The 57,671-nt window shown below is 71.5% G+C and carries 39 protein-coding genes, 1 tRNA gene and 1 pseudogene (2 of these 41 running past the window's edge); 11 read left to right on the forward strand and 30 right to left on the reverse strand.

What is annotated here, in order from left to right; all coding sequences use genetic code 11:
- The 5 genes in view from ABT340_RS22070 to ABT340_RS22090 are tightly spaced (each overlapping or abutting the next) and all read right to left on the reverse strand, a layout consistent with a single transcriptional unit that may run on beyond the window.
- Positions 1-1,230 carry the 5' portion of a lyase family protein gene (locus ABT340_RS22070; protein WP_352012670.1) on the reverse strand. 93 nt of this gene lie to the left of the window's left edge, so 1,230 of the gene's 1,323 nt are visible here — the first part of the coding sequence; the start codon lies at positions 1,228-1,230; its stop codon lies off the left edge, out of view.
- Positions 1,220-1,723, reverse strand: a complete 504-nt coding sequence (pcaG, locus tag ABT340_RS22075) for a protocatechuate 3,4-dioxygenase subunit alpha (RefSeq protein WP_352012671.1) — start codon at positions 1,721-1,723, stop codon at positions 1,220-1,222. Before pcaG ends, ABT340_RS22070 begins: the two co-directional genes overlap by 11 nt.
- Entirely contained in the window at positions 1,720-2,391 is a 672-nt protein-coding gene (pcaH, locus tag ABT340_RS22080) for a protocatechuate 3,4-dioxygenase subunit beta (RefSeq protein WP_352012672.1), read from the reverse strand. Before pcaH ends, pcaG begins: the two co-directional genes overlap by 4 nt.
- The gene (locus tag ABT340_RS22085) at positions 2,388-3,575 is read right to left on the reverse strand and encodes a thiolase family protein (RefSeq protein ID WP_352012673.1); all 1,188 of its coding nucleotides are present in this window, start codon (positions 3,573-3,575) and stop codon (positions 2,388-2,390) included. Before ABT340_RS22085 ends, pcaH begins: the two co-directional genes overlap by 4 nt.
- The gene (locus ABT340_RS22090; protein ID WP_352012674.1) at positions 3,572-4,783 is read right to left on the reverse strand and encodes a 4-hydroxybenzoate 3-monooxygenase; all 1,212 of its coding nucleotides are present in this window, start codon (positions 4,781-4,783) and stop codon (positions 3,572-3,574) included. The genes ABT340_RS22085 and ABT340_RS22090 overlap by 4 nt, the downstream gene beginning before the upstream one ends.
- Before the next feature lie 155 nt (positions 4,784-4,938).
- On the opposite strand from ABT340_RS22090, the gene ABT340_RS22095 reads away from it, so the two are divergent.
- Complete coding sequence (locus ABT340_RS22095; protein WP_352012675.1) at positions 4,939-5,670, forward strand: IclR family transcriptional regulator; 732 nt, start codon at positions 4,939-4,941, stop codon at positions 5,668-5,670.
- 26 nt (positions 5,671-5,696) lie between these two features.
- On the opposite strand, the gene ABT340_RS22100 is transcribed toward ABT340_RS22095, so the two are convergent.
- A complete protein-coding gene (locus tag ABT340_RS22100) occupies positions 5,697-7,922 on the reverse strand; it encodes a SpoIIE family protein phosphatase (protein ID WP_352012676.1) in 2,226 nt (741 codons plus the stop codon).
- A gap of 367 nt (positions 7,923-8,289) precedes the next feature.
- Here ABT340_RS22100 and ABT340_RS22105 point away from each other — a divergent pair, with 367 nt between their 5' ends.
- Positions 8,290-9,582 carry a cytochrome P450 gene (locus ABT340_RS22105; RefSeq protein WP_352012677.1) on the forward strand — a complete coding sequence of 431 codons (1,293 nt, stop codon included), beginning with the start codon at positions 8,290-8,292 and terminating at the stop codon, positions 9,580-9,582.
- Here ABT340_RS22105 and ABT340_RS22110 read toward each other — a convergent pair.
- From ABT340_RS22110 to ABT340_RS22120, 3 genes are all read right to left on the reverse strand, one after another.
- Complete coding sequence (locus tag ABT340_RS22110; protein WP_352012678.1) at positions 9,572-11,395, reverse strand: SelB domain-containing protein; 1,824 nt, start codon at positions 11,393-11,395, stop codon at positions 9,572-9,574. The genes ABT340_RS22105 and ABT340_RS22110 overlap by 11 nt on opposite strands.
- Positions 11,395-12,684, reverse strand: a complete 1,290-nt coding sequence (gene selA, locus ABT340_RS22115) for an L-seryl-tRNA(Sec) selenium transferase (protein WP_352012679.1) — start codon at positions 12,682-12,684, stop codon at positions 11,395-11,397. The genes ABT340_RS22110 and selA overlap by 1 nt, the downstream gene beginning before the upstream one ends.
- 255 nt (positions 12,685-12,939) lie before the next feature.
- Complete coding sequence (locus tag ABT340_RS22120; protein ID WP_352012680.1) at positions 12,940-13,452, reverse strand: hypothetical protein; 513 nt, start codon at positions 13,450-13,452, stop codon at positions 12,940-12,942.
- 409 nt (positions 13,453-13,861) lie between these two features.
- On the opposite strand from ABT340_RS22120, the gene ABT340_RS22125 reads away from it, so the two are divergent.
- Entirely contained in the window at positions 13,862-14,245 is a 384-nt protein-coding gene (locus tag ABT340_RS22125; protein ID WP_352012681.1) for a hypothetical protein, read from the forward strand.
- Positions 14,246-14,298: 53 nt separating this feature from the next.
- On the opposite strand, the gene ABT340_RS22130 is transcribed toward ABT340_RS22125, so the two are convergent.
- The 3 genes from ABT340_RS22130 to ABT340_RS22140 all read right to left on the reverse strand — a co-directional run bounded on the left by ABT340_RS22130 (position 14,299) and on the right by ABT340_RS22140 (position 16,987).
- Positions 14,299-14,964, reverse strand: a complete 666-nt coding sequence (locus tag ABT340_RS22130; RefSeq protein ID WP_352012682.1) for a MarC family protein — start codon at positions 14,962-14,964, stop codon at positions 14,299-14,301.
- A 28-nt stretch (positions 14,965-14,992) separates the two neighbouring features.
- On the reverse strand, positions 14,993-16,270 hold the full coding sequence (locus ABT340_RS22135; protein ID WP_352012683.1) for an arginine deiminase: 1,278 nt from the start codon (positions 16,268-16,270) through the stop codon (positions 14,993-14,995).
- Between the two features lie 147 nt (positions 16,271-16,417).
- Complete coding sequence (locus ABT340_RS22140) at positions 16,418-16,987, reverse strand: TetR/AcrR family transcriptional regulator (RefSeq protein ID WP_352012684.1); 570 nt, start codon at positions 16,985-16,987, stop codon at positions 16,418-16,420.
- Positions 16,988-17,071: 84 nt separating this feature from the next.
- Here ABT340_RS22140 and ABT340_RS22145 point away from each other — a divergent pair, with 84 nt between their 5' ends.
- The 6 genes from ABT340_RS22145 to ABT340_RS22170 all read left to right on the forward strand — a co-directional run bounded on the left by ABT340_RS22145 (position 17,072) and on the right by ABT340_RS22170 (position 30,998).
- Entirely contained in the window at positions 17,072-17,470 is a 399-nt protein-coding gene (locus tag ABT340_RS22145; RefSeq protein ID WP_352012685.1) for a nuclear transport factor 2 family protein, read from the forward strand.
- Positions 17,467-18,474, forward strand: a complete 1,008-nt coding sequence (locus ABT340_RS22150) for a zinc-dependent alcohol dehydrogenase family protein (RefSeq protein ID WP_352012686.1) — start codon at positions 17,467-17,469, stop codon at positions 18,472-18,474. Before ABT340_RS22145 ends, ABT340_RS22150 begins: the two co-directional genes overlap by 4 nt.
- 738 nt (positions 18,475-19,212) lie before the next feature.
- The gene (locus ABT340_RS22155) at positions 19,213-22,674 is read left to right on the forward strand and encodes a LamG-like jellyroll fold domain-containing protein (RefSeq protein WP_352012687.1); all 3,462 of its coding nucleotides are present in this window, start codon (positions 19,213-19,215) and stop codon (positions 22,672-22,674) included.
- Between the two features lie 22 nt (positions 22,675-22,696).
- On the forward strand, positions 22,697-29,584 hold the full coding sequence (locus ABT340_RS22160; protein ID WP_352012688.1) for a polymorphic toxin-type HINT domain-containing protein: 6,888 nt from the start codon (positions 22,697-22,699) through the stop codon (positions 29,582-29,584).
- 5 nt (positions 29,585-29,589) lie between these two features.
- Positions 29,590-29,976 (forward strand): hypothetical protein, encoded by a 387-nt coding sequence (locus ABT340_RS22165; RefSeq protein WP_352012689.1) that lies wholly within the window; start codon positions 29,590-29,592, stop codon positions 29,974-29,976.
- Positions 29,977-30,413: 437 nt separating this feature from the next.
- Positions 30,414-30,998, forward strand: coding sequence for a hypothetical protein (locus tag ABT340_RS22170; protein ID WP_352012690.1), 585 nt, complete (start codon positions 30,414-30,416; stop codon positions 30,996-30,998).
- A 157-nt stretch (positions 30,999-31,155) separates the two neighbouring features.
- On the opposite strand, the gene ABT340_RS22175 is transcribed toward ABT340_RS22170, so the two are convergent.
- The 3 genes from ABT340_RS22175 to ABT340_RS22185 all read right to left on the reverse strand — a co-directional run bounded on the left by ABT340_RS22175 (position 31,156) and on the right by ABT340_RS22185 (position 32,424).
- Positions 31,156-31,659 (reverse strand): DUF6653 family protein, encoded by a 504-nt coding sequence (locus ABT340_RS22175; protein WP_352012691.1) that lies wholly within the window; start codon positions 31,657-31,659, stop codon positions 31,156-31,158.
- The gene (locus tag ABT340_RS22180; RefSeq protein WP_352012692.1) at positions 31,656-32,252 is read right to left on the reverse strand and encodes a TetR/AcrR family transcriptional regulator; all 597 of its coding nucleotides are present in this window, start codon (positions 32,250-32,252) and stop codon (positions 31,656-31,658) included. The genes ABT340_RS22175 and ABT340_RS22180 overlap by 4 nt, the downstream gene beginning before the upstream one ends.
- Before the next feature lie 79 nt (positions 32,253-32,331).
- A tRNA-Sec gene (locus ABT340_RS22185) sits at positions 32,332-32,424 on the reverse strand.
- 116 nt (positions 32,425-32,540) lie between these two features.
- On the opposite strand from ABT340_RS22185, the gene selD reads away from it, so the two are divergent.
- Entirely contained in the window at positions 32,541-33,578 is a 1,038-nt protein-coding gene (gene selD, locus ABT340_RS22190; protein WP_352012693.1) for a selenide, water dikinase SelD, read from the forward strand.
- Positions 33,579-33,676: 98 nt separating this feature from the next.
- Here selD and nrfD read toward each other — a convergent pair whose 3' ends face one another.
- The 7 genes and pseudogenes from nrfD to ABT340_RS22225 form a co-directional block, all read right to left on the reverse strand.
- Positions 33,677-34,669: an NrfD/PsrC family molybdoenzyme membrane anchor subunit gene (gene nrfD, locus ABT340_RS22195; RefSeq protein WP_352012694.1), complete on the reverse strand. Its 993-nt coding sequence runs from the start codon at positions 34,667-34,669 to the stop codon at positions 33,677-33,679.
- Positions 34,666-35,613, reverse strand: a complete 948-nt coding sequence (locus ABT340_RS22200) for a 4Fe-4S dicluster domain-containing protein (protein ID WP_502992523.1) — start codon at positions 35,611-35,613, stop codon at positions 34,666-34,668. Before ABT340_RS22200 ends, nrfD begins: the two co-directional genes overlap by 4 nt.
- Before the next feature lie 179 nt (positions 35,614-35,792).
- Positions 35,793-37,922, reverse strand: a complete 2,130-nt coding sequence (locus ABT340_RS22205; RefSeq protein WP_352012696.1) for an MMPL family transporter — start codon at positions 37,920-37,922, stop codon at positions 35,793-35,795.
- A 63-nt stretch (positions 37,923-37,985) separates the two neighbouring features.
- Positions 37,986-39,629, reverse strand: coding sequence for a BTAD domain-containing putative transcriptional regulator (locus ABT340_RS22210; protein ID WP_352012715.1), 1,644 nt, complete (start codon positions 39,627-39,629; stop codon positions 37,986-37,988).
- Between the two features lie 18 nt (positions 39,630-39,647).
- Positions 39,648-39,887 (reverse strand): annotated as a pseudogene (locus ABT340_RS22215) (AfsR/SARP family transcriptional regulator); the annotation flags it as partial.
- 123 nt (positions 39,888-40,010) lie between these two features.
- Positions 40,011-41,306, reverse strand: coding sequence for a sensor histidine kinase (locus tag ABT340_RS22220; RefSeq protein ID WP_352012697.1), 1,296 nt, complete (start codon positions 41,304-41,306; stop codon positions 40,011-40,013).
- Positions 41,296-42,027 carry a DUF4097 family beta strand repeat-containing protein gene (locus tag ABT340_RS22225; RefSeq protein WP_352012698.1) on the reverse strand — a complete coding sequence of 244 codons (732 nt, stop codon included), beginning with the start codon at positions 42,025-42,027 and terminating at the stop codon, positions 41,296-41,298. Before ABT340_RS22225 ends, ABT340_RS22220 begins: the two co-directional genes overlap by 11 nt.
- A 242-nt stretch (positions 42,028-42,269) precedes the next feature.
- On the opposite strand from ABT340_RS22225, the gene ABT340_RS22230 reads away from it, so the two are divergent.
- Entirely contained in the window at positions 42,270-42,938 is a 669-nt protein-coding gene (locus tag ABT340_RS22230; RefSeq protein WP_352012699.1) for a response regulator transcription factor, read from the forward strand.
- 326 nt (positions 42,939-43,264) lie between these two features.
- Here ABT340_RS22230 and ABT340_RS22235 read toward each other — a convergent pair whose 3' ends face one another.
- The 8 genes from ABT340_RS22235 to ABT340_RS22270 form a co-directional block, all read right to left on the reverse strand.
- Positions 43,265-44,926, reverse strand: coding sequence for an acyl-CoA dehydrogenase family protein (locus ABT340_RS22235; protein ID WP_352012700.1), 1,662 nt, complete (start codon positions 44,924-44,926; stop codon positions 43,265-43,267).
- Positions 44,923-45,840: an ornithine carbamoyltransferase gene (locus tag ABT340_RS22240; protein WP_352012701.1), complete on the reverse strand. Its 918-nt coding sequence runs from the start codon at positions 45,838-45,840 to the stop codon at positions 44,923-44,925. The genes ABT340_RS22235 and ABT340_RS22240 overlap by 4 nt, the downstream gene beginning before the upstream one ends.
- Positions 45,837-50,666, reverse strand: a complete 4,830-nt coding sequence (locus ABT340_RS22245) for a non-ribosomal peptide synthetase (protein ID WP_352012702.1) — start codon at positions 50,664-50,666, stop codon at positions 45,837-45,839. The genes ABT340_RS22240 and ABT340_RS22245 overlap by 4 nt, the downstream gene beginning before the upstream one ends.
- A complete protein-coding gene (locus tag ABT340_RS22250; RefSeq protein WP_352012703.1) occupies positions 50,663-50,836 on the reverse strand; it encodes an MbtH family protein in 174 nt (57 codons plus the stop codon). The genes ABT340_RS22245 and ABT340_RS22250 overlap by 4 nt, the downstream gene beginning before the upstream one ends.
- A 44-nt stretch (positions 50,837-50,880) precedes the next feature.
- Positions 50,881-51,897 (reverse strand): 2,3-diaminopropionate biosynthesis protein SbnB, encoded by a 1,017-nt coding sequence (sbnB, locus tag ABT340_RS22255; protein ID WP_352012704.1) that lies wholly within the window; start codon positions 51,895-51,897, stop codon positions 50,881-50,883.
- Between the two features lie 2 nt (positions 51,898-51,899).
- On the reverse strand, positions 51,900-52,892 hold the full coding sequence (gene sbnA, locus ABT340_RS22260; RefSeq protein ID WP_352012705.1) for a 2,3-diaminopropionate biosynthesis protein SbnA: 993 nt from the start codon (positions 52,890-52,892) through the stop codon (positions 51,900-51,902).
- Positions 52,893-53,026: 134 nt separating this feature from the next.
- On the reverse strand, positions 53,027-54,319 hold the full coding sequence (locus tag ABT340_RS22265) for an MFS transporter (RefSeq protein WP_352012706.1): 1,293 nt from the start codon (positions 54,317-54,319) through the stop codon (positions 53,027-53,029).
- Positions 54,320-54,336: 17 nt separating this feature from the next.
- Positions 54,337-57,671, reverse strand: partial view of a non-ribosomal peptide synthetase gene (locus ABT340_RS22270; protein ID WP_352012707.1) — the 3' portion only. Its footprint extends 2,386 nt past the window's final position; only the last 3,335 of its 5,721 coding nucleotides appear in the window; its start codon lies off the right edge, out of view — the gene reads right to left on this strand; its stop codon occupies positions 54,337-54,339.

Below are 57,671 nucleotides of genomic sequence, written 5' to 3' on the forward strand. Positions count from 1 at the left end.
CTCCCCCGCGAGCGTCCGCCGGAGTGGGCCCTCCTGCGCCGCCGCCCGGTCGAGCCGGTCCCTGCCGAGCAGAGTGGCCAGGCGTTCGGAGACGACGCGGTCGCCGGTGAGGTCCAGGTTGGCCCGCATCCGCTCAGGGAAGACCCGCAGCCCGGCGAGCAGCTCCGCGGTGGTCGCGGCGGCGCCGCCGGTCAGCCGCAGGCACTCGCGCGTCGCGTGCCACTCGGCCTGCCAGGCGCCCGCGGCCCGCTCGTGCTCGGCCAGCTGCGCCGAGGCCAGGAGCTGGCCGTACACCGGGATCTGCAGGGCCGCGGAGCGCACGAGCACCGCCAGCGCGGGGTTGCGTTTGTGCGGCATCGCCGAGGAGCCCCCCGTGGAGGACTCGGCGACCTCGCCGACCTCCGTCTGGGCGAGCATGATCACGTCGAGGGCCGTCTTGCCGAGGGCGCCGGAGGTCTGGGTGAGGGCCGCGCCCAGTTCCGCGACCGGTGACCGTTCCGCGTGCCAGGGCACCGGCGGCGCGGCCAGCCCGAGTTCCTCGGCGAACAGCGCGGGCAGCGCCGGGTCGCCGCCGAGCGCGGCCAGGGTGCCCGCGGCCCCGCCGAGCTGGGCGGGCGTGCGCAGGTCCCGCAGCCGTGCCCGTGCGGCGAGCAGGCCGGACAGCCATCCCGCCGCCTTCAGGCCGAAGGTCGTCGGCACGGCGTGCTGGCCGAGTGTCCTGGCCGCCGTCAGCGTGTGGCGGTGGGTCTCGGCGAGCCCGGCGAGGGTGGCCATGGCCCGGTCGAGGTCGGCGCCGATGATCCCGATCGTGTCCCGGCAGACGAGCATGGCGGCGCTGTCGAGGATGTCCTGGCTGGTGGCGCCGTGGTGGACGTACCGCGCAGCCCCGGTGGCTGCCCCGGTGGCCGTCTCCGCGACGGCCCGCCGCAGGTCGGCGACCAGCGGCACGACGGGGTTGGCCGACTGTCTGCCCCGCAGGGCGAGGTCCGCGGGGTCCGGGGTGAGCGCGCCCGCGACCCGGCCGATCACCGTCGCCGCCTCCGGCGGCACCGTGCCCGCGCGGGCCTGGGCGCGGGCCAGCGCCGCCTCCGCCGTCAGCATGGCGCGCAGCCACGCGCGGTCCGAGGTGGCCGCCTCGGCCGCCGTGCCCGCCCTGACCGGGCTCAGCAGGCCGGTGTCCTGCTCGGAGCCCGAAGCGGGGCCGGAACTCAAGGAAGGGTCAGAACTCAAGGAAGACCGTCTCCCCTTCCCCTTGGAGCCTCACGTCGAAACGGTAGCCCCCCTCCCCGTCGGGCTCGGCGATCAGGGTGGCCCTGCGCGCGGGGTCGAGCGCGTCGAGCAGCGGGTCGGGGCCGTCCTGGAGGTAGACGCGGGTGGCGACGGAGCGCAGCAGCCCCCTGGCGAAGACCAGCATCGCCAGGTACGGCCCGGCGGGCCTGGCGGTGCGGAACCGGTAGGACCCGTCGGCGTCCGTCGGGCAGCGCCCGAAGCCGGAGACGCCCTCACCCGCGCGGTCCAGCGCCCTTCTGGTGCCCGTCTCGCCGAGCCACAGTTCGAGCATGGCGTCGGGCACGGGCTCGCCCGCCCCGTCGAGCACCCGCCCGGTGACGGTGATCGCCCCGGGGTGCCCCTCCGCGACCAGGTCGGGCCCCTGGGGGTAGGGCAGCGCGTAGCCGAAGAACGGCCCCACGGTCTGCGACGGGGTCGGTGGCACGGCGCTCACTGCTCCTCCGTCGGGGTGCGGCCCAGGACGATGTCGAACCGGTAGCCGAGCGCCCACTCGGGTTCGGTGACGTCCAGGTCGAAGTGGGCGACGAGCCGCTCGCGGGCGGCCGGGTCGGGGATGGACCGCATGATCGGGTCGTAGGGGAACAGCGGGTCGCCGGGGAAGTACATCTGGGTGACCAGGCGCTGGGTGAACGCGGTGCCGAAGACGGAGAAGTGGATGTGCGCGGGCCGCCAGGCGTTGTGGTGGTTGCGCCACGGGTAGGCGCCCGGCTTGATCGAGACGAACCGGTAGCGGCCCTGCTCGTCGGTCATGCACCGCCCCGCGCCGGTGAAGTTGGGGTCGAGCGGCGCGGGGTGCTGGTCGCGCCGGTGCGCGTAGCGCCCGGCGGCGTTGGCCTGCCAGACCTCCAGCAGGGTGCCGGGGACGGGCCTGCCGGCCGAGTCGAGGATCCGGCCGGTGACGATGATCCGCTCACCGATCGGCTCGCCCGCGTGGTGGCGGGTCAGGTCGGCGTCCAGTTCTCCGATCTCGTCGTGCCCGAAGACCGGGCCGGTCAGCTCGACGGCGTCCGGGTCGGCGCGGAAGGCGACCGGTGGCCTGGACGGCGCCCGCAGCACGCTGCTGCGGTAGTCCGGGCTCAGATAGGGAGGGTGGTGGGTCATGACCCTTCTGTTCCTTCCAGGACGAGCGCGAGTCCCTGTCCGACGCCGATGCAGAGCGTGGCCACGCCGTACCCGCCGGTCCTGGAGAGACGGTGGGCCAGGGTGCCCGCGAGCCTGGCTCCCGAGCAGCCGAGCGGGTGGCCGATCGCGATGGCGCCGCCCGCGGGGTTGACGAGTTCCGGGTCGAGGCCGGGCCATTCGGCCATGCAGGCCAGGACCTGGGCGGCGAAGGCCTCGTTGAGCTCCACAGTCGCCAGGTCGCCCAGGGAGAGTTTCGCCCTGTCCAGCGCCTTGGCGACCGCGTGCACCGGGCCGATGCCGAAGCTGACCGGGTCGACGCCCGCCGCGCCGGTCGAGACCACCCTGGCCAGGGGGCGCAGGCCGTGCTCGGCCAGCCCCTCGGCGTCGGTGACCAGCAGGGCCGCCGCCCCGTCGTTGAGCGGGGAGGAGTTGCCCGCGGTGATGGTGCCCTCCGCGGCGAAGGCGGGCCTGAGCCTGGCCAGCCCCTGCGGGGAGGTGTCGGGACGGATGGACTCGTCGGCGGTCAGGTCGCTGCCCTCGACGAGCGCGGTCTCCGCCTCCAGCGCCCCCGTCCGCCACGCCCGGTCCGCCAGCCGGTGGCTGCGCGCGGCGTACTCGTCCTGGGCCTCACGGGTGACGCCGTAGCGGGCGGCGAGCGTCTCGGTGGCCTCGCCGAGGGAGACCGTCCAGCGGTCCGGCATCCTGGGGTTGACCAGCCGCCAGCCGAGCGTGGTCGAGTGGAGCTGTTCGTGGCCGCGCGGGTAGGCCCGTTCCGGTTTGGGCAGCACCCAGGGGGCGCGGCTCATGGACTCGACGCCGCCCGCCACGACGAGGGAGGCGTCGCCGACGGCGACCGCCCTGGCGGCCTGGATCACCGCCTCCAGGCCCGAGGCGCACAGCCGGTTGACCGTGGCGCCGGGCACCGTGACGGGCAGCCCGGCCAGCAGCGCCGCCATCCGGCCCACGTTGCGGTTGTCCTCGCCCGCCCCGTTGGCCGCACCGAGGACGACGTCGTCGATCCTGGCGGGGTCAAGGCCCGGGGAACGGTCGAGCAGCGCCCTGACGACCCCGGCGGCCAGGTCGTCGGGACGGACCGAGGCGAGGGCCCCGCCGTACCGGCCGATCGGGGTGCGGACGGCGTCCGCGATGTAGACGTCCTTCACAGTGTTCGTGCTCCTGTCGTTTCCGGGAGGTCACGCTCGTACGGCAGGCCGACGTAGTTCTCCGCCAGCGTGGTCGCCGCGGCCTCGGAGGAGGTCACGTAGTCCAGGTGGGAGATCTGCAGCCGCCGCCCGTAGGCGTCGTCGGTGTCGAAGGTGTGCAGCAGCGTCGTCATCCACCAGGAGAAGTGCTGCGCCCGCCAGACCCGCCTCAGGCAGGTCTCCGAGTAGGCGTCGAGCAGGTCGTCCGAGCCGGTGGCGTACCGGTGCGCCAGCGCCTCGGTCAGCACCCGCACGTCGGCGACCGCGAGGTTGAGGCCCTTGGCGCCGGTCGGGGGGACGATGTGCGCGGCGTCGCCCGCCAGGAACAGGTTGCCGTGGCGCATGGGCTCGGCCACGAAGCTCCGCATGGGCGTCACGCCCTTCTCCAGGATCTCCCCGGTGGTCAGGGTGAAGCCGGGCACCGTCTCAAGACGGGCGCGCAGTTCGGCCCAGATCCGCTCGTCCGGCCAGTCCGCGATGTCCTCCCCCGCGGGGACCTGCAGGTAGAAGCGGCTGACCTCGGGGGTTCGCATGCTGTGCAGGGCGAAGCCGCGCTCGTTCCAGGCGTAGATCAGCTCCTCGGCGGACGGCACGGCCCTGGCCAGGACGCCGAGCCAGGCGAAGGGGTAGTCCCGTTCGTGGACGGTGAGCTCCCCTTCGGGGACACTCGCCCGGGACACGCCGTGGAAGCCGTCACAGCCCGCGATCACCTCGCAGTCGAGCCGCCCCCCGTCGAAGGTCAGGTAGGGGGCGTCGGTCCCGGCGTCGTGCACGGCCACGTCGCCGACCTCGAAGCGGATGTCGCCGCCCGCGGCGAGACGGGCGGCGATGAGGTCCTTGACGACCTCCTGCTGGCCGTACACGGTGATGGCGCGGCCGGGGACCAGCCGTTCGAAGGCCACCCGGTGGCCCGCGCCGCCGTAGCGCAGCTCGATGCCGTGGTGGACGAGGCCCTCCCTGACGAGGCGGTCACCGACCCCGGCGGCGACGAGGGTGTCGACCGTCCCCTGTTCGAGCACCCCGGCCCTGACCCGCCGTTCGACGTGGTCGCGGCTGCGGCGTTCCAGCACCACCGAGTCGATGCCGCGCAGGTGCAGCAGGTGGGACAGGAGCAGCCCGGCGGGCCCCGCTCCGATGATCCCGACCTGTGTCCGCTGGGGATGGGTCATGGGGAGAGCATCGTGGACCCGGCGCGGAAAACCGAGCCCCGCCTTCCACTGGACGGAAGACAGGGGGGAGGATTGTCCTTGGGGGCGCCTTCCGTCCGGGCGCCCCGGGACAGGGGGACGTGATGGCCGGGGGGTCGCGGGAGCCGGGACGTTCGGTGACGTCGAAGGTCCTGGCGATCCTGGGCGCCTTCGACACCGGCCATCCCCATCTCAGCCTCTCGGAGGTCTCCCGGCGCAGCGGGGTACCGCTGGCGACCGCGCACCGCCTCGTGGGCGAGCTGGTCGCCTGGCAGGCGCTGAGCCGTACGGCAGACGGCCGCCTGCGGATCGGGCTGCGGCTGTGGGAGCTCGGCCAGCTCGCGCCGGGCAGGCTGCAGGAGGTCGCCCATCCGTGGCTGCAGGAGCTCTACGCCGACACCGGTGAGAACGTGCACCTGGCCGTGCGGGACGGCCTTGAGGTGCTCTACGTCGACAAACTGCACGGCAGGCGGGCCGTGCGGCTGGTCTCCAGGACGGGAGGCCGGCTGCCGATGCATCCGACGGGGGTCGGCAAGGCCCTGCTGGCCCACGAGCCCGAGTGGTTCCAGGCCGCCTATCTGGGGCGTGAGCTCGAACGGCCGACTCCGCGCACGATCGTCGAGCCGGGGCGGCTGGCCCGGGAACTGGCCACGGTGCGCGCCCAGGGGTACGCGCTGACGTTCGAGGAGATGAGCCTGGGCTCCTGCTCCGCGGCGGCGCCGGTGCTCGTCGACGGCCACGCGGTCGCCGCCGTCGGGATCGTCCTGTCCTCCCGGCGGGCCAGAGGACTGCAACGCCTGGTCGAGCCGCTGCTCAGGGTGACCGCGGGGATCGCCCGCTCCTACTCCGGGATCCCCCCGCAGGACTGAACCCCGCGCGCGCCACGGCGAGACGGTCACCCCAGGACCACCCTGGTCCCGCCGGGGGTCCCGCCCGGGTACGGCCCGGCGGCCAGGCGCAGCAGCAGGAGCGCGATGTCGTCGCTGCGGTGGCTGGTCTGCTGGGCGTGCCTGATCAGGGTGCTCGCCACCTCCTCCAGGGGGCGTTCCCCGACGCGTTCGAGTTCGACGGCCAGGTCGGCGAGCGCCTCGTCGATGTCGACGCCGGGGGTCTCGACCAGGCCGTCGGTGTAGAGGGCCAGCGTCGAGCCCGGCTCCAGCGGGATCTCGGTGTGCGGGTAGTCAACGGAGTGGTCGATGCCCAGCAGCAGCCCGCCGGGGACCTCGACCACCTGTACCCGGCCGTCCGGCAGGCGCATCAGCGGCTGGGGGTGCCCGGCGCGGGCCAGGCAGGCCAGGTTCCGGCGCAGGTCGAGCCGCAGGTAGACGCAGCTGGCGAACAGGCCTGGGTCCAGGTCGACCAGGAGGTGGTTGGTGCGGGCCAGGACCTCGCCGGGGTCGGCGCCCGCGGTGGCGTAGGCGCGAACCGCCGTGCGCACCTGCCCCATGAGGGCCGCCGCGGTGACGTTGTGCCCCTGGACGTCGCCGACGACGGCGGCGACGGTGTCGTCGGCGAGGCCGATGACGTCGTAGAAGTCGCCTCCGATGTCCATGTCCTCGGTGCCGGGCAGGTAGCGGGCCGCGGCGCTCAGCCGGGGCAGCCGGGGAAGGGCGTGCGGGAGCAGGCTCTGCTGCAGGGCGTGGGCGAGTTCCAGCTTGGCGTCGTAGAGGCGGGCCCGTTCGAGCGCCTGGGCGATCAGGCCGCCGAGCGCGGTCAGCAGGGCGCGTTCCTCGACGGTGAAACGGTGGTTCCTGGCGAAGGCGAGCACGCAGGTGCCGACGGACCGTCCCGAGGCGATCAGCGGCAGGAACGCCCAGGAGGCCATGCCGTCGTCCACGGCGACCTCCGGGCCGTAGACCTCGTCCAGCTCCTCCTGGGAGCCGAAGAAGCTGGGCACCCCGGTGACCATGGTCCGCACGCTCGGGGTCGGCGAGGTCAGCGGGAGGCCGTCGTAGTGCTCCCTGAGGTGGGGCGGGTAGCCGCGGTCGCCGACGACGCTCATCCTGCCGTCCTCGGCGACCATCAGCGCCATCCCGTCACCGCCGAAGGCGGGCATGAGCCGGTTGGCGACCAGGTCGACCACGTCCTGCACGCTGGCGGCCTTGGTGAGCGTGCTGGCCAGATGGAGGATGTGGTAGAGGGCGCCGACCCTGGTCGGGAGGGTCAGGCCGACCTCGGCGACGGGGCCCGGCGAGCCGGTCTCCAGGGGCTGGACGGGCATGTCCGCCGCCTCGACCATGGCCGGGGAGATGCGCATGGTCACCCCGTTGAGCGCCGGGTAGAGCTCGAAGGACAGCCAGCGGTCGGGCGGGCGCAGCGCGACGAACGAGGCGGCCTGCTGGCTGATCATGGCCGCGCGGTAGCGGTCCTCGTAGACGGGGTCGTTCAGCCAGGGCACCCGGGTCCACGGGTGGGAGCCGAGCAGCCGGGCCGGGAGCATGCCGAGCAGCGCGGCGGCCCGAGGGGTGACGAAGGTGACGCGGCCTCCCGCGTCGAGCCCGCAGATGCCCTCGGGCAGACGGTCGGCGACCGCGGCGATCACCTCGGCGGGCTGCATGCTGGGGGCGGGCAGCACGCGCGGTTCCAGGCCGGGACGCAGCCTGCGGCCCTGCCTGTCGGCCTCCTCAAGCCCCCGCGCCATCTCCGCGGCGGCGCGCAGAAGGCGTTCGCGCTCGTCCTCGGACAGCTCGCACGAGTGGGTGCCCGCCCACAGGGCGAACATCCCCCCGTAGACGGTGCCATGGACGGCGCCGGAGACGGTCGCGGCGCCGAGCAGCGGCACCGCGGCGAGGGAGAACTCGTACGGCATGACCAGCGCCGCCCCCGGGTAGACGCGGGCCATCTCCTTCTCGTCGCCGACCCACACCAGCCGCCGGTGGCGGATCGCGTCGGTGACCGGCATGGGCATGGCCATGCTCATCCGCTCCCAGGGGCGGATGAAGTCGCGGGGCGCCCCCTTCATCACCGCGAGTTCCAGCACGTCGGCGTCCGGCGCCAGCAGGTAGACCGCGCCCAGGTGGGCTCCCACGCTCTCCAGAGCCTTGACCAGGTCGTCGGCGAGCGCGTCGAGGCCGCTCCGCGGGGAACGGCCTTCGAGGAAGGTGGGGTACTCGGGCACCATCAGCGCCTCATCTCCGGCGCCCGGCCCGCGGACGGCCGCGCTCCCGGGCCGTGCCCGCCGTCACGTGCCGGTCCGCCCGCCCTTGGCGGACGGACGGGAGGGAAAGCCGCGCCATCCAATAACACGCCTTAATCCGCATATATGGACGATACTCCCCTTGACCAGGGGGTTTGGAGAGGCGCATTCCCAAGCTTGCCCCTGCCCGCTGATTTTGCGGCCCGCCGACGACGTCCTGACGCCGCGACGAACCTCCGGCGACACGCCATTCCAAAGAATGGAACGCGTTTACCGGATATGGCGCGGTTCACATGGTCCACATGGCCATACCTACAGATATGGTCAAAAAAGAATCATGGTACGAAAAATCATGAAGATCGCACTATCCATCGCCCCGCCGTACGGCGAGGCGTCCGACAGCGGTTCCGCCGCCGAACCCAGGGGGTGCCCTCCGTCCATGGACGAACCCGTCAACGACCACACCGGCCCCGACGACCTGCCGAGGCTGCCCTTCGACCGGCAGGACCCGCTCGACGTCCCGGCGGCGTACCGCGCGTTGCAGGCCGATGAGCCGGTGGCCCGGGTGCGCACCGCGACCGGCGACGTCGCCTGGCTGGTCTCCGGCTACGAGGAGGCCAGGCAGGCCTTCGCCGACCGGAGACTCGGCCGTTCCGCGCCCGACCCCGACCGGGCGGCCAGGATCTCCAACTCGGTGATCCTCGGCGGCCCGATCGGCGACATCGAGACCGAGAAGACCCAGCACGAGCGGATGCGCAGGCTGCTCACCCCCGTCTTCTCCGCCCGGAGGATGGCCGCCCTGGCCCCCCACGTCCAGGAGCTGGTGGACGGCCTGCTCGACCGGATGGCCGAGGGGCCGCGCCCGGCCGACCTGCGGCAGGTGCTCTCCCTGCCGCTGCCCGTACTCGTGATCTGCGAGCTGCTCGGCGTGCCGTACGGCGACCGCGAGCACTTCAGGGCACTGGCCGAGACGATGACGGACCTGACGGACCGGGAGCGCTCGGCCGCCGCCCTGACCGAGCTCGGCGAGTACACCAGGAAGATCATCGGCGCCAAGCGGGAGAACCCGGCCGGTGACGTGTTCTCCGACCTCGCGACCATGGACGCGCCCGACGAGGAGATCGCCACGCTCGCCGCCGGGCTGCTGTTCGCCGGACACGAGACGACCGTCAACCGGATCGACTACGGCGTACTGCTGCTGCTGGCCAACCCCGGGCAGCGGGACGCCCTGATCGCCGACCCCTCACTGGTGAACACGGCCGTCGAGGAGATCCTGCGGGTGGCCGCGCCGGGCAACCACGGCATGCCCCGCTACGCGCACGAGGACGTGACCGTCGGAGGGGTCACGATCAGGCGCGGCGAGGCGGTGGTCATCAGCACGACGGCGGCCAACCGTGACGCGCGGGTCTTCGCCGACCCCGACCGCTTCGACGTCTCCCGGGACACCGACGACCCGCACCTGGCCTTCGGCTACGCCGCCCGCTACTGCATCGGGGCGAGCCTGGCCAGGATCGAGCTGCGCGCGGTCTTCGGCACGCTGTTCCAGCGCTTCCCCACACTGGCGCTCGCCGTGCCCGCCGAGGAGCTCGTCACGCGGGAGAACTCGCTCACCGGCGGCTTCGAAGGCATCCCCGTCACCTGGTAGCGGTCACCGGGCAACGGCGGTTGACCCCGTCGAGCCGTTCGGTGAGGCCGCCGCGGTCGAGGTGTTCGAGCAGGGGCACCGCGACCCGGCGGCTGGTGTCCAGGGCCTGCCTGGCCTGGCTGACCGTGAAGGGCTGGGGCAGGCGGGCCAGCAGCCGCGCCGCCGCCGTGTCGGCGCCGGGCAGCAGCACGATCCCCTCGGCGATCCGCAGCAGCATCCCCGCCCGTACGGCCGCCGCCAGCTCCCTGGGGCCCAGCCCCAGCTCCGCCAGGCGGCCCGCCTCGGGCGCGAGGAACGGCCTGGCGGACAGTTCGGCGCGCAGCCGGGAGACCGCGCGGGCGACCGGCTCCGGCAGGCCCGGGGGCGGCCCACTCACGATCCGCCCGCCCGTGACGGCCAGCGGCGGCCGTACCAGGGCGGCGACCAGCCTCCGGTCGGGCAGGCCGAGCGCGTTCCTGGCCGCCTCGACCGGCATCCCCGGCTCAAGCGGACGCCCGGCCGCGTGCCGTGCCACCGTCTCCGCCAGCCGTTCACCCAGCCACGACCAGTGGGCGGGGTCGGCGTACCAGTCGCCGCACACGGGCTCGCCCTCCGGGACGCACCCCATGGCCAGCAGGTCCGCCCCGCGCAGCAGCCGGTGTGTGCGCAGCAGCTCCCCCGCACCGGGCACCGTCCCCGCCCGCCCCGTGCCCGCCTGCCCTGCGCCCGCCAGTTCGGCCGCCCGCAGGCGCGCGGCGCCCCTGCGGCGCAGCGCGGGCGGGCGCACGTCGAGCACGCTCGCCCCGGCGAGCACCCGTACCTCGGCCCCCTCCCCTCCGACGCCCTGCCCCGTGGCCCTGCCCGGGTCGCGCAACAGCAGCACGTCCCCCACGTGCAACGGCAGCGGCCCGGCCAGGCGCAGCCGTACGAGACCGTCGCCGAGCGGTCTGACCGCGCACACCACGGCCGCCGAGCCGATGTGCGCGGTCAGCCTGCCCGGCAGGACGCTCTCCTCGCCCGTGCCCCCCACCGGCGAGAGCCGTACGTCGGCCAGGTCGGTCATGGTCCACGCGCCGGGGGTGAACAGCGCCCGGCCCCGCTCCGGGGCGCCGCCGCGCAGGTTGACCGCGACCCTGGCCACACCGGTCACCGAGGTCACCGGCTCCTTCAGGCACTCCAGCGCCCGCACCCGGGCGAGGCCGCCGCCCAGCGCCAGCTCGTCCCCGACGGTCACCCGGCCCGCAGGCAGCGTCCCGGTCACGACCGTGCCGCTGCCGCGCACGCTGAAGACCCGGTCGATCCACAGCCGCACCGGCGCCTCGGGGTCGGGCGCGGGCAGCCGGGAGACCAGCCGGTCGAGTGCCTGCCTCAACGCGCCGAGCCCCTGCCCCGTGTGCCCGCTCACCGTCAGCGCCTCGACCCCGGTCAGGCCCGCCGCCGCGAGTCTGGCCCCGGCCTCCTCCACCACCGGTGCGGCGTCGGCCAGGTCGGCGCGGGTCACCGCGAGCAGGCCGTGCCGTACGCCGAGGGCCTCAAGCGCGACGAGGTGCTCCTGCGACTGCGGCATCCAGCCCTCGTCGGCGGCGACCACGAACATCACCGCCGGAACCGGCCCGACCCCCGCCAGCATCGTGCCGAGGAAGCGCTCGTGCCCCGGGACGTCCACGAAGGCCAGGCGTTCCCCGGAGGGCAGCGTCGTCCAGGCGTATCCCAGCTCGATCGTCAGCCCCCTGCGCCGTTCCTCGGCCAGCCGGTCGGGCTCCATCCCGGTGAGGGCGCGCACCAGAGTGGACTTGCCGTGGTCCACGTGGCCCGCCGTGGCGACGACCTGCATCAGCCGACCGCCCCGAGGACCGCGCGGGCCACGTCGCCGTCCCGCTCCCCGGGGACGGCCCTGAGGTCGAGCAGCAGCCGCCCCGCCTCGATCCGCCCGACGACGGGCGGCTCACCGGTCCGCAACGGTACGGCCAGCCACTCGGGCAGGCTCACCGCGGCGCTCGGCAGCCTCACGCCGGGGGCGCCTCCCCCGCCGACGGTGGCCAGGCTCGGCACGGCGACGGCGTCGATCCCGGCCCCCGACAGCTTCTCGGCGAGCACCCGGGCACGGGCGCTCAGCGTGGCCGGGTCCGCGCGCAGCGCCCCGAGCACCGGGGGCTCGGGACCGCGCAGCGTCGCCTCAAGGGCGGCGAGCGTCGTCTTGCCGACCCGCAGCGCGCGGGCCAGCGGGTGCCGCCGGCAGCGTTCGACCAGGTCGGGGCGGCCGAGCAGCAGACCGGCCTGCGGCCCGCCGAGCAGCTTGTCGGCGCTCGCGGTGACCAGGCCCGCCCCGGCGGCGAGCGCGCACGCCGCGTCCGGCTCCTGCGGCAGCAGCCGTTCCCCGGTGAGCAGCCCGGAGCCGATGTCGGCCACGACGGGCACCCCCAGGCGGCCCAGCTCCCCCACCCCGACGGAGCCGGTGAAGCCCTCGACGCGGAAGTTCGACGGGTGCACCTTGAGCACGAAGCCCGTCTCCCGCCCCACGGCCCGCTCGTAGTCGGCGTAGACGGTGCGGTTGGTCGTGCCCACCTCACGCAGCCTCGCACCGGTCGAGACGAGCAGGTCGGGGATGCGGAAGCCGTCCCCGATCTCCACCAGCTCACCCCTGCTGATCACGATCTCCCGGCCCGCCGCCAGCGCGGTCGCCGCCAGCACCAGGGCCGCGGCGTTGTTGTTGACCACGTGCGCGTCCCGCGCGCCGGGCACCGCGGCGACGAGCGCGTCCAGGGCGCCCCGTCCCCTGCGGGCCCTGACCCCGCTCGCCAGGTCGAACTCCACGTCGGTGTATCCGGCGGCGGCCGTCGCCGCCTCGGCCGCGGCCCGGGACAGCGGCGCCCTGCCGAGGTTGGTGTGAACGATCACGCCGGTCATGTTGAGCACGGGCCGCAGGCTCGCCGCGTACGGCGGAAGCCCCTCCACGGCCGCGTCCGCGACCCGCTCCGGCTCGATCCCGCCCTGCCGGGCCCGTGACTGCGCCCGGACGACCGCCTCCTTGACGACCGTTCTTCCCAGCCGGCCCTCGGCCGCGACGAGCCGGGGGTCGGCGAGCACGGCGTCGGTACGCGGCACACGCCGACGTTGGTCCATCTCCCGACCATAGGTCGCGAACATACCGAAGCCGAAGCCGACGGGCCGTTGAGTCCGCTTTGGGACGGTGAACGTTTCACCACGACATACAGGTTTCGCCTTCTACGAAACCATCAGAAAATGCCGTCCCTTTTGACGTTGTTCACGTTCCTGCGGGATATCGGCGGCGAACGGCCCGTTCCGATGGGGCGAATCCGGAGTCCTGCCGGGAACGTCCCTCCCCGGCCCGCGGGCGTCCTCCGAGGCGGCCCCTCGTCAGGGCAGGACCAGCTCCCGCACCTTGACCGCGACCAGCGCGCCGGTGTACTCGACCCGGACCGGGATCCTGTCCTTCAGCAGTTTCCGCAGGTGGGCCGAGGAACACTTCCTGGTGCCGTAGGCGCTCCTGTCGGAGGTGTCGTACGGATAACCGGCCGAGGGCCTGCCGCACGTCCTGTTCACCTGGCGGAAGTCCAGCCTCCCGGTGTAACGGATCGTGAGAGGGGCTCCGGCCTTCCTGCCCAGTTCCCACGCGAGCAGGCCGCTCTCCCCCACCTGGCCGCGGACGGCCCTGCGCGGGGTGATCGAGAAGGCCGAGTTCCCCGACCGTACGGCCCAGCCGTACACGACCCTGTTCCCGGCGTGCCCGGCGTTCCAGGTGTTCCCGGTGTTCCCCGCCTCCGGCGCGGCGGCCTGGGCCGCCCGGGTCGTGAGCTGGGCGGTGGCGGGCGGGACCACGGTGAACAGGACGGCGAGGCCGGTGGCCGCGCCGAGCAAGACCGATCTCATCTCTCTCCTCGTCATGATCCCGGCACCCGGCCGTCGAGCCGGACGCCGGAGGGCTGTCCTTGGGACCTACGGGTGCTCACGCGTGAAAGGCGCCGGGAGCCCCGGAGGCCGGTGAACCCACGCATCGTCTGACAGACCCCGCCCCGGAAAAGTTCTGAACACCGATGAATCATGTTTTTTCGGGCGTCGTTTTCTCCTGACGACGACGGCCCGCATCCCGCGTGACGGGCCCGGCCGCCGTTCCGCCAAGCATGTCCGCGTGGGCACGCGACGATCGATCCAGCCTGCCGGAGACCCGCGGTACAGCCCGCGCCACCGTCCCGCCCCGCCGTGTGTCGGGAAGGGCGTGAACCTTCCACGGCGCGGGAGCGACGAACCAGGTGACCGATCCCCGAGACGGAGGCCGCCGATGTCAGCACCTTCAGCCCCGGGAACACGCCTGAGACTCCTCGGCGTGCTCCTTCTCGGCGTCGCGATGGGGGTGGCGCTGTCCCTCGCGGCGAGCCTGCCCCGCTCCGAGGTGCTCCACCGTGACGTCCAACCGGCCACCGTGGCGTACGACGACGGCTCGGCGCACCTTCTGGCACTGGTCCGCAGGAGCACCCTGCTGGGAGAGTCCCACGAGATCTTCGTCGGCCGGGACCCCGGTCTCTCCTACGGCCACCGGGTGGGCCTCGGGGCGTTCGCCGCCTCGGTACGGACGACCGAGTGGACGGACGCCGGGGTGCGGGTGTTCTTCGACACCGGGCACGAGTTGTTCGTCCCCGCCCGCTCCTTCGTCGGCGGCCGGTGACCCCGGACGGCCACCGCCCGAGACCACCCGAGACCACAGGCGGCTCCGGGCGGTCAGCGGCCGAGGCGGGCGGTGACGAGGTCGGTGAAGCCGTTGGCGAGCAGGATGACGGCGATCGCGGTCAGCAGGATGCCCGCCACCCGGTCCAGGAGCATCGCCCCCTTGAGCGAGATGCGCCGCTGGACGTGCCCCGACAGGTAGAGCGTCAGCCCGGTGACCGCGGCGAAGCACAGTGCGGCGACCGACAGGGCGAGCTTGTCCCGCACGGTCGAGGCCTCCGCCGAGGCCGCGACGCCGAAGGCGAAGGTGGTGCCGCCCACGGTCAGCGGGAAGCTGAGCGGGGTGAAGAGGATCGACTTGGGGTCCGGCGGGGGCTCGGGCGAGGGCGCGATCTCCGGCCTCTCCTGTTCCTGGAGCCTTTCCAGCTCCTCGACGGCTCCGGCCTTCCCGCGCATCAGCGGGATGGCGGCGTACGCCAGGGCGATGCCTCCGGTGGCGGTCAGCGCGGCGGTGCTGATGCCCAGCAGCTTGAGCAGCGGCTCCCCGACCCACAGGGCCGCCAGGACGAACACGGCGACGTTGAGGGCCAGCCCGGCCGCCAGCCGGTTGACCTGGCCGCCGCCGTACGGCCGGACGATCGGCAGGTAGGACGCCAGGGCCGCGACCGGGCTGTAGAGGCCGAACAGCGCCAGGAACAACACCAGTGCCGGATGCGTCATCGCGGTCCTTCCCGAGAGGCTCTCGTGGTCAGACCGGGTCGCGCAGGATCGGGCAGGTCATGCAGTGCCCGCCTCCCCTGCCCTTGCCCAGCTCGAACCCCTCGATCTCGATCACCTCGACGCCGTGCTCACGCAGCTTGCGGTTGGTGAACTCGTTCTTGTGGTACCCGACCACGACCCCGGGCTCCAGGGCGACGAAGTTGCTGCCGCTGTCCCACTGCTCCCTGGCCCGCTGGTAGTCGTCGCCCCCGGTGGGGATGATGTCCAGTTTGCCGATCCCGAGGGCGTCCTCGAACGCGGCGGCCAGGCCCGGCTCGCGGTGGACCCGTACGGCGGTGCCCCGTCTGTCGGCGGGCCGCAGCGAGTGGACCTCGGCGTTCTCGACGACCGGCGGGTATCCGGTCGCCTTGTCGACGTCGAGCAGCGTGAAGACCGTGTCCAGGTGCATGTAGGAGCGGCTCGGCGGGATCTTGACCGCCAGCACCCGGGTCGCGGCCCCGGCGGTGAACAGCTCCTTCGCCAGGTGCTCGACCATGACGGGGCTGGTGCGTTCGCTGACGCCGACGGCGACGACGCCGTTGCCGATGGGCATCATGTCGCCGCCCTCCATGCAGGCGTGCCCGAAGTCCTCCTCGTCGAAGCGGCCGTCGTCGCCCATCGGGGGGTACCAGTAGGCGAAGCCGTCGTCGGCGAACATCGGATGGAAGTGGTAGACGATGCTCTGGTTGATCGTCTCAAGCCGCCGGGCGTGGTAGTAGAGCGGGTTGAGTGAGACGCCGCCGTACAGCCAGGCCGAGGGGTCGCGCTGGTAGAGGGAGTTGGGCAGCGGCGGCAGGATGAACGCCCCCCGCTCGGCCATCGCGGCGACCAGGGAGCGCGCGTCGAAGCCCTCACGCCCGGCCTGCACGGCGGCGGCGAACTCCTCCTTGGTCAGCCCGCCGATCAGGTGTTCGGCGAGTCTGGCCCCGCTCCACGAGGCGAGTTCCGAGCGGACCTCGTCGACGAGGGACGGCCCGACGGTCAGGTGGGTGACCGTGCGCTCGACCGCGTGCCGTTTCGCCTCGGGGGCGGCTTCGAGCGCCTCGGCGAGCAGTTCCTGGTGGTAGAACACCTCGATGCCCCGCCCGCGCATCATCCCGACGAACGCGTCGTGTTCGATCTGGGCGCGGCCGACCCAGAGCACGTCGTCGTAGAGCAGCTCGTCCTTGTTGACCGGGGTCAGCCGTTTCAGGCTCAGGTCGGGCCGGTGCACGATCACCTGCCGCAGCGTGCCGACCTCGGAGTGGACCCCGTACCTCGTGCTCACCGTGTCCCCCTGTCGCTGCCGGTCGCCGTCGGCAACTGCCGGTCGCCGTCGAAGTGGCCGTTCGCGCCACGGCGAACTCACGGGGGACAAACCACAACATCTCCCATCGTTCCCCTGCTTCCCCCAGGGCAACCACGGGGGACCGGGTCAGTTCCCGGCGTCGAGGACGAACCCGGCCAGCTCACGCGCGGAGGCCGCGGGGCCCGTTCCCGGCCTGGTCGCCCCCGCCGCGAGAACACCGTCCACGAGCAGGAGAAGCTGGCCGGCGGCGCGCTCGGGCCGACGGTGTCCCAGCCTGACCAGTTCGTCCTCGAACAACCCGCGCACCCGTTCGCGGTAGTCGCGGGTCACGGCGTGGGCGGGATGACCGGGGTCGGCCAGCGCGAGGTCGGCGGCCAGGTAACGGCACCCCCGGAAGTCCGGCCTGCCGACGATCTCGGCGAGCCGGTCGAAGACGGCCAGCAGCCGGGCGCGGGGATCCTCCCCCGCCGCCCGCATCGTCCGCCGGTAGTCCTCCTCGTCCTCGGCGGTGGTGCGCCGCAGCACCTCGGCGATCAGCCCGTCCTTGCCGCCAAAGTGCTCATACAGCGAGCGGCGCGCCACGTTCGCGGCCTTCAGCAGGGCGTCGACGCCCACCCCGACCCCCTGGGTGTAGGTCAGCTCCCCGGCCGCCTCCAGGAGACGTTCGCGGGGGCCGGGTCCGGTTCGTGTCGTCATGGGGACAGCATTCCACCGGTTGACGAGTAGAACAACCGGTCGATATAAACCTGTAGACCGAACGTTCTATCTCAAGGAGTCACATTGTCAGTCCGGACCACGGCCGAGGTCGTCGACCGCTTCAACCAGGCGTTCGTCGAGCACGCCCCCGCGATCCTCGACGACCTGATCGCCGACGACTGTGTGATGGAGGCGATCCAACCGGCCCCCGACGGCGAACGCGTCGAGGGAGGCGAGGCGTGCCTGGCGTTCTGGCGGGCGCTCGCCGAGGACCGCGCCACGCAGTTCAGCCCCGAGGACGTCACGGTCGCGGGGGACCGCGCGACGATCCGCTGGCGTTACCGGTACGGCGACGGCCCCGCCGACTCGGTTCGCGGCGTCAACCTCATGCGGATCCGCGACGGGCGGATCGTCGAGGCCCTTGGCTACGGCAAGACCGGTGCCCCGGTGCCCCTGGCGACCGACGGCGAGGTCCCGGCGTGACGATCCGCAGCTACCACCTCGACAGCGGCGCCGGGCTCGCGAGCCTGAAGGTCAGGGAGCACCCGGACCCGGTCCCCGGACCCGGGCAGGTCGCGGTCGCCGTACGCGCGACGTCGCTGAGCTTCCGCGAGCTGATGATCCTGCACGGTGACTACGTGCTGCCGGTGAAGCCGGACGTGATCCCGCTGTCCGACGGGGCGGGAGACGTCGTGGCGGTCGGCGCGGGGGTCGATCCCCGGCGGGTCGGCGAACGCGTCATGGCCACGTTGTTCCCCAGCTGGCAGGACGGCCCGTTCGGCCTGGAGCACCTGCCGCAGCGCGGCGGCTCCCTGGACGGCATGCTCACCGAGGTCGCCCTGGTCGAGGAGGAGTCCCTGGTACCGATCCCCCGTCACCTGTCCTACGAGGAGGCCGCGACGCTCCCCTGCGCCGCGGTCACCGCGTGGAACGCCCTGACCGGCATGGGCGGACCGCACCCCGGTCAGACGGTGGTGACGCAGGGCTCCGGCGGAATCTCGCTGTTCGCCCTGCGGTTCGCCAAGGCGCTCGGTGCCCGGGTGATCGCCACGACCAGCGGCCCGGAGAAGGCGGCCCGCCTGCTCGATCTCGGTGCGGACGAGGTCGTCGACTACCGGGCCGTCCCCGACTGGCCCGCCGGGGTCCGCGAGCTGACCGGCGGCCGGGGCGCCGAGCACGTCATCGACGTCACCGGTCAGTTGGAGCGGTCGCTCAGGGCGGCGGCCATGGCGGGGCAGGTGGCCTGTGTGGGCTTCGTCTCCGGCACCGCCGCCCCGATCGACCCACGCCTGCTGTTCGCCTCCGGCGCCACCATGCGTCCCGTCGCGGTCGGCAGCCGGGCCCAGTTCCTCGCCATGAACGAGGTCATCGAGGCCAACGGCCTCCGCCCGCTCATCGACAGCGTCTTCCCCTTCGGCAAGGCCCACGACGCCTACCGCCACTACGCCTCGGGCAGGGCCTTCGGCAAGGTCGTCATCACCGTCTGACCTCGGTCCGTCCGGGATGACGAGCTTCCTCCGTCTCGCCGACGTCGTCTCGGACACCGCCCGCCCCGCCACCGGTCGAAACGCCCGGCGGCCGGCACCGCGGAAATCGACCGCACCGCGATCTCCTCACTCGATTGCGCTCCATGACAATGATTGTGCGCTTATCGACAATGAGCGCGGGCCTCACCTCTCGTAAGATGCCCGTGAATCGAGCTTCAGAAGGCGGTGGCGAGGCCGAAAAATTGATTACGTCCAATCCGGAACGGCGGCGCCCGGATATCGGTTCCCATGACTTCACGGAATCCCGCTCCAAAACCTCGGAATCGACCGGCCGAGGTCCGGTGAACACTGGACGGACCCCGGTACCCGCGCATCCGGGAAAGAGGAGGGAGGGAAACCCGGCGAGACACCCTGGCGACCGATGTGACCTGGGAGAACATCCCATTCCAGAGATTTTCCCGGCGGGCGAGGCCTCCGTCGCGTTTCGCCTTCCCGGTGGCGCCCCGAGCGGCCCCGCTGAAATTCGAGAGGATTCAACCCCTCGGCGGTCGCGGAGGCGGACGATGAGGCCGTACGGCGACGCCTTCTTCGGCCCGCGGGCCGGATCTCCAGCCGGTCGCCGGCGCCGTGAAACGGCACCGGTTCGGACTATCGGTGTTCTTGTTCCGTGATGTGCGTGCGACGGAACAGGCGAACACTCCGTGAAAACGTGGTTACGCAGATTTTGTGGAGGCCTGGGTGCGGTTTTTCCCCCGCGGAGCGGTCATCGCCATGGTCATGGCGCTGCCGGCCGGTGCATTCGTGACCTTCGGCGCCCCGGCGACCGGAAGCACCGCGGCGTCGGCCCCGAAGGCGCCGACAGCGCCTACGGAACAGGCGGCCTCGCAGCAGGCGCGGCACGACAAGGAGCGGGTCGAGGTCTCGGCCCTGCGCACGGAGAACCGCCAGGTGTTCGCCAACCCCGACGGATCGTTCACCTCGGAGACCGCGGCGCTGCCCGAACGGGTACGGCGGGGCGGCGGCTGGGCCGACGTCGACACGACTCTCGTCCTCGCCCAGGACGGGAGCGTGCGAACCGTGGCGACGCCGCTGGACCTGACCTTCTCCGGCGGCGGGACGGCCCCACTGGCCGTCATCGGCGAGGGCGGGCGCTCGGTGGCGATGACCTGGCCCGCGAGCCTGCCGAAACCGGTACTGGAAGGGGACACCGCGACCTACGCCGAGGTGATGCCCGGCGTGGACCTGAAGGTGACCGCGTCGGTGCTCGGCTTCTCCGAGGTGCTCGTGGTCAAGACCAGGCAGGCCGCCGCCAACCCCGCGCTGAACCGGCTGGCCTTCGGCACGCGCGCGACCGGGCTGACGGTGCGTAAGACCGAGACCGGTGGCCTGAGCGCCGTCACCGGGACGGGAGCCGAGGTGTTCCACGCCCCGGCCCCGCGCATGTGGGACTCCTCGGGAACCGAGACGGGGCTTCAGGCCGGGCCACGGCGTGCGAGCAGGCAGGCTCTCATGGGTGTCGAGGTGGCCGGGGACCGTGTCGCGATCACCCCGGACAGGGCCCTGCTGACCTCCCCCGACACGACCTATCCGGTCTACCTCGACCCGCAGTGGTCGGGCTCCAAGCTGGCCTGGACGTATGTCGACAAGGCCTATCCCTCCCAGAAGTACTGGAACTCCAGCCACATGCCGGAGGCCGGTAACTACGGCAGCGGGCTCAAACGGTCGTTCTTCCGGATGGACTCCGACAACGTCAACGGCAAGCACATCCTCAAGGCCACCTTCCGCATCACGCAGGTCAAGTCCTGGGGCTGCACCTCCAGCCCGCAGGCCGTACAGCTCTGGCGCACCGACGGCATCTCCACCTCGACGACCTGGAGCCGCCAGCCGGGCTGGAGCGACCACCTGGGCAGCGTCGCCTCCGACGCCGGTTACAGCTCCTCCTGCCCGGACAAGGGCATCGAGTTCGACGTGACCCGCGCGATCGTCATGGCCGCCAAGTCCGGCTGGGTGAACACGACGTTCGGGCTGAAGGACTCCAACGACACCAGCAGCGGCGTATGGGGGTGGAAGGGCTTCAGCGGCGCGCCGAAGCTCGTCATCGACTACAACACCCCGCCCGCGGCGCCCTCGGGCATCGGTACCTATCCGGCGACACCCTGCGTCGTCGGGGTCTCCCGGCCGTCGGTCAACGCCGGTGACGCGGCGAACCCGCTCCAGCTGAAGGCCAAGATCTACGACCCCGACAAGGCCGGCGACGGCGTGCGGGCCGAGTTCGTCATGCACCACTACAACACGGCCACCGGCCAGTGGGACGACATCACCTCGACCCTGCCCGGTGGAGGCAAGACCGCCTACAAGTACACCACCTCGGCGACCGACCACTCGGTGAAGCTGACCGGGCTCGTCACCGGGCAGAGTTACTCCTACAAGGTGAAGGCCTACGACGGCACCGACTCCAGCGCGTGGAGCAAGTGGTGTGAGTTCACGGTGGACACCGTCGACCCCGCCACCCTGCCCAAGGTGACCTCCCTCGACTACCCGGCCGACACCCCCGACGCCTGGCAGGGCAGCGTGGGCTGGGCGGGCGCCTTCACCCTGTCCCCCGGCGACGGCGAGACCGACGTGACGGCCTTCCGGTGGGCGCTCGACGACCCCGCCCTGGCCACGGCCGCCACCCAGGTGGCGATCCCCGCCGGGCAGACCTCGGTGAACGTACGGCTGGCTCCCCGGCACGACTGGCTGAACGCCCTGTACGTCTATCCCGTGGACCGGGCGGGCAACGTCGGCAAGACCCCGGCCGTCTACGGCTTCTACGTCAACGCCGGGTTCGGCCCCGAGGGGCACTGGCGGCTGGACGAGACCTCGGGGACCACGGCGGCCGACTCCGGGGCGACGACACACCCCCTGACGCTGACCGGGGGCGCCACCTGGGTTGGCGCCCGGGTGGGCGGCGGAATCCGGCTGGACGGCAGCACCGGATACGGCAGCACGACCGGCCCCGTGGTGCACACCGACAGGAGCATGAGCGTGTCCGCCTGGGTCCTGCTGGCCGACGGGAGTAAGAACTCCACCGTCGTCAGCCAGGCCGCCGACGTCGCCTCGGGCTTCCAGCTCTACTACGCCTCCTATTCCAAGCGCTGGGTCTTCAGCAAGTACAGCACCGACAGCGAGACCGAGACCATCTCGAAGGCGCTCAGCGACACCGAGGCGACAACCGGCATCTGGACACACCTGGTGGGCGTGTACGACGCGCCACGCCGCCAGCTGCGGCTGTACGTCAACGGCGTTCTCCAGTCGGCGCCCGCCGCCTTCCCCCACGCGCCCTGGGACGCGACCGGCCCACTGCAACTGGGACGGGTGAGGTGGCACAGCACGTACATCGAGAACTTCGCCGGTGACATCGACGACGTGAAGATCTGGAAGCGGGAGTTGTCCGACGACCCGCGCACGGTCAACGACCCCGGTCTCGGCGACGAGATCGCCGCCATGGCCAAACAGCCGCCCGTCCAGCGCGGCTGGTGGAAGTTCGAGGAGAACACGGGCACCACCGCGGCCAACTCGACCGACAGCCGCTGGCCCGCGACGCTCGGCGGTGGCGCCACCTGGTCAGGGGACGGCTTCGACGGCGGCGGCGCGCTCAGTCTCAACGGCACCACCGCCTACGCGGCCACTTCGTCGGCGCCGATCAGGACCGACCACAGTTACGCGGTGGCGGCGTGGGTGCGCCTGGCGGGTGACGACTCCTGCGTGCTTCCCAGCCGCGTCATGACCGCCCTCGCCCAGGACGGTCCCAGGAACAGCGCCTTCTACCTCGGCTACCGGCTCTACACCGAGAACGGCGTCAAGGTGCCCCGCTGGGCGTTCTCGACGACCGGCAACAACACCGACACCGCCATCTGGACGCACGCCGTGTCGGCCGAGCCCGTCGACTGCTCGGCGCTCAACACCTGGACGCACCTGGCCGGGGTGTACGACGAGCCCGCCAAGCAGATCCGCCTCTACGTCAACGGCCAGCTCGCCGACCAGCGTCCCTCCACCGGCGCCTGGGCCGCGGGCGCCCTGCAGATCGGCCGGTCCAGGTATCTGGGCGTGTCCGTCGACTTCCTCGGCGGTGAGGTGGACGACGTCCGCGCCTACACCGGCACCCTGACCGACCGCCAGGTCATCGACATCGCGTCGAACCTCCCCATCGGCGACTAGCCGGCACCCCCTGGAGGAAAGCGTGTTCGGTTCAAGGCGAGGCCTGATTCCGGTCGCCGGAATCCTGGCGGTCGTACTGCAGGCCGCGTTGATCGGCCCGGCCCCGGCCCCGGCTCAGGCGAGCGGCGGCGACCCGGGGTGGCACAGGGCCCAGGAGCAGCACGCCGTACGGGGCCATGAGGTCAGGGCACGCGGGCCCGTGACGGACCCGGGGGCCCGCTACGACCTCAAGGAGCCGCCCGCGGTGTCCTGGCCCAGCCCTGGCACGGCGACGGTCGAGCTCCCGGCCCCGGCGGACGGTACGGCCAAGGCCGCGCCCACCCTGGCGCGGGCCGGACGGTCGCCGATCCGGCTGGGACCGGCCGTCCCCGTACCCGATGGAGACGGCAGGGCCCTGGCCGGAGGCGGCCCGCCCACCGTCCGGGTACGGGTGCTGGACGCGCGCGCCGCGAGCAGGTCGCGGATCGACGGGCTCGGCGTCCAGCTGACGCCCGGGACCACGCCGTCCGCCCCGGTGCGGGTACCGGTCGAGGTGGACTACTCGGGCTTCCGGTACGCCTTCGGCGGCGACTGGGCCTCCCGGCTACGGCTGGTCCAGCTGCCTCCCTGCGCGGCCACCACCCCCGACCTGCCGTCGTGCCAGACCCGGAAACCGCTGCCCACCCGCAACGACGTCAGGACCGGCCGGCTGTCCGCCGACGTCGGCTTCGCCACCGGCGCCACCGTGACGCTGGCGGCCGAGGCGGCGCCCTCGGGGCCCGCGGGCACCTACGAGGCCACCTCGCTGTCGCCGTCGGCGACCTGGAGCGTCAGCAACCAGAGCGGCGCGTTCTCCTGGTCCTATCCGCTACGCCTGCCACCGACCCCCGGCGGGCCGACGCCCAACATCGGGTTCGTCTACTCCTCGGGAGGCATCGACGGCCGGACGGTCGCCTCCAACAACCAGACCTCCTGGATCGGCGAGGGCTTCGACTACTGGCCCGGCTTCGTCGAGCGCAGGTACAAGCAGTGCGCCGACGACGACGTGAAGCCCAGACGCAACGACCAGTGCTGGGGCAACCACAACGCCACCCTCTCCCTGAACGGCCAGGCCACCGAACTGGTCCTGGACGACGCGACCGGCACCTGGCAGCCCAAGGAGGACGACGGCTCCAAGGTCGAGAGGCTCACCGGCGCGGACAACGGTGACGAGGGCGGCACCGGCGACGACGGCGAGTACTGGCGGGTCACCACCCCCGACGGCACGCAGTACTACTTCGGCCGTGACCACCTGCCCGGCTGGGCGAGCGGCAGGGCGGAGACCGAGTCGACATGGACGGTTCCGGTGTTCGGCGACGACGACGGGGAGCCGTGCCACAAGGCCTCCTTCTCCGACTCCTGGTGCCGGCAGGCGTGGCGGTGGAACCTCGACTACGTCGTGGACCCGCACGGCACGGTCAGCACCTTCTGGTACGGCCGGGAGACCAACCACTACCGCCGTGACGTCACCACCCTGACCAACGGCGTCCCGAACGGCACCCCGACCGTCTACGACCGGGGCGGCTACCTCAAGCGGATCGACTACGGGCAGCGCTCCGACGCGATCTTCACCTCCTCGGCCCCGGCCAGGGTCGTCTTCGACGTCGCGGAGCGGTGCGTCGCGACGTCGAGCTTCGACTGCGCGGAGAGCAAGCTCACCAAGGACAACGCCAAGCACTGGCCGGACGTCCCCTACGACCAGAACTGCGACTCCGGCGACAAGTGCCTCGACCAGTACTCGCCGACCTTCTGGACACGTAAGCGGCTCGCCGCCGTCACCGCGCAGGTGCTGTCCGGCGGCTCGTACAGGGACGTCGACAGCTGGGCCCTCGACCAGGAGATGCGCGCCCCGGGCGACGGAACGGCCGCCGCGCTGTGGCTGGCCGGGATCCGGCACACCGGGAAGGTCGGCGGGACGGCGTCCCTGCCGCAGGTGAGGTTCGCGGGAGTTCAGCGACCCAACCGGGTCGACGCCCTGGAGGGCCGGCCTCCGCTCACCAAGTGGCGGATCTCCGCGATCGACAACGAGACCGGTGGCGCCCTGTCCATCACCTACTCGGACGAGGACTGCCGAGCGGGCGACACCCCCGAACCGGACTCCAACACCCGCCGCTGCTATCCGCAGTACTGGTCTCCCGAGGGCGCCACCTCACCCAAGCTCGACTGGTTCCACAAGTACGTGGTCACCCAGGTCCAGCAGATCGACCGCACCGGCGGCTCTCCGGACGTGCTGGAGACCTACGAGTACCTGGGCGGCGGCGCCTGGCACCACGATGACGACGACGGACTGACCAAGGAGAAGTACAAGACCTGGTCCCAGTGGCGCGGCTACGGCAAGGTGCGCGTGCTGCGCGGAGCCCCCGGTGAACAGCGTTCCAAGGCCGAGTTCACCTACTTCCGCGGGATGGACGGCGACGAACTGTCCGGTGGCGGCACCCGCCACGTCAAGGTCACCGACTCCGAGGGCACGGCCGTCACCGACGCCGAACCCCTGCAGGGCCAGGTCCGCGAGGAGATTCACCACGACGGCCCCTCCGGCGCCGCCATGACGGGCGCGATCAACGGCTACTGGGTCAAACAGACCGCCAAACGGGTCCGATCCTGGGGAACCACCACGGCGAACATGGTGCGCGGCGACAGCGAACGTTCCCGTACCGCGCTGGCCTCCGGCGGGTGGCGGCGCACGACGACCGACACCGAGTACAACGCCGACGGCCTGCCCGTCCAGGTCGACGACCTCGGCGACGACGCCGCCGGTGACGACGACCAGTGCGTCCGCACGACCTACGCCCGCGACGCCGCCCGGTGGCTGGTCTCCTACGCCGTCAGGGTGGAGACGGTGACCAAGGCGTGCGCCGTCACCCCCGAGCGTCCCGGCGACGTGGTCTCCGACGTCCGCAAGTACTACGACGGCAAGGCCTTCGGCGAGGCGCCGTCCAGGGGTGACGTCACCAAGACCGAGAAGCTCGGCTCGTGGGACGGCGGCCCGCGGTACGCCACCGTGGGCTCGACCACCTACGACGTCTACGGCCGTCCGCTGGTGGTCACCGACGCCAACGGCACCACGACCAGGACGGCCTACACCCCGGCCACCGGGCCGGTCACGGCCAAGCAGGAGACCAACGCGCTCGGCCACGTCACCAGGACCGAGGTCGAACCCGCCTGGGGACTTCCCGTCGCGACCACCGACGCCAACGGCAGACGTGCCGAACTGGCCTACGATCCGCTGGGCAGGCTGACCGGGGTGTGGCTGCCCGGCCACGCCAGGGCGACGTACGCCTCGACGCCGAACATGAGGTTCGGCTACCAGATCCGCACCGACGGGCCGACCACCGTCTCGACCTCGACGCTGCGCGACGACGGAACCACCTACACCACCGGTTACGCGCTCTACGACGGCCTGTTACGCGCGCGGCAGACCCAGCAGCCCGCCCCCGGCGGCGGACGGCTGATCAACGACACGCTGTACGACACACGCGGCCTGGTCTACAAGACCAACGACGACTACTACACCGAGGGCGATCCCGGCGGCACGCTGTGGGTCCCGGCCAGCGACGACGACGTCCCCGGCCAGAACGTCACGGTCTACAACGGCATGGAGTGGCCGACCGCGCGGATCTTCCGCAAACGCGGCACCGAGCAGTGGCGCACCACCACGACCTACGGCGGCGACCGGACCAGCGTCGACCCGCCGCCGGGCTCGACCCCGGTCACCACGATCGTCAACGCGCAGGGTGAGACGGTCGAGGTCCGGCAGTACAGGGGTGACTCCCCGACCGGCGACTACGACGCCACGAAGTACACCTACACACGTGCCGGGCAGCCCGCCACCATCACCGACACGGCGGGCAACGCCTGGGGCTACCACTACGACCTGCGGGGCAGGCTGGTCCAGGTCGACGACCCCGACAAGGGCACCGCGAAGCTCGCCTACGACGACAGGTCCGACTGGCTCAAAACGGTCACCGACGCGCGCGGCAAGAGCCTGTTCTTCACCTACGACGCGCTGGGCCGTAAGACCGCCGAGTACGAGGGGACGTCCGCGAGCGGCGTCAAGCTCGCCGAGTGGACGTTCGACAGACTCGCCGACGGCACCGAGGCGAAGGGCCAGCCGGTCTCCTCGACCCGCTATGTCAGCAACGCCGCCACCGGGGCGACGGACGCCTACACCAGCGCCGTGACCGGCTACGACACCGCCTACCGGGTCACCGGGGCCCAGACCGTCGTCCCCGCCGCCGAGGGCGGGCTGGCCGGCACGTACAGGACCACCACCGACTACAACTCCGACGGCACCGTCCACCGCGTCGTACTGCCCGCAGCCGGAGGCCTGCTCGGCGAGACGATGCTGTTCGGCTACGACGACCTCGGCAACCCGACCACGATGCGGGGCCTGACCCCCTACGTCACCTCGACGACCTACTCCAAGCTCGGCCAGGTCCTCGACATGACGCTGAGCACGGGTCTGAAGCGGCTCAAGCGGACCAACTTCTACGAGGAGGGCACCAACCGGCTCACCCGCTCCCTCTACGAGCGCGAGACCGCCCCGATCTCCGTCACGGACACCAACTACACCTACGACCCCTCGGGCAACGTCACCAGGATCGCGGACACACCGTCCGGCCGGCAGGCCGACATCCAGTGCTTCCGGCAGGACCACCTGCAACGCCTGACCGAGGCGTGGACGCCGACCGGTGACTGCGCCGCCGACCCCTCCCCGAGTGTCCTGGGCGGGCCGTCGCCGTACTGGCAGTCCTTCACCTACGACCCGGTGGGCAACCGGACCAAGGAGGTCGACCACCGGACGGCGGGCGACGTCACCAAGACCTACACCTACGCCGGGCCGGGCAGGCCCCAGCCGCACACGCTGACCTCCGTCGAGTACCGGGGCGGCACCCGTGACGGCCAGATCGACACCTACGCCTACGACAAGGCGGGCAACACCACCGAACGCGGCTCGGGCCGCCTGCTGGAGTGGGACGTCGAGGGCCACCTGGCCAGGTCGACCGACCCCTCCGGCGTCAGCACCTACGTCTACGACGCCAACGGCGAACGGCTCATCCGCCGTGACCCGACGTCGGCCACGCTGTACGTCGCCGGCATGGAGATCCGGCTCGACACCGCCACCGGAGCCAAGAGCGCCACCCGCTACTACACCTACGCGGGCAAGACCATCGCCACCCGTACCAGCAGGGGTGTGACCTGGCTCGGCGCGGACCACCACGACAGCGCCGACGTCTCGGTCGACGACACGGAGACCCAGGCGACGAGCCACCGCCGCTTCACCCCCTTCGGGCAGCAACGCGGCACCCCGCCGCCGTTCTGGCCGGGCCAGCGGGGCTACGTCGGCGGCGTCGTCGACGAGGCCACGGCCCTGACCCACCTCGGCGCCCGCGAGTACGACACGGAGACAGGCCGGTTCATCTCGGTCGACCCGGTCTTCGACGTCTCGGACCCGCAGAGCTGGAACGGCTACGCCTACGCCGACAACAACCCGGTCACCGGCTCCGACCCCACAGGCCTGATGTACGACGGCGGCGCACAGCCCTGCCCGTCCTGCCGTGTCACCCCCATCAAGAACCCGGGTGGCAGCGGTGGCGGCATCTACGTCTGGTACACCCCGCCGCCCCCGCCGAGCAACCCGCCGCACTGCGGCCGCTGGAGCTTCGGCTGCAAGACGAAGCACTTCTGGACCAAGCACAAGGCGACCATCGTCAACGTCACCGTCACGGTCGTCGTCACGGTCGGATGCGAGGTCGCCACAGGAGGCGCGGGCAGTATCGGCTGCGTCGCCGCGGGCGGCGCGGCAGGAGGTCTGGCGGGCCACCTCGTCTCGACGCCACGCGACGAGTGGAGCGTCGGCGGCGCGTTCAAGGCCGCGGCGGTCGGCGCCATCACGGAGGTCGCGGGGTACGGCCTGGGCAAGGGAGCCGGCCTGGTCCTCGGCAAGCTCGCCACCACCGCGGCGGGCAGGGTCGTCGCGGAGGCGGCGAGCAAGGCGTCGGGCAAGGTCAGGAACGCCCTCGGCCGGGGCGGTGGCGCGGCGGCCAGAAACGCCGACTCACCGGCCGGTGCGGCCCGTCCTCGTGGCGAGACGGGAAACCCCAAGGCGGAGCCCGGAGGCGGTTCGCCCTGCAACAGCTTCGTCGCGGGCACCCTGGTCAAACTGGCCGACGGCACCTCAAAGGCCATCGAGAAGATCAAGGCGGGCGACAAGGTCCTCGCCACCGACCCGAGAACGGGCAAGACGGAGGCCAAAACCGTCCTGGCCGCCTTCTCCGGCCTCTCCTACCTCGGCCTCGTCCAGATCACCGTGGACACCGACGGCGCCCGGGGAAACGCCACAGGAACCGTCACCGCCACCGAACACCACCTGTTCTGGGACGAGATCACCCACACCTGGATCAGGGCCGACCGGCTTCAGCGGAACGACCACCTCAGAACCCCCAATGGCAAAACCGCAAACGTCCTCACCACGACCTCCGGGCGAACCCACCCCACCGTCTACGACCTGACCGTCGCCGACGTCCACACGTACTACGTGCTGGCGGGACAGAACCCCGTCCTGGTGCACAACTGTGGACCTGAGGCGGAGGTCATCAACCTTCCGGAGGTCACAGCCCCCAAACCCCTCAAGCCATCACAGGCATATGAGGCATGGACTGATTTCCTGGGACCTGGACCGTACACAAACATCCACCCGCGAACCGGGAAGGTGGATCCCAACCGTCTCGTATCCTCCGATGGGCGCCGTAGCATCCGCATGGGGGATCACGAGATGAACAGCAAGCCTACGAAATTCCACTTCCACATGGAGACGTGGGATTGGAACTCCGTGACAAACACATGGACGATCGGCAACACCATGCAGCGAGTTCCCTTGGGGGTGAAATGATGCGAGTGGAAATCCTGCAGGTCCTGGACCCAGCGCAGGGAATCGTACAATTCAGATGCGAGTCCGGCACCGCGTCCGGCCGATGGATGGGAAAGCGCCCTGCAAAACCAGGGCACTTCGATATAGAGATCGAAGTACCAGAAGAGGTCACAGAATGGACTTTCGCCTCTTCAGGCACCACTTCCCTTTCGGAGGCCACCGGAGCAGGGACTGCCACCATAATTGTGGGTTCGGTTATCCGATTCGACGACGGCGATGATTCAACAGTAGAGATCGGAGTGGGGAAGGACATCCTTCTGATCGAAATCACGAATCGTAGGTCGGAGCTTCCCGTGGAAGGTCAGATTTCCTTCTGCGCCCCCGAAATCCAGCTCTATCCGTACGATCTTTAACCGACCCGTCGAATGACACAAGGACGGATTCCGGCAGATTCACCCCGGATGGCCCCGTACGAACTCTCACCCGAACGGTCGACGACCACGACGTGGCGAGCGACTGGAAAATTTCCACCGCAGAGGACAACGAATCGGAACCTGTGATAAACGTCTCAACCGTGCCGGGAGATGACGACCCCTCCACGCCACCGCACCGGAAAGCCGCCTCCGGACACCTCCGACGAAACCGGTCAGCGTGAGTGGTTCTCCGGCTCGATCCGCCGCGGCGGGGGATGCACACGGACGACAGCCGAGGCTCCGACTCAAGCGGGTGACCTGAACCGGCCATTTCCCTACCGTAATCACGCGACTACCTTCCGTGGCGATAGGTTGCCGTCGCCCCCACGACACCGCATCCCGGCGGCTGGGGGCACGTCCGTTCAAAGGAGCTTCCTATGCGCCATCTGTCTGTTCTGTCGCTGGCCACCGCCCTCGTCGCACTGGCCGGTACGCCCGCTCTCATATCGCCCGCCCAGGCCGCCGTCCTTCCCGCCGTCACGAAGGCGCCCTTCAGTACCGCCCAGGCGGCCGGTGAGGGCCCCGGCTGTGGTGGCCACCAGGCCGACTGGCGTTCGGCCGCCCTCACCTCGGGCTTCTCCGGCTCGGCGCGGGCCACGTTCTGGAACGGCAACAGCGGCACCTCCGTCAAGCGCCGGGTCTCCGTCGTGCCCGGCGGCGTGGTCCCCCTGCTGCCCAAGGGGGGCCTGGCGGTCATCGGCGGCAACGTCGACGACATCTACGCCGGACAGCCGAAGGCCTTCGCCGGCACCGGCACCGCCTCCAAGCGCGGCTACACCTGGACCGTGGCCCCCAGCTCCGGCGACGCCCCCCGCCCCGGCGGGACCGCCACCCTGCTCAACCCCCGATGCGCCGCGGGCAGCACCACCGTCACCAGCGCCACCTACCACTACCAGTCCAGGACCGCCTCCGGCGCCTACATCCGCACCCTCGTCGGAACCCTGAGCCGCAAGGCGTCGTGACGAGGGACCGGCGCGACCACGGCGTGACCGGCGAAACCCCGCCCGCGTCGCCCCCGGCTCGGTAGACCCGGCCACGCCAGAACTCACGACCGGCGCCAAACCGGTCCGCCGCCGGGAGATCGGCCCGTTGACCGTCCGATCTCCCGGCGAACGTCGGTTACGCGGTTCCCGTGGCCTCGCCCGCCTCGGAGGGGCGCGTCTGGTTGTAGAGGACGCCCAGCCGGTCGATGCGCCAGAGCTGGCCGTACACGATGAGGGCCAGGCCGAACACGGTCGGCCAGATCTCCAGGGCGATCAGCCCCCACACCAGCAGGGCGAGTCCGGCGAGGCCGCCGACGGTCCAGACCCGCTGGGCGACCGCGAACCCGGAGGGCGTGCGGGAGCGGTCCCGCATCCACAGGCGTTCGCCGTAGATGCCCATGGAGGACCAGGCGGTCGGCCTGGTGATCGGCGGGAAGGCGTGCGGGTTGGCCCACAGCCACAGGACGACCAGCGCCAGCGGCGCCAGCGACCACCAGCCGATCCAGGTACGGCTCCAGATCGCCGTGATCGCCAGCGGCATGGCGGCGAACCGGGTCCAGACGCTCCACGGATTGGCGTGACGCTTCCACGCCTCGTCGGTCATTCCGGCCATGTTCGCGTATTTGTCCAGAACGCTCATGTCAGCATTCCCCTTGCCAGAGTCCTGATGGTGGCTTCGAGCACCGCCTCGTAGGCGGGGCCGAACCGGTCGCGGTTGAGAACGATGAGACCGACGCCGCGGATCACTCCGACGAGCGTCTCCGGCGGAATGTCCGCGACCACGACACCCGAGCGCTGTCCCGCGGCCAGGTAGTCGAGCAGCGGCGTGACGACCTGTGGGGCGACGCGGGCGATCTGCTCGGGGCCGACACGCCGGGTCACCGTCTCCAGTTCGTCCGGCCGGGTGAGGAGCCGCCGGTAGAGGGGGTCTCCGGTGAGCACGCCGGTGATGGCGCGCATGACGGCGACCAGGCTCTCCTCTCCCGGCGGGTCGTCGAGGGCCGCCGAGATGTGGGCGGCCACCGTCGGGGCGCGACGGAGCATGATCTCCAGGTACAGCGACTCCTTGGAGTCGAAGAAGGAGTAGAAACTGCCCTTGGCGATGCCCGCCGGGGCGACGAGCTCCTCCAGCGAGGTCTTCTTCAGGCCTTGCGTGGTGAACAGCTCCTCACCGGCGTCGAGCAGCACGCGGGTGATGCGCGCCTTCTCCTCGGTGGTGAACGCGATTGCCAAAGCTATGACTCCTTCGGTCATTTGGTCATAGCGTACGCGCAAAAGGTACGAGCGGCCAGACGGGGCCGGGACGGAGGAGCGGAGGCGGACGGGAATCGAACCCGCCAGGCCGAGAACCTCGGCCTCACCGGTTTTGAAGACCGGGGGGTCCACCAGGCACCCAGACGCCTCCAAGGGAGAACATACCCGCGGACGGGTAGGACCGCCGGGAGGCGAGCGGACACGAAGGGTCATGAAGGTTCACGGTGTCCCCTCGCGACCGTCGGCGGCCGACCGGAGGAGACGTAGATGGCAGCGGGACCCGGCATCCTCCCGGAAACGGGAGCGGAGACATCGGACACGGGCAGGCCCCGGCTTACGGGGTACGCCCACGGAGGCGGCTGCGCCTGCAAGATCCCGCCAGGCGAGCTTGAAGCCGTGGTCGCCGGGCTGCTGTCCGGCGACCGGCCGGACGACCTGCTCATCGGGCTCGACGACGGCGACGACGCCGCCGTGGTCCGCGTCGAGGGCGGCCGGGCGGTCGTGGCGACCGCCGACTTCTTCACCCCCGTGGTCGACGACCCCTACGACTGGGGGCGGATCGCCGCGACCAACGCCCTGTCGGACGTCTACGCGGTCGGCGGAGACCCGCTGGTGGCCGTCAACCTGCTGTGCTGGCCCAGGGACGTGCTGCCGATGGACCTGGCCAAGGAGGTCCTGCGCGGCGGCCTGGACGTGGCACGGGCGGCGGGCTGCCACGTGGCGGGCGGCCACAGCGTGGACGACCCGGAGCCCAAGTACGGCATGGCCGTCACCGGCCTGGCCGACCCCGCGCGGCTGCTGCGCATCGACGCCGGACGGCCGGGCCTGCCGCTGTCGCTGACCAAACCGCTCGGGGTCGGCGTGCTCAACAGCAGGCACAAGGCGACCGGTGAGGTCTTCCCGCAGGCCGTCGCGGCGATGACGACGCTCAACCGGGACGCCTCACGGGCGGCGCTCGCCGCGGGCGTCGAGTGCGCGACCGACGTGACCGGCTTCGGCCTGCTGGGGCACCTGTACAAGCTGGCCAGGGCGAGCGGTGTGACGGCCGTGATCGACGCGGCGGCGGTGCCGTACCTGGAGGGGGCGCGTCAGGCGGTGCAGGACGGTTACGTCAGCGGTGGCACCCGCCGCAACCTGGCGTGGGTGGAACCGCACCTGGACCCCGGAGGCCTGGACGAGGAGGACGTGCTGCTGCTGGCCGACGCCCAGACCTCCGGCGGCCTGCTCGTCGCCGGGGAGGTGCCGGGCGCGCCGGTCGTGGGTGAGCTGACGGTCTTCGACGGCGTGGCCGTACGGCTGCGCTGAGCACGCGGACGGTTCCGGGTCTCCCGGCACCCGAAGGCGTGCAGGTCTCAGGGAATCAGAGGACCCGCCCGGCTTCGACCCCACGGATCCGAACGGGCTCAGGAACCGGCGGGGACCGAGGCCGCCTGGCCCGCCTCCAGGCGCAGGCGCTGGGGGACGACGGTGTACCTGGGGTCGGCGGCCGAGGCCCGGCCCGCCGCGAGCAGGCCGAAACGGGTGTACAGCGCGCCCGCGGTGAGGGCGGCGCCGGACAGCGCGGTCAGGACACGGCTGCGTCCCGCCACGACGGCCAGCAGCCCGCCGCCGACCGTCAGGGCGCGGGCCACGCGCATCCTGCGCCCCGCCTCCCCCGTCCGGTACGGCTCGCCGACCAGCCCGAGCCGCCGCTCCATCAGCGCGCCCGCGGCCGTCTCGACGGCGGCCCCGAGTGCGCCCATGGCCCTGGCCGGGGCCGCGGCCGCCCTCGGAGTGGTCAGCATGCCCGCGGCTCCCGCGCTGGCCAGCGCGCTCCCGGCGAACAGGAACGGCAGTTCCCTACGCGCCTCGTGCCAGGCGGGTACGGCGGTGTCGGCGAGCAGGACGGCGGTGTAGGTCGCCATCAGCGGGCCGGTGATCACCGCGGCGGCGGCGGAGGCGTCGCCCGCGACGGGCAGTACGGCCGCGACGGCGGGGGCGCGCAGAAAGGCGGGGGTCCGCCGGGCGGGCAGCAGGGGGGCCAGTGCCGAGGCGGCGGCCAGCCCGGTCGCCCCGCTGTGCGCGGCCAGGATCCACGAGCCCATGCTCATCGGGGAGGTCGGCTTGAACACGCGCAGCATGTTGAGGAAGCGCTCCGGCCTGCCCAGCTCGGCGACCAGGAACCCGGCGCCCGCGGCGGCGCCGAGCGCGGCGGTCACCCTGGCGGTGAGGGCGAGCCGGGGGGTTCCCGCGAGCCCGGCGACGGCGGCCATCGTGGCGGCGGCGCCGGACAGGCCGCCGAGGTACAGGTAGACCGGCATGTGCGGTTCGTGCCAGACGGGGGCTTTGATGATGGGCTGCCCGTAGTAGGACCGGAACCCGGCCTCGGGCACCATCGGCTCCTCCCCGCGCCTCACCTGCTCCTCCCCCGCTCCAGGGGGCCCCACGCCAGGAGACTCCGGCCCGGGAGGCCCCGGCTCAGGAGCCCTCGGCCCGAGGGGCCCCGGCCCTGGAGGCCCCGGCCCTGGAGGCCCCGGCCTGCGCGGGCGCCCAGGAAGGACAGGGCGACGACGCCGGTGAGGGAAAGCGCGGCGCCCGCCGCCCACCGCCACATCTGCGGAAGGTCCCTCGTCGTGACCACCGGGTCCGGTGGCAGGCCGTACACCTCGGGCTCGTCGAGCAGCAGGAAGAAGGCGCCGTCACCGCCGACACCGTCGTCGGGGCTGGCACCGTACAGGCGGGCCTCCGTCCTGCCCTGCTCGTGCAGGCTCCTCACGCGTTCCTCGGCCCTGGCCCGTAGCTCGTCGAGCGGCCCGAACTGGATGGAGTCGGTCGGGCAGGCCTTGGCGCAGGCGGGTTCCAGGCCGCCGAGCTGGCGGTCGTAGCACATCGTGCACTTGAAGGCCCTGCCGTCGGGTTCGCGCCGGGCGATCACACCGTACGGGCAGGCGGGCACGCAGTAGCCGCAGCCGTTGCACACGTCCGCCTGCACGACGACCGTCTCGAACTCGGTGCGGAACAGCGCCCCGGTCGGGCAGACGTCCAGGCAGGCGGCGTGCGTGCAGTGCTTGCACACGTCGGACGACATCAGCCAGCCCTCAAGGCCGTCACCGTCACCGTCGCCGTCACCGTCCTCAGAGGCCGGGCGAGGACGTTCGATGAACGCCACATGACGCCAGGTGTCGGCGCCCAGGCTGCCGGTGTTGTCGTAGGAGGTCGCCCTGAAGACGAACCCGTCGTCGGGCACGTCGTTCCACTCCTTGCAGGCCACCTCACAGGCCTTGCAGCCGATACAGATGCTCGTGTCGGTGAAGAAGCCGGTCCTATGTGGTGTCACGTCCGTCACGGGAAGTCCTCGAATGATGAGTATCCAAGTTTCTGCCCTGACCTGGGAGAACGCCGAGGCTCTCTGAGCGGCTTGCCCGGGTCGGAGCAGGACAAACCTCTCAACGAACGTCGTGACGGACTCGGACCCGGATCCTTGTCACGCCACCGTGCGCCGGCGACCGCGCCGGGATGCCGGCGCACGGTGGCGTGTCCTCACCTCCGGACCGGCGACCGGTGAAGATCCTCGGGCCTCGGGGCGAGGGCCTCGGTCTCGCGCAGGCCGAAACGGGCGTGGAACCGGCGCAGCGGGCGGGGAGCCCACCAGTTGGCCGAGCCGAACAGGGTCATCACCGCCGGCACGAGCAGGCATCGGACCACGGTGGCGTCGATGAGCACCGCGACGAACAGGCCGATTCCCAGCTGCTCGATGTCGCTGAGCTCGGCGGTGCCGAAGCTGGCGAACACGATCAGCATCAGCAGCGCGGCGCAGGTGATGACGCGGCCGTTGACCTGCAGGCCGCGCCGTACCGCGGTGTCGTTGTCCAGGCCGTCGTCGACGTTCTCCTTGATCCGGCCCAGCAGGAACACCTCGTAGTCCGTGGAGAAGGCGAACGCGAAGACGAAGACCACGAGGAACACGTACGGGCTCAGTCCCGGCAGGGTCAGCGTGTTCAGCGGATCGGCCAGCACGCCGTGCTGGAACAGCAGGGTCATCACCCCGAAGGTGGCCGCCAGCGACAACAGGGTCATCACCAGCGCGCTCAGGGGGATCAGCAGCGATCCGGTCATCAGGAACAGCAGCAGGAGCACCGACCCGACCAGGATGAGGACGGCCTGCGGCAGGTCGTCGAGGGTCTCGCGGACCAGGTCGATCAGTACGGCGGCCTCGCCCGCGACCCACGACTCGGCCCCCGGCGGCCGGTCCGCGCGGATCCGCCGTACCAGGTCCTGCGCCGCCTCGCTCTGCGAGTCCGCGCGCGTGTCGACGACCACGGAAGTCAGTCCCGGCCCCTCCGTCACGACCGGCCGGACGGCGGACACGGCGGGATCCCCGCGCCACTTGGCCGCCCACTCGGTGAGGGTCGCCTTGTCGGCGCGGGAGACCACCATGACCGACGGGTTCACGCTCTGCCTGTAGCGGTCGGCCAGCTCGTCGGCGACCCGCACCGCCTCCACGCTGCGGGGCAGACCGGCCAGGTTGGGCTGGGCCACCCTGACGGTGAGCAGGGGGGCGGCGGCGGCCAGCAGGACCGTCAGGGCACCCAGGATGACCAGGGCGGGCCTGCGCTGTGTGAAGTGGCCGAGTCTGGCGAAGGGTCCTCGCTCGGCGCCGTCAGCGGGCTTGGCCTTCGCCGGCTTGATCCGCCTGCCGAGGAGGCCGAGCAGCGCGCCCGTCAGCGTCAGCGCGGCCAGCAGCGCGATCAGGGTGGAGGTCAGGCCCGCGACGCTGAGGGTCTGGAGCCGGGGAACGTCGAAGACCAGCAGACCGCTCAGGGTGGCGACGACCGTCAGGCCGCTGAAGACGATGGTCCGGCCTGCCGTGGCCCAGGTCCGTCTGACCGCCTCGGCCGGCACGTGACCGTCGGCCAGTTCCTGCCGGTACCTGGCCACCAGCAGCAGGCCGTAGTCGATGGACAGGCCGAGGCCCATCAGCGTGACCACGCTGATGACGGTGGTGTCCATCGCGATGAAGGAGGTGAAGGCCAGCACACCGGCGAACGCCCCGAAGATGGTGACCACCGCGCCGAGCACGGGCAGCATCGCCGCGGCGACGCCGCCGAACACGAAGACCAGCACCACCAGCGTGAGCGGCAACGCCAGCATCTCGGCCCAGTTCAGATCGGCCTGGGAGGTCTCGTCGGTGCCCCTGTCGATCATGTCCTGGCCACCGATGCCGACCTTCGCCCCCGGCAGCTCCTTCGTCATGGCCCGCAGGCGTTCGGCCGCCTTGTCCATCAGGGGGTCGCCCCGCTGGTAGTCCATCTTCTCCAGGGTGACGGTGATGGCCATGCCACGGCCGTCGGGGGCGATGAGCGGCTTTCCCACCTCCCTGACACCGGCGAGGCCGCGGATGTCGTCGGAGGCCCGCCGAACGGCCTCCCCGGCCCGTGAGGTGCCGGGGTCGACGCCGTCCAGCAGTGCCACGAGCTGACCGCCCCGGTCCCGTCCGTCGGCCAGTGTCTGAAGCGCCACATCGGACTCGGTGCCCTGCGGTGCCCGGTTCGCCGCCAGGGAAGCGAACAGCGGCCCCACCGAGCCGAAACCCACACCCACGACGAGCAGCCAGAGGACCAGCGTCCACCAGCGGAACCGGAAACAGAAACTTCCTAGCCGAGCAATCATGTGACCAGGCTCGCAACAGACGAGTGCCCGGTCACGGAAGGCAGTGCCCGACTTTTGGTGGCATTAGGTACAGGGAACTCCGACCCAGTTCGGCCAGGGGGACACACCCGTGACCCGGGTGAGCGCGGCGCGCCGCTCACGCGGGGGTTCCTCCATCGCGGCGCGCTCCAGGGCGAACGCGCGGACCAGGTCGTGGAAGTGGTACTGGGCCGACATCTCCCCGGAGGTCGGGACGCTGTCGAGCAGCCTGGCGTCGACCAGCTGCTCGACCAGGCTCCGTGCCTCGGCCACCTTCGCGTCGAGGACGACCGCGGCCGTCCACAGCGCGAAGTGCGACACGTCGGGCAGCGCCAGGAGGTGGAAGGCGCGTCTGACCGGAGAGGAGAGGCCCTGGTAACTCTGGAGCAGGCTGGCCCTGACGTTCGTGTCGGCTATCCGCAGCTCGTCCAGGCGGCGATGCTGGACGTCGAGCAGCCTGGCCAGCTGGGCCAGCTTCCAGTGGGGTTTGGTCGCCAGCCGGGCACCGGCGATCCTGATGCTCAGCGGCAGGTAACCGCACAGCTCGACGATCCGGCCGGCCTTCTCCAGCTCGGACCTCATGCGGTCCTCGCCGACGATGCGGCCGAGCATGGTCATCGCCTCGCAGGGGTCCAGCACGACCAGGTCGAGCAGCGGCACACCCTCAAGGGCCGCCAGCCGCGCCCGTCCCGTCACCAGGACCCCGCACCCACGGCCGGTGGGCAGCAGCGGACGGACCTGTTCCTCACTGAAGGCGTTGTCCAGCACCACGAGCACCCGCTGGCGGATCAGCCTGCTGCGGTAGAGCTTCACCCGTTCGTCGAGGTTCGGCGGGATCGCGGCGCCGTCCACGCCGAGGGACTGGAGCATGCCGCCGAGCGCGTCGAACGGAGTGACCGCGGGCGAGGAGAGTCCGCGCAGGTCGACGTAGAGCTGGCCGTCCGGATAGCTGTCCTGGCACAGGTGCGCGACGTGTACGGCGAGCGCGGTCTTGCCGACCCCGGCCATCCCGCTGATGACGCATCCGGTGATCGACGAGTTCGACCCGCACCGCTGCAGGATCGTGGACAAGTAGGTGATCTCGTGGGAACGGCCCGTGAAGTCCGCGACGTCCGGCGGCAGCTGGGCGGGACGCACCGCGGTGACGACGGCCGGGCGTGCGGAGGCCTCGTCTGCGGCGGGCGGCGGGTTGAGGGCGGGGTCGGCGGCCAGCACCCGCATGAACAGTTCCTGCAGGTCATTGCTGGGGTCGATGGACAGGTCGTCGGCGAGCAGCCGCCGGAGCTCCTGGTAGGAGGTCATCGCCTCGGCCTGTCGGCCGCTCCGGTACAGGGCGAGCATGAGCTGGCCGCGCAGGCGCTCCCGCCACGGGTTGAGCGCGACGAGACCGGTCAGCTCGGAGCTCAGCTCGGCGTGCCTGCCGGCGGCCAGATCGGCGTCGATCCGGTCCTCCAGTGTGGCGAGCCTGGCCTCTTCGAGCTGTGGGCGTTCCGCGTTGGTCAGGAGGTCGGTCGCACCGGCCAGCGCGGGGCCCCGCCAGAGGGCGAGTGCCCGGGTCAGGGCGGCGGCCGCCTCGTGCGGCACGCCGACGTCGAGAAGCCTTCTGCCTTCTTTGGCCAGTCGCTCGAACTCCATCAGGTCGACCCGGGCGGGGTCGGCCTCAAGAATGTATCCAGGCCGCTGGCGCATAATCTGAATGCCAAGCTTCTGACGGAGCCTTGACACATAGATCTGAATCTGCGCCTCCGAGGTCGCGGGTGGATGCTCTCCCCACAGCATCGCCGCGATTCGCGAGTCTGAGACTATTCGCGACCTTGCCAGTAAAAGCGTGGCCAGGAGCGTCCGCATCTTCGACGCGCTGAGCTTGACGGGACCCGATTCATCGCATACCTCTATCGGTCCGAGCAGATGAAACCGCAGATTTTGAGCAGGACTGATCAACGCCATTCTGTGCCCCCACAGTCGAAGCGTTTACCCCGTTTGTGTGCCATGCCTCCATATCTCGACCCACTTTGGGTAGTTTGCCATGAATTACAAGCCCATGTCGCGCAAGTCAGTAATAGTTATTGTTCAGTAAGAAACCTCGCACGGCAGATCGACCTTGATCGTCGTTCCCGCCCCTGCCGGGCTGTCGATGGCGAACGCCCCGTCCGCGGACGCGACCCGCTGGCCGAGCCCACGAAGCCCACTGCCGGTGCCCACGACGGCACCCCCGCGCCCGTTGTCGGCGATGCGCACATGTAGCCAGTCACCGTGCTTGTTGACGGCCACCTCGACCCTGTCGGCTCCCGAATGCTTGGACACGTTCGTCAGGGCCTCCGACACCACGAAGTACGCGATCGACTCGATGGGCGGCGGTAACCGGCCGGGCAGGTCGACGGTGAGCTCGACCGGGATGGGTGAGCGGCCGACCACACCGGACAGCGCCGCGTTGAGGCCGAGGTCGTCCAACACCGCCGGATGCAGGCCGCGGATGAGGTCACGCAGTTCGGCCAGCGCCTGCGTGGCCTCCTCCCGCGCCTCGTTGATCGCGCGCAGCGCCGGTTCGGGAAGGTCGGTCAGTGTCTGCCCGGCGATGGCCAGCTTCACGGCCATCGCGGTCAGCCTCTGCTGGGTGCCGTCGTGCAGGTCCCGCTCGATCCTGCGGCGTTCGGCCTCGATCGCCGCCAGCAGCCCCGCCCTGCTCTCCACCAGTTCCTTCTCCCGCGCGCTGCCCAGCAGCGCCATCGCGGCGCTCACGTCGATGGCGACGGCCGCGCGGGCGACCCAGGGCGCGGCGAAGAGCGCGGCCGCCCCTCCCGCCGTCAGCCCGAGCAGGGTGAGCGGTTCGCCGAGGTGCCAGCCGAACCCGCTCTCGGCGAACCAGGCCCACAGCGGCGCCGTGGTGAAGGTCAGCGCGGCCGCCGCGGTCACGGCCGTCGCGGCGAAACCGACACCGCCGATCAGCGGGGCGATCAGGTGGTAGCAGAGCTGCCGCCAGGTCGACTCCCTGCGCGCCTCGCTCATCACCCGGCCGAACCAGCCTCCGGCGACGGGCCGCCGCGTGAACGGGATGTCCACCCCGAGCAGCGCGGTGAACCGGGAACGCTGGATCGTGCTGCAGGCGCGGACGCATGCCAGCAGCGCGGCCTGCGCCACGACCGCCAGCACCGCCAGCACGATGGACAGCGACAGGCTCATGGTGAGCACGCAGAGCACACCGAGGACGAAGAAGCCGAGCAGCCCGACGGGCAGCCCCGCCGCCAGGTGCAGTACCGCCATCCAGGTCCTGGCCGTCAGAGGTGCCCGCAGAACCGCGCGTGACAGGCGCGCGAGACCGTGGCGCTCGAAGGTGGCGTTCTCGCCACGGTCCTGCTCAGGGGACATCGGAGGCGTTCCTGACGGTGACGTCGGCATAGGCGGTACTCGCCTCGATCGTGGTCGGCGCACCGGGATCCTGGCGGACCCCGATGTTCCTGTGTCCCTCGACGGCCGTGGCACGCACGTTGTAGGCGCGCCCTCTGGGCAGCCCGATCGTGACGTCGCCGTAGGACATCCGCGCCACGACGTGACGGGGAACCCCGGTGAAGCCCAGTCGCAGATCGCCGGATCCGCCGGTCACGGTGACGTCGGCGGCCCCGAGACCGGTGCCCTCCACGTTGCCCGAGTCCGTGTCGACCCGGATCGTGCCGCTCAGGTTCTCCAGCCTCACCTCCCCCGACGACGTGGTCACCGCCAGGGAGAGGTCTGCGGGCACCCAGATGTGGTAGGCCGTCGAGCACCCGGGCAGGTGCGGCGTGGACGGGCAGTCCAGGCTCAGCCGCAGCGTGTCGCCCTGCCACACCTCGTCGGCGACGGGCTTGCCGGAGGACCACGCCAGCCACCGCTCGACCTCCACGGTGCCGGAGTAGGACGCGTGCAGGACGACCTGCGTGTCGGCCACGTCGATCTGCAGCCGGGCCGGCCGGCGATACTCCTGCCGTTGCGTCTCCGACTGCCTGCCGAGCCAGGACAGCAGGGTCACCACGCACGCCAGGACGGTGAAGGCGAACACGATCCCGCCGACGGCCAGCCAGAGCGGGCGCGATCCCCGTCGTTCACGAGTCACGTGCACGGACTCCTCCTGCCCGCGACCATCGCAAGGACGCGAGCGTCGAACGCCTTGTGTGCCGGACGGTGCCTGGATGCCGGATGCGGGTCTCAGCGTACTGCGACCGGTACAGGAGCGACAGATCACTTTCCCCGTGCGGGAGAGACAACTTGCGGATCATGATCTGATGGAGGAGGCCGTGGCGCGTTAGAGTGGGTCGGCTCGTGTACTGCTGGCGCAGCGTGATGTGGGGAGAAACCGTGCGCGTGGCAATCGCCGAGGACTCCGTACTGCTGCGGGAGGGCATCACCCGGATACTTGAGGCCGGCGGGATCGAGGTCGTCGCGGCGGTCGGTGACGCGCACCAGCTGATGGAGGCGGTCGAACGGTCGTCACCCGACCTGGTGATCATCGATGTGCGGATGCCGCCTACCCACACCACCGAGGGACTGCGGGCCGCGCTCACCCTTCGCAGGGAGCGGCCCGGGCTCGCGCTGCTGGTGCTGTCCCAGGTCGTGGAGGAGCGCTACGCCACCGACCTGCTGTCCGGGGACATGGCGGGCATCGGTTACCTGCTCAAGGACCGGATCGTCGACATCAACGGGTTCGTGCAGGCCGTACGGCAGGTGGCGGAGGGCGGAGCGGTCCTCGACCCCGAGGTGGTCTCCCAGGTGCTCGCGCGCCGCCGCAACCGCGACCCGCTGAAGACACTGACGCCACGCGAGCTGGAGGTGCTCGGGCAGATGGCGCAGGGCAGGTCCAACTCCGGGATCGCCGCCGCGCTCACGGTCAGCGAGAGCGCGATAGCGAAGCACGTCAACAACGTCTTCACCAAGCTCGGGCTGGCCCCGGCCGACACCGACCACCGGCGGGTGATCGCCGTTGTGCGCTTCCTGCAGGCGACGGAGGCACCCGGCGGAACCCCGTAACGGTCCCCGCCGGGACGCCCGGCAGCCGAATGACGGCAGAGGACGAAGTCCCTGGTGACAGCCGCCGCACAAGCACCGGGCCCGGCCGGGAGGTGGTCGACCGGGCCCTTGGACCCATGGGAGAAGTGCAGCCAGCTACCGGCAGGAGAGTGGTACAGGCCGCAGAGACAGCGCGTGGAGGGATCGAGATGATGGACAACATGACGAGGGCGCCGAGTACCGACGAAGTAGCGGACGCGCGGGGTTGGTGCCCCGTGTTGCTCCGTGCGAAGCCAGCCGGTGGCTGCGGCCACAGCTGCCCGCGGAGGGGGCAGCTCACGTCGGCGTCAGCCGCCGTGCCGGGAAAGCGGATGTCCGGAGAGGTCGAACGTCAGTGACCGCTCGTGCCGGCGTACCAGTTCGGCGAACAGCACCCGCCCGGCGTCCGCGGGCGGCGGCGAGTGCGGCAGGCCGAGCCGGTCGGCCAGCCGGCCGAGCGCCACGACCAGCCAGGCCGTGGTGACCGGATCACGTCGGGCGGCCCACACTCCGGCGCACGCGGCGGCGGCGAGCACCAGGCTGTAACGTTCGGCCAGCGCGAAGGTGCCCGCCGACGCCGACACCGTACGCTCCCCCGGCGGCAGGTCGACGCAGCTCGCGCGCAGCGCGGTGAGCTCGGCGAGGAAGAGCGCCCGCAGCTCCGCCAGTTCCGGCGCGTCGGCCAGGACCAGCGCGGCGCTGAGGGAGTCCGTGCCCCTGGCGTCGACGACGAGCCGGCCGAAGTCGAGCTCGGGCAGTTCGTCGTCGAGCTCGAACAGCTCCGGTGGGGCGGGCTCGGCCCGCAGCCAGCTCCGCCGGGCGAGTCGCGGCAGCTGCGGAATGATCGTGGACAGGCAGGCCGCCTCGCTGGCGTGCGCGAGGGAGGTCACCGAAAGGTCACGCTGGTACTTCTGGAACAGCCCGTAGGGACCCTCCCGGAGGTAGGAGCGCGCTCCCAGCAGAACCGACAGGTCGTAGGCCGCCGCCTCGATCAGGGTGGACACCACGTACTTGCTCGCCGCGGCGGCCACGCTGGTCTGCTCCGGCAGCAGGTGCAGGGCCCGGCCGACGACGGCGCTGAAGGCGTCGCAGACCAGCAGGTCGGCGAAGGCGCCGGTCAGGCCGTCCCGCACCTGGGGGATGTCGGCCACCGGCCGTCCGTAGAGCACCCGTTCACCGGCGAAGCCGGTCACCAGGCGCAGTTGCGTGTCGAGGACGCCGACGACGATCGCGGGCAGTGCCGTACGTGTCACCTGGAAGGCGCGCAGCGAGGTCTCCAGGCCCGCGCCGAGCCTGCCCAGCAGGCTCGGCGCGGGAACCGGGCAGTCCGTGAACTCCACGCCGGCGAGCAGGCTCGCCCTGAGTCCCGAAATGGGAAAGCGCGGCAGGACACGAACGGTCTCGGGCGGCAGGGTGGCCATGTCCAGCAGCAGCGTGGAGTGACTGCGGCTGCCGGGCTGGTCGTCGGTGCGGGCGAACAGGGTGACCGCGCGTGCGCGCCCGATATTGTTGATCAGCTGTTTCGCGCCGTTGACCAGGAACCCGTCCGGCCGGGGCTCGGCCCGCAGCGCGACCCTGGTGAAGTCCGCGCCGTGGGCGAGCTCGGTGAACGCCGCCGCCGCGCGTTCCCCGCGCAGCAGCAGATCGGCCAGCCAGCGCCGCTGCCCGTCGTCGCCGTCCGTCCAGACGGGAACGGCGGCGATGAAACTGGTGATGCCGTAGCCGAGCCCCAGCGTCGGGTCACGCCTGAAGATCGCCCGCATCGGCTGGACCAGCCCGTTCACCTGGACCAGCCGGCCGCCCAGCGACCTCGGCACGAACTCCGCGGCGAGCCGGACGTCGTCCAGCGCGGCCTCACCGGGGGCGAGCAGTTCCCCCCGCTCGTCGGCGTCGAGCACCGCGGCGAAACCGAGCGGATTGGCCTCGTCCCACGGATCGCCGAGGACGGCGTCCAGCGTCTGCGCGGTCATCGGCCGCCGTCCTCCACGCGGCACCACTCCAGTACGGCCATGGCGCTGTGCAGCTTGTTCTCCGCCTGGTCGAAGGCGATGCTGTGCTTGCCGTCGATCACCTCGGGGGTGACCTCCTCGCCCCGGTGCGCGGGCAGGTCGTGCATGAACACGGCCTGCGGGCTGTCCTCCCACAGGGCGGTGGTGACCTGGAACGGCGCGAAGATCTCCCGCCAGTTCGCGTCCGGCTTGGTGGTGCCCGTGGTCTGCCAGCGCGTGGTGTAGACGACGTTCACCCCCTTGGGCAGGTCGTCCATGTCGTGCCGTTCGGTGACCACCTCGGGATCGACGCGGGCGAGGATGTCGTCAGCCAGGCCGTAGCCCGGCGGAGTGCGCAGTTCGAGCCGGACCGAGGGGTACCTGCTCAGCGCCAGTGCAAGTGCGGAGGCGGTGTTGTTGCCCTCGCCGACGTACAGGATGCGCAGCCCCTCGACGTCGCCGAAGCGCCACAGGAGCGTGGTGATGTCGGTCAGGGCCTGGGTCGGATGTTCGGTGGCGCTCATCGCGTTGATCACCGCCATGCGGTCCTCCTCGGCGAACGTCCGCATCTCGGCGGGATCGCCCGCGGTGCGCATGACGAAGATGTCCAGCATCCTGCCCAGCACCCGCGCGGTGTCCTCGATCGACTCTCCCGTGTTGGTCTGCAGGTCGCCCGGGCCGAGGGGGATGACCTGCCCGCCGAGCCGCAGCGTGCCGGCGGTGAACGCGGTCCTGGTCCGCGTCGAGGTCTTGCCGAAGTAGATCCCGGCGATCCTTCCGGCCAGCGGCCGGTCCGCTCCGGCGCCCCTCTCGCGGAACTCGACGCCCCGGGCCACGATCTTCCTGATGTCGCCGTCGGACAGATCGTCGACCGAGATCAGGTGCCGCACTGTCATCGTGCCTCCATCTCGAAGTTCGCTGAACCGGACATCTCCGCGAGCACCCTGGCCTCCACCAGCCCGGCGAGCCGCACCAGGCCGGGGTTTTCGAAGACCTCCCGCGCGCCGAGTTCGACGTCGAACTCCTCCTGGACCCGGGCGATCATCCGCAGTACCAGGATGGAGTTGCCGCCGAGGGCGAAGAAGTCGTCACCCACGCCGACCTTGTCGATCTCCAGAAGGTCCTGCCACACCTTGGCGATCCACGTCTCGACCGCCGTACGCGGGGCGACGAACTCGGCGGCGCCCATCTCGTCGCGACCCGGCGCGGGCAGCGCCGCGCGGTCGAGCTTGCCGTTGGCCGTCAGCGGGATCCGGTCCAGCGGCACGATCGCGCTCGGCACCATGTAGTCGGGCAGGCGGCGGGCCAGCGCGGCCTTCAGCTCGCCCGGATCGATCTCCTCGCCCTCCGGTTCGACGTAGCCGACCAGCGTGTTCTCGCCCAGCACCACCACGGCGTCGCGGACGCCCGGCTGGTCGAGGAGCGCGGCCTGGATCTCGCCGAGTTCGACCCGGTAGCCGCGGATCTTCACCTGTTCGTCGGCCCGGCCGAGGAACTCCAGGCCGCCGTCGCGGTTGCGCCTGGCCAGGTCGCCGCTGCGGTACAGGCGTGATCCCGGAGGGCCGAACGGGTCGGGAACGAACCTGGCGGCGGTCAGCGCGGGCCGGTCGAGATACCCGCGGGCCACGCCGGGTCCTCCGACGTACATCTCCCCGGGTACGCCGTCGGGGGCCACGCCGCCGTACTCGTCGAGCAGGTGGACGCGCAGGTCGTCCAGGGGCAGGCCGATCGGGCTTCCGGTGTCGGCCGTGCCGATCGGCCGGTGGGTGGTGTGGACGCTGGTCTCGGTGATGCCGTACATGTTGACCAGACGTGGGCGGTCGACGCCGAGCCTGCGGATCCACGGCCCCAGCTCGCCGACCTCCAGCTTCTCACCGCCGAAGACGACCGAGCGCAGGGCGAGCCGGTCGACGCGCGGGTCCTCCGCCGCCGCGAACGCCACGAGCCGCCGGAACGCCGACGGGGTCTGGCTGAGGACCGTGACCCCCCGTTCGGTGAGGAGGGTGAGGAAGCGGTCCGGATCGCGGACGGTCTCGCGGGGCACGACCTCCAGACGGCCGCCGTGCAGCAGCGCGCCCCACATCTCCCAGACCGAGAAGTCGAAGGCGTAGGAGTGGAAGAGGGTCCACACGTCGTCCGCGCCGAAGTCCTGGTAGCGTCCCGCGGCGGTGAACAGGCGAAGCACGTTGGCGTGTGTCACCACCACGCCCTTGGGCCTGCCGGTCGAGCCGGAGGTGTAGATCACGTAGATCACGTTGTCCGGGCGTACGACGACGCCGAGGTCGGCCGGGGATCCGTCCGGGTCGATCTCGTCGAGCAGCACGAGGTCGCCGGTCACCTTCGCCGCCAGGTCCGACGTGGTCACCACCGTCTCGGCTCCCGCGTCGGCCACGATGAAGGCGATCCTGTCCGCCGGCTGCCCCGGGTCGAGCGGCAGGTACCCGGCCCCGGTCTTCAGCACCGCGAGCAGGGTGGGCAGCAGGTCGGGGCCTCGTTCGAGGCACACGCCGACCAGCTTCTCCGGCCCCGCGCCGCGCCCGGCCAGGTGGCGGGCCAGCCGGTTGGCGCGGGCGTTGAGCTCGGCGTAGGTCAGCGAGGTGTCCTCGAACACCACCGCGGTGGCCTCGGGCGTCCGCCCGGCCATCTCCTCGAACACCTCGTGGACGCACCGGGTGACGGGGAGCGGCTCGGCGGTGGGGACCGGACGCCGTCGTTCCTCCTCCTCGCGCAGGTCGACGGCCGACAGCCGGACGCCCGGTTCGGCCGTGACACTCGACAGCAGGCGCAGGAAGCGCTCGGCCATCCGTTCCGCGGTGTGCCTGTCGAACAGGGCGGTGGCGTACTCGATCGAAGCGAGCACCGAGCCGTCGGGACGGTGCTGGGCGAGGAGGCTGAGGTCGGTCTTGGCGATCAGCCACGCCGCGCCGAGCGGGGCGGCGTCGTCCTGGTGCAGCTCGGTGTCGGTGTGGCCGACCTCGTGCAGGTCGAAGGCGGCCTGGTAGATGGGGGTACGGGAGAGGTGGCGCTCCGGCTGCAGTTCCTCGACCAGGCGGTCGAAGGGCACCACCTGGTGCGCGAATCCGGCCCGGCTGACCTCGCCGACGCGCCGCAACGCCTCCTCGAAGGAGGGGTTGCCCGTCAGGTCCATCCGCAGCGCCAGGGTGTTGAGGAAGAACCCGACCACGTCTCCGAACTCGGGGCGTTCCCGCCCGCTGACGGGCAGGCCGACGGCGAAGTCGCGCTGCCCGCTGTACCTGGACAGCAGCGCGGCCCAGGCCGTGAGCAGGGCGACCGACAGGGTCGTGCCGTGCCGCCGGCCCAGCTCGGTCAGGTCCCCGGCCAGTTCCGCCGGAACCTCGAACACGACCATCGCGCCGCGGTGGTCGCGGTGCGGCGGGCGCGGGTGGTCGGTCGGCAGATCGAGCGCGGGCACGCCGGCCAGGTGGCCGCGCCAGTGGTCCAGGTGCCCGGCGAGCACGTCATCGGTCAGCGTACGGCGCTGCCAGGCCGCGTAGTCGGCGTACCGCAGCCCCGTCGCGGGGAGTTCGCGCCCGGCGCACAGCGCGCGGAGTTCTGCGTCGAGCAGCACCGAGGACCAGCCGTCGCAGGCGATGTGGTGAACAGTGATCATGAGCACCTGTTCGCCGTCCGCCCTGGCCAGCATCGCCCGCCAGACCGGTCCGGTCTCCAGGTCGAAGCCGCGCGCGAGTTGCTCGGCGAACAGGGTGCCGAGATCGCCGTCGGCGATCCTGAGCTCGACGTCGACGTGCTCGTCGACGACCTGACGCGGTTCGCCGTCGTGCGCGACGTAGCGGGTGCGCAGCACCTCGTGCCGTCGGCCGAGTTCCTCCAGGGCCCTCGCGACGGTGGCGGCCTCCACCTCGGCGGGCAGCCGGATGAACAGCGGGGCGATCCATTCCGGGCTGCCCGGCTGGATGCGGTCGAGCAGCCACAGGCGCCGCTGCCCGAAGGAGACCTCCATGGTCGGCGTCCGCTCGGCGGGACGGACCGGTTCGACGCCGGCGCGTTCGTCGAGCAGCTTGGCCTGCCCGGCCACGGTGGACGTCTCGTACAGCTCCGGCAGCGGGATCTCCAGGAGGTTGGCGAGCCTGGTGAGCAGCAGCGACGACCCTCCGAGCTGGAAGAAGTCGTCGTCCACGCCGACCCCGCCGTCCACGCCGACCCCGCCGTCCCCGCCGTCCCCGCCGTCCATGTCGAGCAGTTCCGCCCACACGTCCGCGACCCTCCGCTCGGCCGCGGTGCGCGGCGGCCGGGGCTCCTTCCGCTCCTCGGCGGCCGGCACCGTCAGGGCCGCACGGTTCACCTTGCCGCTGGGCAGCGTCGGCAGTTCGTCGAGCATGACGAACCTGGTCGGGACGTGGGTGTCGGGCAGGCTCTCGCGGGCGAAGAGGCGCAGCCGTACCGGGCTGATCTCCTCCTCGGTCGTGACATGGGCGACCAGGGCGTTGTCGGTGGCGGTCACCACGGCCGCGCTGACCGCCGGATGCCGTTCCAGTACGGCCTCGATCTCGGCCGGTTCGATCCTGACGCCGTTGACCTTGATCTGGTCGTCGAGCCGTCCCAGGTAGTGCAGGGTGCCGCTCTGGTCCCAGCGGACCAGGTCTCCGGTGCGGTAGAGCCGCCCGCCGGCCGGGCCATACGGGTCGGGCACGAACCGCTCGGCGGTGAGCCCGGGCCGGCCGAGGTATCCCCGGGCGACGCCGGGGCCGCCGACGTGCAGTTCGCCGGGCATTCCGATCGGGACCAGGCCTCCTGATGGGTCGAGCACCACCACCCGCATGGCGGTGATCGGCCGCCCGATCGGGATCTGGCCCGTCGTCTGCTCCGGGTCGACGGGCTGCGCCGTCACGTCGATCGCGCACTCCGTCGGCCCGTAGGTGTTCCACACCTCGACCCCGGGCAGCCGGACCCGGCGGCACAGCTCCGCGTGCAGGGGCTCGCCGGCGGAGAACAGCAGCCGCAGCGCGCCGAGATCCGTCCAGCCGGGCTCGCGGACCAGCCGTCTGAGCAGCGAGGGGACGACCTGGAGCACGGTGACCCGGTGGCTTCGGGCCAGCCGGACGATCGCCTCGGGGTCGCCTTCCGCGCCCGGCGGCGCGACGACGACGGTGCCGCCGGAGACCAGCGGGCCCACCATCTCCCAGCCCGCCGCGTCGAACGTCACCGACGTCTTGTGCAGCAGCCGGTCGCCGGGGCCGAGCCGGTGGGTCTCGACCGTCCACAGCACCCGGTTGGCGATGCCCTCGTGGGTGACCACGACGCCCTTGGGCCGTCCTGTCGAACCCGAGGTGTAGATCACGTACGCGGCGTCCGTCCCGGACACCGCCGCCGGCTCCGCCTCCGGGGGCTCCGCCTCCGCGTCGAACAGGCCGGGGGTCAGCACGATCGACGGCGCCGCGTCCCGGTGGATCCATTCTCGCCGCTCACGCGGGTGGCTGGGGTCGATCGGCAGGTAGGCCGCCCCGCTGCGCCACGTCGCCAGCACCGCCACGATGAAGTCGGCGCCGCGGGGCAGGGCGATCCCGACGATGTGGCCGCGGCCGATCCCCCTGTCCTGGAGCCGGTGGGACAGACGGACGGCCAGGCGGGTCAGCTGCGCGTAGGTGAACGCGGTGTCTCCGTCGACGACCGCGACCGCGTCCGGGGTGGCCGCGGCCTGCCGCCACACCAGATCGCCGAGGAACCGCACCGCCGCGCTCACCTCAGGCTCAGCGGGCGCATGTCGGTCCAGACCTCTTCGATGCGCGCCAGGCATTCCTCCCTGGTGCCCTCGGTCCCCTCGGCGCGCCATCCGGCGGGCAGGTCCCGGTCGGCCCACCAGATCGAATACTGTTCCTCGTCGTTGAGCACCACGAGGTATCGGTCGTTCATGTCGTCTCTCTCCCGTCCCAGTCCTATCTCGAATTCCGGAATCACTACAGGCCCGTTTTCTCCGGCCTCGGCAGGAAGTCCTTGACGGTCACGCCGTACCCGCGCTTGCGGGCCTCCGCCGCGACGAAGCGGGCGACCGCGATGTCGAGGGCGCCGAGCCCGAACGGCGAGAAGATCACCGGGGACCGCTCGTCCTCCGGGACCCTCGCGGTGGCGCGCAGCAGGCCGCCGAGGGTGGCGTGCACGAAGGAGCGTCCGCCGACGCTCAGCTCGGCCAGGTGCAGCGAGGTGCGCTCACGGACCGCGTGGTCGACGTCGTCGACCACGTTGCGCGCCGACAGGATCGTCTCGGGGACGATGTCGCGCAGCGATATGTGCAGGACCACCGCGCCCGGCCGGATGCCCGCCAGAGTCAGGTGCGGTTCGATCGCGGTGGTCGCGATGGACAGCAGGTCGGCGGCCGCCACCGCCTCGCCGACGTGTGCGGCGAGTGTCACCTCGGCGTCCGGCAGCAGCGACCCGACCCGCTCGCCGAACTCCTTCGCGCGCTGTGGGGAGGCGTCGAAGAGCGTCACCTCGGAGATGTCCGGGAAGACGGCGGTGAGGAAGCGCAGCGTCTCGAAGTTGATCACGCCGCAGCCGATCAGGGACACGCCGTCGAGCCGTGGGGAGGCGAGCAGCTCCGCCGCCGCCGCGGCGGAGGCCGCCGTGCGCGTCGCGGAGATCGCCGTGGCCTCGACGAACGCCTCGGGCCTGCCGGTCTCCATCGAGTTCAGGATGATCGTCGCGTTCGCGCGCGGGAGCCCCGCCTCCAGGTTGGCGGGGAAGGACGACACCCATTTGATGCCCGCCACGTGGTCTTCGCCGTTTTCACCGCCGACGTAGGCCGGCAGGCCGATGATGCGGTTGGTCCTGTCACCGGGAAAGCGCAGGAAGGTCGAGTGCGGCACCACCGTGGCGCCCTCGTCGTGTCTGCGGTAGGTGTCCCGCACGATCTCCAGCAGTGCGGTCTCGGCGCCCCGCAGGATGTCGCACACCTCGTCGTGTCGGATGATCAGCACGTTCACACCCCGTCCTTCCACAGATGGGAGACCTCTCCGAAGGTGCTGCGCACCCAGGCGTCGGAGTAGATGGTGTTCAGGTAGCGGTCGCCCCCGTCGGGGAACACCAGCACGCAGGTGGAGCCCGGCGGGATCTCCGCCTGGAGCGCGTGCAGCGCCGCGACCGTGGCGCCCGACGAGCCGCCGGCGAGGATCGCCTCGCGGCTCGACAACTTGCGGCATCCGACCACGCAGTCCAGGTCGGACACGTGGACGACCCGGTCGGCGGCGTCCTCGCGGTAGAGGCCGGGCCGGACGGCCGCGCCGTGCCCCGGCAGCAGCCGCGGGCCGCGCCGCTGACCGTCGAAGATCATGCTGCCGACGGCGTCCACCGCGGTGATGGTGATCGGCAGGCCGTGGCCTCCGACGTAGTCGGCGCAGCCGATCAGGGTGCCGCACGAGCTGACGGAGCAGAACAGGTGGTCGACCTCTCCGTCGAGGGCCTCCACGATCTCCCGCATCGTCTCGTAGTGCGCGTATGAGTTGAGCGGGTTGCCGTACTGGTCCGGGTTGAAGGCGTGCGGGATGCTCTCCACCAGTTCGCGCACCCGCTGGATCCTGCGCGGCAGGTACTCGCCGGTTTCCGGGTCGGGCGCGTCGACCACCTCGACCTTGGCCTGGAAGGCTTTCAGTATCGCGATGTTCTGCTCAGTGGTCTTGGCGTCGACGACGCAGATGAACCGTAATCCGAAGTAGCGGCAGAGCTGCGCCATCCCGACGGCGAGATTGCCGGAACTGGACTCAACCACCGTCGACCTGCCGGGCTCCAGCTCGCCCGAGCGAATCGCGGCCGACAACATGCTCAGCGCACTGCGGTCCTTGATGCTGCCGCCGGGGTTGAAACGCTCCAGCTTGGCGAACACCCGGGAGGGGAATTCGGGAAACAGGCGGTCGAGTTGAACGAGCGGCGTTTGTCCAATAGTCGCAAGAATGCCATTCGAGGTGGATATCGGCACAGCGCTTGCTCCATCCAGGTAATTTTACCGGCCCCGCCACATGAGAGCCGGACACAACCGTCCGGGAGGCCGCTATACGGCTTCTATATCCCGTGGGAAAACACGGGGGCGCCGTACTCGAAACGGGAAAGAGCTCAGTCGAGCGCGGCGGCGTCCTCGGCGCTCAGCCGGCCGCCCTCCCTGGTGCGGGCGGCCGCCCGCACCGACGGGCTGAGCAGGGCCACCAGAGCCAGGCTCCCCATCAGGACGGTCATGATGAGCACGGTACGGCCGACACCGGCCGCGTCGAGGACGAACCCTCCGGCGAACGCGCCGAGGAAGCTCGCGCCCGCGCCGAGCAGCATGGCGACGCTGATGGCCCGGCTCAGGATGTGGTCCTGCGCCAGGCCGACCAGGTACACGCCCCCGGCGACGTTGAAGACACCGCCGATGTATCCGCAGAACGCGAACACGACGCCCAGCAGGACCGGATCACTGAAGAACGCCAGGGACGGCACGCACAGGGTCCACACCAGCAGACCCGCCACGATCAGTGCGGGCAGGCTCAGCCTGCGCCGCCACCAGATGCTGGTCATCGCGCCGAGCAGGCCGCCGACACCGCTGATGGCGACCACGACGCCGATGCTGGACGGCGATCCGCCGGAGCCTCGGACGATCACCATGAGGGAGAGACTCATGCCCTCGAAGACCAGGTTGCTGACCGAGACCAGGAGCATCACGTTGCGCAGGAAGGACTGCCGCCACAGCCACATGACGCCCTCGGCCACGTCGGCGGCCAGCCTGCCGGAGGGCTGTTCCGCCCGGTCGGCCTGGAACTTCCTCCGGATGGCCAGCAGCATCAGCAGTGAGGCCAGGTGCGCGACCGCGGTGAACAGGAACGGCACCCAGCGCACCAGGCTCAGCAGGAACCCGCCGAGCGGCTGGCCAAGCATGATCATGGCTCGGTGACGGGCCTCGTTCTGGCTCAGCGCGCCCGGAACCTGGTCCTCACGGACCAGGTTCTTGACGGCCGAGCGTTCCGCCAGGTCGTAGAAGATCGCCAGACTGCCCTGGACGAAGGCCGCCACCATCAGATGCGGCAGCCAGATCCGGTCGAGGAAGACCGCCAGCATCACACTTGAGGCCGCCAGCAGGCACCCGACGTCCGAGATGATCATCAGGCGCCTGCGATCGTACCGGTCGGCGACGGCCCCTGCGGGCAGCTGAACGAGCAGGTAGGGCAGGAGCGCGGCGCCCGAGACCAACCCCGCGGCGGAGGTCGTGCCGCCTCCCCACAGGACGAGCATCGGATAGGCCAGGATGGTGATCTGCGCGCCGAGGGTCGTGAACGCCGCGCCGCCCCACAGCAGGGTGAAGTCCCTGTTCCTGAACAGCGGGCGCTTGTCCCTGGCCTCGCCGGCCTCGATCGCCGCTTCGCCTGTGTTCACGTCGAGCCCTTCCGGTGTCATCGGTAACCCGCCTCTGTACGGCCCTGGCCCTGGCCGTACCGCATGCCTTCCTGCTCGCCTATGGCCGCCGCCACGTGCTTGTGCAGTTCCTTGCCGGATTCGGAGTTGGTCAGGACGACGAACCCCGTGGCCCGGTTGATCCGGCTGAGCATCATGGACCGGTATCCGGCGGACTCTCCGACGTGACCGAACTCGATGTCACCGCCGGTGTCGTCGACCGAGGTGCCCAGCCCGTACAGGGCCTCCCGGTGGGCGACGGTGAGCAGCTCCGCCGCCAGGGCGCGCGGCAGGACGGCGCCGGAGTGCCCCAGATGGGCACGCCGTACCGCGATGGCGACCTTGGCAAGGTCCGGCGCGGTCGACCAGAGGCTGCCCGCGGCCAGCGCGGGCCGGTTCAGCCAGCCGTCGGGCACCGTCCTGCCGTGTTCGTCGTGGCCGTGGGCGACGGGCAGGCCCGAGGTCTCCGGGAAGGTCAGGTCGTAGCTGGTGGCCCTCATGTCCAGGGGTTCGAAGACCAGCTCGCGCATCAGTTCCTGGTACGGCTCGCCCGCCACGTCGCTCATCAGCTGTTCGAGCACCCAGTAGTGGCCGTTGCTCTTGCGGAAGTGCTCACCAGGCGTCAGCTCCATCGCGACGGCGGGCAGCAGGTCGAGCAGGGTCGGCATGGGTTCGCCGCGCCGGAAGTCGTCCTCGTCGGTCCGGGTGAGCCCGGCCTGGTGGCTCAGCAGCCACCTGGCGGTCACCGTCCCGGGAATCGTCTTCGGCAGTTTCCAGGAGACCAGGTGGTCGTTGACGTCGGCGTCGAGGTCGAGCAGCCCGGCCTCGACCAGCCGCAGCACGCCGATGGCCGTCAGGTGCTTGCCGATCGACCCGACCTGGAACAGGGTGTCCGGCGTGACCTCCCGGCTCTGTCCGGCGGCGAGGACGCCGTGGGCGTGGACCTCGACGGACTGGCCCCGGATCACCGCGACCGCGACCCCCGGCACGTTGTGCCGTCTCATCGCGGGCAGCGGGGAGGGGATCGCGACCGGCCGCGCGGGTTCGAGCAGCGCCGTCAGCCGGGCCAGGCAGTCGTCGGCGACCCGGCGGACCGTCTCCTCGTCGTGCAGGGCGGCGGAGTACGTCCAGTGCATGTACAGCCGGTCCCGGTGCACTCCGGCGTTGACCTCCAGCAGGTGGCTGCGGGGCCTGCCGGATCCCTCGACGCTGCCGAGTCCTTCCGGCGAGAGCGCGAACCTGGTCCGGCCCCGGGTGCCCACCGAGCCCTGGCCCGTGTAGTTGAACAGCACGGCGGGCCGCTGCTGCGCGGCCAGGGCCTCGACCAGGTCCTCGTCCGGCGACAACCACCTGGACACACCGTGGCCGATGCCCCGGCCGGGGACGGCCCTGAACTGGTCGCGTACCGACCTGAGCACCGCCTGGGGTTTACGGCCCGGCGGCAACCAGGCCGCGAACGGATACACGCTGGTGAACCAGCCGACGGTGCGGGACAGGTCCACGCCGTCGAACAGTTCCTCCTGCCGGCCGTGACCCTCCAGCTCGACCAGGAACCCGTCGCCGCCGGTCCAGCCGGTCAGCGCCAGACCGAGGGCGGCGAGCACGGTCTCCTCCGCCGTCGCGGTGTCACCGGCCCGGTGCAGCAGGGTCGAGGTCAGGTTCTCCGGCAGGCCGACCAAGAGCGTCCGGGCGTCGGCGGTGCGGTTGGGGCCGGGCCTGTCCACCGGGATGTCCGGTAGCGGCGCGCGGCTCAGCCAGTGGTGCGTCTGGGCCGCGAGCTCGGTCGATCCGGCGTACTCGGCCAGCTCGCGTGCCCACTGCCGGACGGAGGTGGTCTTGGCCGGCAACTCCACCGGCCGGCCCGCCTCAAGCTGGCTGTAGACGGTGTTCAGATCCTCCAGCAGGATCGCCCAGGACACGATGTCCACGGCCAGGTGGTGGATGCTCAGCAGCAGCTGGGAGCCCGACCGCGACAGCGCCGCGCTCAGCACCCTGCCGGCGGCGAGGTCGTGGTCCGCGGGCTCGGACCCGGGCTCGGTCAGGTCGTCGACGACCCTGAGCAGTCCTGCCGGTGCCTCCTCGGCCAGGTGTCCGCGGCCGTCCTCGACGCGCAGGCGCAGCACGTCGTGGTGCCGTGTCAGCTCACGCAGGGCGCGTCCGAGCAGGTCGGGATCGGCGGCCGGTTCCACGGTCAGCAGTGCCCGCTGGGCGAAGGGCTCCTCGTGCCCCTCCTCGGCGAGGAACCAGTGCTGGATCGGGGTGAGCGTGAGCTCGCCCGTCACCGGACCCTGTTCCGCGCCGGTCGCGCCGCGCGCGCCTCCCGGGGCGGCGTCGATGGCCGCGGCCAGGTCGGCGACGGTCTCGTGCTGGTACATCATCAGCAGGGAGATGGGGAGCCCGGCCTGCTTGACCTCGCGGATCGCCTGGATCATGAGGATCGAGTGGCCGCCGAGCCCGAAGAAGGTGTCACGCGCCCCGACCTCCGGGACGTCGAGCACCCGTGCCCAGATCTCCGCCAGCGTGCGCTCAGTCGGGGTACTCGGCGCGACGTGGTCGCCGCCGGTGGCCAGGGCCGCGCGGTCCGGGACGGGCAGGGCGCGGTGGTCGAGCTTGCCGTTGTGGTTCAGCGGGATCTCGGCCATCCGGACGTAGGCGTAGGGCACCATGTGGTCGGGCAGGGATCGGGACAGCGCCGCCCTGAGCCGCGCGGGATCGACCTCGTCCCCGACGACGTATCCGACGAGGCGCCTGTCGCCGGGGGTGTCCTCGCGGACCACCACGACGGCGTGCCGTACGCCCGGCTGTTCCTGCAGCAGCGCGGCGATCTCGCCCGGCTCGATCCGGTGTCCGCGGATCTTGACCTGGTCGTCCACTCTGCCGAGGAACTCCATGGTGCCGTCGGGCCTGCGCAGCCCCAGGTCACCGGTGCGGTATCGGCGCGATCCCGGGGGCCCCTGCGGATCGGGCACGTACCGCTCCGCCGTCAGGCCCGGACGGCCCAGGTAGCCGAGGGACACCCCCGCGCCACCGATGTGGATCTCGCCGGGCACGCCCGCGGGCACCTGGTGGCCTTCGCGGTCGAGCAGCTGGATCCGCACGCCGGGCATGGGGACGCCGATCGGGCTGCCGCCACCGGCCAGGGTGCCGGCGGTGATGCGCTGGAAGGTGGAGTTGGACGTCGCCTCGGTGTTGCCGTAGACGTTGACCAGTATCGGGCGTTCGACGCCGAACCGGTCGATCCAGGCGGCCACGTCCCCCGCCTCCAGTTTCTCTCCGCCGATCAGGACGACGCGCAGGGCGAGCCGGTCCGTTCTGGGATCGCCGTCCTGGGCCA

The organism is Streptosporangium sp. NPDC000239 (assembly GCF_040300765.1).
Taxonomy (GTDB): Bacteria; Actinomycetota; Actinomycetes; order Streptosporangiales; family Streptosporangiaceae; genus Streptosporangium.

Bases quoted from the DNA above. Each gene is read 5' to 3' on its own strand.
- pcaH (WP_352012672.1), bottom strand. From the start codon at position 2,391: ATGACCCACCACCCTCCCTATCTGAGCCCGGACTACCGCAGCAGCGTG.
- ABT340_RS22090 (WP_352012674.1), bottom strand. From the start codon at position 4,783: ATGACCCATCCCCAGCGGACACAGGTCGGGATCATCGGAGCGGGGCCC.
- ABT340_RS22100 (WP_352012676.1), bottom strand. From the start codon at position 7,922: ATGGTGCCCGAGTACCCCACCTTCCTCGAAGGCCGTTCCCCGCGGAGC.
- ABT340_RS22105 (WP_352012677.1), top strand. From the start codon at position 8,290: ATGAAGATCGCACTATCCATCGCCCCGCCGTACGGCGAGGCGTCCGAC.
- ABT340_RS22110 (WP_352012678.1), bottom strand. From the start codon at position 11,395: ATGCAGGTCGTCGCCACGGCGGGCCACGTGGACCACGGCAAGTCCACT.
- selA (WP_352012679.1), bottom strand. From the start codon at position 12,684: ATGGACCAACGTCGGCGTGTGCCGCGTACCGACGCCGTGCTCGCCGAC.
- ABT340_RS22120 (WP_352012680.1), bottom strand. From the start codon at position 13,452: ATGAGATCGGTCTTGCTCGGCGCGGCCACCGGCCTCGCCGTCCTGTTC.
- ABT340_RS22125 (WP_352012681.1), top strand. From the start codon at position 13,862: ATGTCAGCACCTTCAGCCCCGGGAACACGCCTGAGACTCCTCGGCGTG.
- ABT340_RS22130 (WP_352012682.1), bottom strand. From the start codon at position 14,964: ATGACGCATCCGGCACTGGTGTTGTTCCTGGCGCTGTTCGGCCTCTAC.
- ABT340_RS22140 (WP_352012684.1), bottom strand. From the start codon at position 16,987: ATGACGACACGAACCGGACCCGGCCCCCGCGAACGTCTCCTGGAGGCG.
- ABT340_RS22170 (WP_352012690.1), top strand. From the start codon at position 30,414: ATGCGCCATCTGTCTGTTCTGTCGCTGGCCACCGCCCTCGTCGCACTG.
- ABT340_RS22175 (WP_352012691.1), bottom strand. From the start codon at position 31,659: ATGAGCGTTCTGGACAAATACGCGAACATGGCCGGAATGACCGACGAG.
- selD (WP_352012693.1), top strand. From the start codon at position 32,541: ATGGCAGCGGGACCCGGCATCCTCCCGGAAACGGGAGCGGAGACATCG.
- ABT340_RS22205 (WP_352012696.1), bottom strand. From the start codon at position 37,922: ATGATTGCTCGGCTAGGAAGTTTCTGTTTCCGGTTCCGCTGGTGGACG.
- ABT340_RS22210 (WP_352012715.1), bottom strand. From the start codon at position 39,629: ATGCGCCAGCGGCCTGGATACATTCTTGAGGCCGACCCCGCCCGGGTC.
- ABT340_RS22220 (WP_352012697.1), bottom strand. From the start codon at position 41,306: ATGTCCCCTGAGCAGGACCGTGGCGAGAACGCCACCTTCGAGCGCCAC.
- ABT340_RS22235 (WP_352012700.1), bottom strand. From the start codon at position 44,926: ATGACCGCGCAGACGCTGGACGCCGTCCTCGGCGATCCGTGGGACGAG.
- ABT340_RS22240 (WP_352012701.1), bottom strand. From the start codon at position 45,840: ATGACAGTGCGGCACCTGATCTCGGTCGACGATCTGTCCGACGGCGAC.
- ABT340_RS22250 (WP_352012703.1), bottom strand. From the start codon at position 50,836: ATGAACGACCGATACCTCGTGGTGCTCAACGACGAGGAACAGTATTCG.